Origin of the sequence: Micromonospora sp. NPDC049203, from assembly GCF_043197215.1 — a bacterium.
Classification (GTDB): domain Bacteria; phylum Actinomycetota; class Actinomycetes; order Mycobacteriales; family Micromonosporaceae; genus Micromonospora.
Genome location: NZ_JBICSV010000006.1, coordinates 224560 through 281621, shown reverse-complemented (window position 1 = coordinate 281621; position 57062 = coordinate 224560). Strand labels below are relative to the sequence as shown.

The window sequence follows — 57062 nt, the reverse complement described above, 5'->3', positions numbered from 1 at the left end:
CATGCCACCGCCGGACGTGGTGAGTATCTTGTTGCCGTTGAACGAGAAGGCGGCGGCCACGCCGAACGACCCGGCGGGCTGCCCCGCGTGGGCGGCGCCCAGCGCCTCCGCGGCATCCGCGACGACCGGCACTCCCGCCTCGGCGCAGACCGGCAGCATGGACGTGTAGTCGGCGCAGGCGCCGAACAGGTCGACAGGCACCACGGCGGCCACGTCGGCGCCCTCGGCGCGCAGCCGGCTCAGCGTCTCGGCCAGCAGCGCGACGTCGATGTTGCCCGTGTTCGGGTCGCAGTCCACGAAGACCGGTTCCGCCCCGGTGTACGTCACCGCGTTGGCGGTGGCGGCGAAGGTGAGGGTCGGTACCACGACCACCCTGCCCGCCCGGGCTCCGGTGCAGAGCAGCGCGAGGTGCAGCGCCGCCGTGCCGGAGCTGACCGCGACCGCGTGGCGTCTCCCGCTCCGCTGCGCGATCTCCTGTTCGAACGCGTCGAGCTCCGGTCCCGTCGGCGCCACCCAGCCGGACCGCAGTGCCGACAGGAGGTACGACTCCTCCAGAGGGCCGACGTCCGGGGGAGAAAGGAAGATCCGATAGCCCATGACGCTCCAATGCATTTGTGCGGCGTCACCGATGATTCCCCATGGACACCTCCGTCGGATGATTCTTGCGCCAATTCATATAATTGCTTGCGAGGGCGTAACCGATTCCGTCGGAAATCGTTTATCGGGCAGTCCGCCGCCTTATCCGATAGCATCCGCCGGTGCTGCACTTGCGACTGATCGCGCCGTCCGATCGATCGGCGGCCGTGGCCGACCTCCTCGCTGCCGATCCCGGTGTCACTCACCTCGCGGTCCTCCCGGGCGCGGCCCGGCAGCCACCCGGCGACCTGATCCTCTGTGACGTGGTGCGGGAGAGCGCGGACGGGGTGCTGCGGGGCCTTCAGGAACTGGGTGTCGAGCAGAACGGTGGCGTCTCCGCCACCGACGTGGAGCTGACCCTGTCCGCAGCGGCCGAGAAGGCCGCCGAAACAGTGCCGGGCAGCGGAACCGATGCGGTGGTCTGGGACGAGATCGCCGCGCAGACCGGCGAGCAGACCCAGCTCTCCGGCACCTACCTGGCACTGATCATCGTCGCCACCGTCATCGCCGGCATCGGCGTCCTCCTGGACCAGCCCATCCTGGTGGTCGGCGCGATGGTGGTCGGCCCGGAGTTCGGGCCGTTGGCCGCTCTGTGCGTGGCCCTGCTGCGGCGTGACGGCCGGACGGTCCGTTCCGCCCTCCGTGCGCTGGTGGTCGGCTTCGTCGTGGCGATGGTGGTCACTGTGCTCAGCACCTGGGCACTGACGGCCGCGGGCCTGGTCGGCCGGGAGATGCTCGTCGCCGAGCGGCCCCTGACCGACTTCATCTGGCGCCCGGATGCGCTCTCCTGGGTGGTCGGGATGCTCGCCGGGATCGCCGGAATGCTCTCACTGACGTCGAAGAAATCCGGCTCCCTGGTCGGTGTCCTGATCTCCGTCACCACGGTGCCGGCGGCGGCGAACGTCGCGGTCGCGCTCGCCTACGGTGTGTGGCACGAGGCGGCCGGCTCCGCTCTCCAACTCGTGATCAACCTGGGTGCCATAGTGCTCGCCGGTCTGCTCACCCTGGGCGTCCAGCGGTTCTGGTGGGGACGGTACATCCGCCCGGCCGGAACGTCCCGGGTGCCCGGCCGCCGTCGTCCGCCGGCTGGTGAGGCGGTGCCTCCGGCACCGCAGCCGGGTCCACCGTCCGGGCAGCGGGACGCCTCGCGCTGACGGTCAGCGGCTGCCGGGCAGCGCACACCGGTACTCGGGGAAGAAGTCCGGAGACGCCGACCAGGCCGCGTCCCGCCGCGTCCCCTCCTGCCGGTGCGCCGCGCACAACCGCCGGTACACCGGTTCGTCGAGCACGCGGGTACCGAGGTGGAACGGCACCAGCCCGTGCGGGGCGAAGGCCCGCTTGTAGCGGAAGATCCCGTCGTCGGGGGCATACCCGCCGCCGAGGACGAACCGGATCCGGCCCTGGGCGCGTCCCCACCGGCAGATCTCGAACTTGAGCAGGTCGTTCGGGCGCAGGTCGAACGCGGCCTGCTCGGTGCCGCCGAGGTAGGAGTAGAGACTCAGCGCACTCGACAGCACCAGCTCGGTGGAGACGACCCGCCCGTCGTGCAGTGCGTGGAAGAACGCGAACTGCCCGGGCAGTTCGTCGATGATCGTCTGGAAGAAGTCACGCGGGAAGTAGTAGCCGCTCGTCGCCGCCCGCCGGTCCATGGTGCCCTGGTAGATCCGCAGGAAGTCGTCGAGCCGTGCGCCGTCGAGGTCGACCTCGACAGTCACCCCGTTCCGACGGGCCTTGTTGACGTTCTTGCGCACCTTGTGGTCGAACTCGCGCCACATGTCCTCGTCGCTGGTGCGCAGGTCGCGGACGACGTTGACGAGCCTCTCCCGGACCGGGCCGGGCGAGGGCAGCCGCTCGTCGTCGAAGAGCGTGAGCCGGGTGACCTCGGACACCACGTTGCGGCGGGCGCAGAACACGTCGAAGGACTCCCAGAACCTCTTCGCGTCGAGTTCGTCGGCACCCTCCTGGAAGGCGCCGCCGTAGCCGTACGGGCTGGTGACGTCGTGATACCGGCCCGGCGGCACGTCCAGGTGCGGCGCGTCGACCGGGCGGAGCAGGAACGGGTAGAGGATGAAACCGCGCCCGGTGCGGGCGTACGCGGCCAACGGCTGGTCCTCCGGGCCCGCGAAGAGCCTGAGGTAGGCCGGATGGGCGAAGACCTCCCGGCGGCTCCAGGTCTGGTGGAGGGCGGTCCAGCGTTCGCTGTCCGACGTGCTGCGGGCGTCCAGGATCTCAATTCGCATCGTCGTCACTGCTGGTCAAACGACAGCGGGCCGGTGAGGTGTCGACGGCGGCGGCGTCCGCCGCCGACTACCCCCAGGAGTCCCCGGCGGCGAGCCGTCGCCGCAGCGCGTCACGCAGCGGAACGGACTCGCCGTCGCGGCCGCCCCTGCCCAGCACCAGGGGCGGCGGGTCCGGTTGTGGATCCACTCCGAACAGCCGGGCGCGCAGGCTCGCGGGCACGGTGAGCAGATGGAAACGACCGTCCCGATCCACCGCCCGGGTGTGGGCCCGGTCGATGTACCAGCCGCTGATCCGGGTGCGGTAACGCGTTCGCCCGTCGTAGGAGCGGGCGGAGAGCCGGGTGGTGCGGAGCCCGAGGCGGATCGCCTCGGCGGCGAACGACGCCACCAGTGCCGCCGCCTCGGCCTGGTCCGCGGCGCGCTGCCGGGCCTCGGCCTCGGCGTGTGCCCGCACCGCGCGGCGCTGCCGCTCGCGCCACTGGAGGTCGTCGTCCGCCACGTCGCTTCCCCTGCCTCTCAGGCCAGGCCGGCGCGTCGCAGGGCCTCCGCCATGGCGTCGTTCACCGGCGCCGCCGATCCGCCACCTCGTCCCTGCCGCGGCGACTGACCGCCGCGCGGGCCGCCCCGCTCGCCCTGGCCGCCGCGCTGCCCGCCGCCGTCGCCGCGCTGCCCGCTGCCGCGCCGGCCGCCGCGCTGCTCGCCGCCCGGACCGCCGGTCGCGGGACGGCCACCGGCCGGCGCCTCGTCGTCGAGCCGCAGCGTCAGCGAGATCCGCTTGCGCGGCACGTCCACGTCGAGCACCCGGACCTTGACCACGTCACCGGACTTCACCACGTCGCGCGGGTCCTTGACGAACGTGTGCGACATGGCCGAGACGTGCACCAGGCCGTCCTGGTGCACGCCCACGTCGACGAACGCGCCGAACGCGGCCACGTTCGTCACCACGCCCTCCAGCACCATGCCCGGCGTCAGGTCGCTGATCTTCTCGACGCCCTCGACGAAGGTAGCGGTGCGGAACTCCGGGCGCGGGTCGCGGCCGGGCTTCTCCAGCTCGGCCAGGATGTCGGTGACGGTGGGCAGGCCGAACGTCTCGTCGACGAAGTCGGTCGCGCGCAGGCCGCGCAGGATGGCCGACTTCCCGATCAGGCCGCGCAGGTCCTGCCCTGTGGAGGAGAGGATGCGGCGCACCACCGGATACGCCTCGGGGTGCACGCTGGAGGAGTCCAGCGGGTCGTCCCCGCCGGGGATGCGCAGGAAGCCGGCGCACTGCTCGAACGCCTTCGGCCCGAGCCTCGGCACCTTCTTCAGCTCGGCCCGGGTGCGGAACGGCCCGTTCGCGTCGCGGTGCAGCACGATGTTCTCGGCCAGCCCCGCACCGATGCCGGAGACGCGGGTGAGCAGCGGCGCGGAGGCGGTGTTGACGTCCACGCCGACGGCGTTGACGCAGTCCTCGACCACCGCGTCGAGCGAGCGGGACAGCTTCACCTCGGACAGGTCGTGCTGGTACTGGCCGACACCGATCGACCGAGGGTCGATCTTCACCAGCTCGGCCAGCGGGTCCTGGAGGCGGCGGGCGATCGACACCGCGCCGCGCAGCGAGACGTCCAGACCGGGCAGCTCCTGCGAGGCGTACGCGGAGGCGGAGTAGACCGACGCGCCGGCCTCGGAGACGACCACCTTCGTCAGCTTCAGCTCCGGGTGCTGCTTGATCAGGTCACCGGCGAGCTTGTCGGTCTCCCGGCTGGCGGTGCCGTTGCCGATGGCGATCAGCTCGACGCCGTGCGCGGCGGCGAGCGTGGCGAGCGTGTGCAGCGAGGCGTCCCACTGCCGGCGCGGCTCGTGCGGATAGATCGTGTCGGTGGCGACCACCTTGCCGGTCGCGTCGACCACCGCCACCTTCACGCCGGTACGCAGGCCCGGGTCGAGGCCCATCGTCGCCCGCGTGCCGGCCGGTGCGGCCAGCAGCAGGTCACGCAGGTTGGTGGCGAAGACCCGCACGGCCTCCTCCTCGGCCGCCTGCCACAGCCGCATCCGCAGGTCCGCGCCGAGGTGGATCAGGATCCGGGTACGCCAGGCCCAGCGCACCGTGTCGGCCAGCCACTTGTCGGCGGGCCGTCCCTGGTCGCTGACGCCGAACCGGCCGGCGACGGCCGCCTCGTAGCGGCTGGGACCCGGGGTCGCGTCGGTGTCCCCCTCGGCCTCCGGGTCCATGGTCAGCTCCAGCACGCCCTCCTTCTCGCCGCGGAACATGGCGAGGATGCGGTGCGAGGGCAGCTTCGGGTACGGCTCGGCGAAGTCGAAGTAGTCGGCGAACTTCGCCCCGGTGGTCTCCTGGCCGTCGCGTACCCGGGAGACCAGCCGGCCCCGCGACCACATCTGCTCGCGCAGCGTGCCGATCAGGTCGGCGTCCTCGGCGAAGCGCTCGATCAGGATGGCCCGTGCCCCGTCCAGGGCGGCCGCCGCGTCCGCGACGCCCTTGTCCGGGTCGGTGAACCCGGCGGCGACCGTCTTCGGGTCCTGCGCCGGGTCGGCCAGCAACGTGTCCGCGAGCGGCTCCAGCCCGGCCTCGCGGGCGATCTGCGCCCTCGTGCGCCGCTTCGGCTTGTACGGCAGGTAGATGTCCTCCAGGCGGGACTTCGAGTCGGCGGCGAGGATCTGCGCCTCCAGCGCCTCGTCGAGCTTGCCCTGGCCCCGGATCGACTCCAGCACCGCCGCGCGCCGCTCGTCCAGCTCACGCAGGTAGCGCAGCCGCTCCTCCAGCGTGCGCAGCTGCGCGTCGTCGAGCAGGCCGGTGGCCTCCTTGCGGTAGCGGGCGATGAACGGCACTGTGGCGCCGCCGTCGAGCAGCTCGACTGCCGCCCGCACCTGACGTTCGGCGACGCCGAGTTCCTCGGCGATCCGCTGGTGCACTGACTGGGTCACGATTGTCATCCGCCTTCTCGGGTGGTTTCCGCCCTGCATTGTGCCGTTCGCCTCCGACCGGCTGTGCCCGGCCCGCCGCCGGCTGCGCTAGCGTGGCGATCATGGAGGCACCTGCGGATCCGCGGGCCCGGCGGCTGTTCGGCGGCAGCGCCCGGGCGCTCGGCGACCTGGCCGCCGGCCCGTTCCGGGCCGACCGGGACCGGATCGTCGGGTCGCCGTTCTTCGCCCGGCTGAACGGCGTCACCCAGGTGATCAGCCCTGGTGGTTCCGGGCTGCTGGTGCACAACCGGCTCACCCACAGCCTGAAGGTGGCCCAGGTGGCCCGGGCGATCGCGGAGCGGCTGACGGCCGACCCGGCGCACCGGGACCTGCTGGACAGGCTCGGCGGCTGCGACCCGGAGGTGGTGGAGGCCGCCGCGCTCGCGCACGACCTCGGGCACCCGCCGTTCGGGCATCTGGGGGAGCGGGTGCTCGACCGGCTGGCCCGGCAGCGCCTCGGGCTGGCCGACGGTTTCGAGGGCAACGCCCAGTCGTACCGGATCGTCACCAGCACCGAGATCCGCGGCGCGGCGACCACCGGGCTGGACCTGACCGCGGCGGTCCGGGCGGCCATGCTGAAGTACCCGTGGACCCGGCTGGACCATCCCGACCCGCACCCGCGTCACCTGGACCCGGCGCCCCGGGGCGCGGCGGCACCGCCGGAGGATCCGGAGAGCGGGTCGGTGAAGTTCGGCGCGTACCGCACCGAGCTGGACGACCTGCGGCAGGCGCGGGAGCCGTTCGCCGGGCGGATCCCGGACTGGCAGCAGACCCCCGAGGCGTCGGTGATGGACACCGCCGACGACATCGCGTACGCGATCCACGACGTGGAGGACTTCTACCGCGTCGGGGTGCTCCAGCAGGGCGCGGTGGCGGCCGAGCTGATGGCGTGGCAGCGCGAGTGCGGGCACCTGCGGTCGATCACCGCGTCGGCGCTGGAGGGGGCGGGCCGGCGGCCGGGCGCGGCGATCGAGCGGCTGCGCCGGCAGCTGCACCGCAAGGACGACTGGATCGCCGACGACGAGGCGTTCGCCGCCGCCGTCGAGCACGTCCGCGAGGAACTGGTGGAGGGGCTGCTGGCGCTGCCGTTCGACGGCTCGATCGAGGCGGAGCAGTACGTGGCCCGGTTCTCCGCCCGCTGGTCCACCCGTTTCGTGGAGGCCATCACGGTGACGCCGGACCCGGGGGTCCGCTCCGGGTACGTGCTGCTGGACAAGGCGCAGTGGCACGAGGTGCAGGTGCTCAAGTTCGTGCACCACCGGTTCGTGCTGGCCCGCCCGGACCTGGCCCTGCACCAGCGTGGCCAGGCCCGGCTGCTGGGCACGCTGGTGGAGGCGCTCTGGGAGTGGCTGCTGGACCCGGAGGAGGAGTCCCGGCTGCCGCGCCGGCTGCACGACCTGGTGGAGCTGGCCGAGGCGGAGCTGCACCCGCGTACCCCGGACCGGATCGGCCGGGCCCGGGGGCGGGCGATCATCGACTTCGTCGCGCAGCTCACCGACGGTCAGGCGGTGGCGATGCTCGACGCGCTGTCCGGCCGCTCCGGCGCGCTCTGGACGGACGCCTTCGTGCTCTGAGACGGCTCGGAGCACGAGGGCGACCGCGCCACCCGGGGACCGTGCCGGGTCAGGCGACCGCCTGCCACCAGCCGTCCACCGCGGGCGGCTCGTCCACCACGACCCGCTCGCCGGGGCGCGGCACTGCGAGCCGGACGTCGCGCGCCTTCGCCTCGGCCCAGAGCCGGTCCACCGGCTCGGACCAGTCGTGCAGGGCCAGGTTGAACGTGCCCCAGTGCACCGGCACCAGCAGCCCGCCGCGTACGTCGAGGTGGGCGGCGACCGCCTCCTCCGGGAACATGTGGATGTGCGGCCACGCCCTGTCGTACGCGCCGATCTGCATGAGCGTCAGGTCGAACGGGCCGTGCTCGGCGCCGATCGCGGCGTACCCGTCGAAGTAGCCGGAGTCGCCGGTGTAGAAGACCTTCCGGTGTGTGCCGGTGATCGTCCAGGAACTCCAGAGCGTGCCGTCGCGGCGCAGCCCGCGCCCGGAGAAGTGCTGCGCGGCGGTGGCGGTGAGCGTCAGCCCGCCGGCCCGGTGGCTGTCGGACCAGTCCAGCTCGACGATGCGGTGCTCGGGTACGCCCCAGCGGGCCAGGTGCGCGCCGACGCCGAGCGGCACCACGAACGGCGCGGACTGGAGGTCGGCGAGCGTGCGGACGGTCTCCATGTCCAGGTGGTCGTAGTGGTCGTGCGAGATCAGCACCGCGTCCAGCGGGGGCAGCTCGGTCAGGCGGACCGGCGGCTCGTGGATGCGGCGCGGGCCGACCAGCCCGGACGGGGAGCACCTGTCGCTCCACACCGGGTCGAGCAGCACCCGGTGCCCCTCGATCTCGACGAGCGTGGAGGCGTGGCCGTACCAGACGACGTTCAGTTCGCGGGCCGGGTCACCGGCCGGCGCGGAGGCCGGGCGCAGCAGCGGCACCGGGCTGCCCGGCCGCCGCTTCTGCTTGCCGAAGACCAGCTCACGGAGCAGGTTGCGGCCGGGGTCGGCGACCATCGTGGCGCTGGCGCCGGCCGGGTTGTGGAACGTGCCGTCGCGGAAGCGCGGTGACCGGGCCGCCCGTTCCGCCCGGGCGCCGGTGAGCCGCCCGCCGAGCTGGGCCGGTACGTCCCGCGCCGCCCAGGCCAGCCCGGCGACGGCGGCCAGCCCGGCGAGCTTCCACACCCGCCCGCCGCGCGTCCGGTCCGGTTCCCGCCCCGTTGCTTCCCGCATGCTCGTCCCTCCGACGTGTCCCGTCGTACACGGTAGCCACCAGCGCGCCGGTCCGCCCGCGCGACTATCCGCGACGGCTGTCAGTGCGGCCGGCGGCGTACCGCGGACGCCACGGTGGCCGCCCGTCCGCCGACCGCGCGGACCATCTGCGACACGTCGGGCAGCCATCCGCCCCGGACCGTCTCTCCGGCCGGGCTCGGCGTGAACACGATGCCCTGGTGCGCGGCGACCGGCTGCCGGGTCAGCCCGGCCAGGCGCATCAGCGGCCCGACCAGCACGTCGTACACGCCGGGCAGGGCGGTGAAGCCGAACCGCATGATCACGTTGAGCCGTCCCACCGAGACCTCCCGGCGCGGCCGGTCGAGGCATCCGGCGATGGCCCGGGCCACCCGTTCGGGCGAGGCGATCGGGGGCGGCGGCCGGCCGATCCGGCCCAGGTAGTTGGCCGCCTGCCGGTAGACGGGCGTGTCGACGCTGCCCGGGTTGACCAGGCAGATCGCGATGCCGGGCGTCTCCCGCGCCTCCTGCTGGAGCGTGCGGGCCAGCCCTTGCAGACCCCACTTGGCCGCCACGTAGCCGCTCATGTAGGGCGCGGTGATGTGCCCGAGCACCGAGCCGGTGAGCACGAGCGTGCCGCCGCCGGAGTCCCGGAAGCGGCGCAGCGCCTCCCGGGCCACCGCGGCGGCGGCCAGCAGGTCGGTGCGGACGACCTGCTCGAACACCTCGGCCGGGGTCTCGTCGAAGCGGCCGTAGGCCATCACCGCGGCGGTGTGCACCCAGGCGTCGACGCGGCCGTACTCGGCCCGCGCCGCGTCCGCGAGCGCGGCCACCGCGCCGGGCTCGGTCACGTCCATCGGTACGGCGATCGCCCGCGCGCCCGCCGCCCGGCACTCGTCGCGTACCTCGTCGAGCGTGGCGGGGGAGCGGGCCGCGAGGACCAGCCGGTCCCCGCGGCCCGCCAGCTCCCGGGCGGTCGCCCGGCCGATCCCGCTGGTCGCGCCGGTGACGACCACCGTCCGGGTCACGGCGCGAGCACGACCTTGACGCAGCCGTCCTCCTTCTTCTGGAACATCTCGTACGCCCGCGGCGCGTCGGCCAGCGGCAGCCGGTGGGTCCGCAGGTCCTCCACGCCCAGCGGGTCGTCGTCGCGCTCCAGCAGCGGGATGATCTCGTCGACCCAGCGCCGCACGTGGCACTGGCCCATGCGCAACTGGATGCCCCGGTCGAACATCTCCATCAGCGGCATCGGGTCCTGCTCGCCGCCGTACACGCCGGAGATCGACACGGTGCCGCCGCGCCGCACGGCCTTGAGCGCGGCGTGCAGCACGACGAGCCGGTCCACGCCGGCCTTGTCGGTCATCGCCTGGGCCAGCTTGTCCGGCAGCAGCCCGGCTGCGGTCTGGGCCATCTTGCCCAGCGGCGCGCCGTGCGCCTCCATGCCGACGGCGTCGATCACCGCGTCCGGGCCGCGCCCGTCGGCCAGGTCGATGAGCGCGCCGGGCACGTCGTCGAGCTGGCTGACGTCGAGCACCTCGATGCCGTGGCGGCGGGCCATCTCCAGCCGCTCGGGGACCAGGTCGAGGCCGATCACCCGGCCGGCGCCCAGGTGGCGGCCGATCCGGGCGCTGAACTGGCCGACCGGGCCGAGCCCGAACACGGCCAGGGTGCCGCCGGGCGGGACGTCGGCGTACTTCACCGCCTGCCAGGCGGTGGGCAGGATGTCGGACAGGTAGAGCCAGCGCTCGTCCGGGCCGCTGTCCGGGATCGTGATCGGGCCGAACTGGGCCTGCGGGACGCGCAGGTACTCGGCCTGGCCGCCGGGGATCGAGCCGTACAGCGAGGTGTAGCCGAACAGCGACGCGCCCTTGCCCTGGCTGGTCACCTGGGTGGTCTCGCACTGCGCGTAGAGCTGCCGCTCGCACATCCAGCACGAGCCGCAGGAGATGTTGAACGGGACGACCACCCGGTCGCCCTTCTTGAGCCGGGTCACGCCGGGCCCGACCTCCTCGACGATGCCCATCGGCTCGTGCCCGAGGATGTCGCCGGGCTTGAGGTACGGCCCGAGCACCTCGTACAGGTGCAGGTCGGAACCGCAGATGGCGGTCGAGGTGATCCGGACGATCGCGTCGGTCGGCTCCTCGATCCGGGGGTCCGGGACGTCCTCGACGCGAACGTCCCGCTTGCCGTGCCAGGTCAGTGCCTTCATGCCTGTATGTCCCCTCTCCGGTGCCGTCCATCGGACTGCTACCCGGCAGAGGGCCGTTGAATCGGCGGCGCCGGTCACCGTGGCGTGAGGCCGACCGGCACGGCGATCGTGCTGGTGCTGGCGGCGATGCCGGCCAGTGCGCCGATGTCGAGGCGGCGGCCCGCGCGGTCGGTGACGGCGCCGGCCGCGAGCCGCAGGCAGCCCACGGGCGTGCCGAGCGTCGCCGACGCGGCCTCCAGCAGTCGCCGCCGGGCCACCGCCACGGCGACCCGGACGGGGGTACGGGCGGGGACCGCCGGATGCGGTGTGCCACGCGTCCGGCCCCCTGCCGGCCGGGCCGGTGGCACCCGCACCCGCCGACGCGGCACGGCCAGCCCGTCGGCGATCAGCTCGGCCGCCGGGACGTCGCCGCGGTAACCGGCCCGATCCGGCGGCAGCGTGAACGTCACGGTCCCGTCCGGGCCGACCTCGACGGCGACAAGTGCCGCCCCGGGCAGGGCCGCCGCCGTCATGATCTCGCCGAGGCCGAGCAGCCCGGCCATGCCCGGCGACGGCGTCCGGGCGGCGGCCGGATACCCCGTGCTGAGTTCGGCCGCTGCCACCAGCACCGGTGCGGCCAGCACGTACCCCAGGAACGGGCGGAGGGGCGCGGTCATGGTGCGCACCGCGACCCGGCGGTCAGAACTCGCGGTTGCCGAGCGGGATCTCGATGTTTATCGACTGCCCCTCGGACAGGAACAGCAGCGCGAGCTTGCGCAGGAACTCGTCGAACAGCCAGTAGCACTCCGGCGCGAGCGGGAACGGCAGCAGCGCCTCCCGGACCGCGATGAACGGGCCCCAACTCGTCCGCAGCAGCGTGTCCCAGAGCAGGTCGCGGGGGATCTCCAGCCAGTTGGCGATCTGGTTGCCGAGCAGGAACCGGGTGAACGAGCCGAGGATGGGCTTGCTGAGCAGCCCGGCGTCGATCTCCCTGCCGAGGCCGAGCAGGATGTCGGCGAGCGCGTTGCCCTCGCGGGTGGGCGCGAGGATCGGGTCGAGGACCTCGCTGGCCTGGGAGTTCGCCTCGCTCCAGGTGGCCGGGATGTACTCGTCCCGGATGCCGAGCATGTGCGCGGCCACCTGCCACAGGTGCAGGAAGGCCGCCGACTCGGCGGCCGGGATCGGCACCCGCCAGTCGGTCAGTTTCCGCATGACTGTGGTCGGCAGGCTGTGCCAGGTGACCATCATGTCCCGCTGACTGATCGGGATGTCCTCGGGCGCGACGTCGGCCCAGTCGGGTGACTGCGGCAGGAGGTGCCGTACGCCCGCGTGCGCCAGCCGGGTCTTGACCGCGGTCACGATCATCGAGCCGTCGGGCTGGTACGCGTTGGCGGTGCCGATGTCGTACCCGAGCTTGGCGGTCTTGGAGATGCGGTCCTTCATGTCCGCGCCGCCCTTGGAGTAGTAGACGGCGCGCGCCTCCTTCGGGATGACGGTGCTCATCATGCCGCTGGCCAGGCCGTAGAGCACGCCGAGGTAGAGACCGCGCTTCTCGTTGAAGCGCACCGCGGTGGCCAGCTTGCCCTGGTCCACCCAGGACGGCAGCACGCGTGCGCGTTCGATGAACGCGCGGACGTCCGCCGGGAGGCCGACCGGCAGCGGCTGGCCGTTCCTCGTCCACGTCCGCAGCAGTTGGTTGACAAGTGGCGCCTCGCCCCGGTCCAGGAGGGAGGCGACGAGCGGGTCGGCCTCCTCGTCCCACACCCAGCGCGGGTCCACGCCCGCCCCGGCGCCGGCCACTGATCCCGTCGGGGACCAGGTCCACGCCGACCGGGCCTGTGCCGGCGCGGCGACGCTCAGCGCGCCGAGCGCGCCCAGTGCCCCACCGGCCTTCAACATCTTGCGCCTGCTTACCGGTTCCACGTCCACTCCTCGGGGTCGAGGCCGCTGATACGGTGAAACAATTGTTGCGCCCGTGTATCACATGAGAGCACGTGGTAACGGTGTCCACAAGGCTCGCGACGACAACTGTCGATGGTTTGCGATGAGGGGAGTCCACTGTGGCGCTGGTCGAGGGGATGCTGTCGGGCAAGGTGGCGTGGGTGACCGGCGCCAGTCAGGGCGTCGGCGCGGCGATCGCCGAAGGGCTGGCCCGGGCCGGCGCGTCGGTGATCCTCCAGTCCCGGCGGCCGGATGCGCTGGACGAGGTGCGGGACCGGATCGCGGCCGGTGGCGGCACGGCGGAGGTGGTCGCCGGTGACGTCGCCGACGAGTCGGCCGCGAACGCCGTGGTGGCCCTGGCCCGGCGGCGCTGGGGGCGGCTCGACGTCCTGGTCAACAACGCCGGCATCAGCCCGGCGCTGCATCGCAGCGAGCGGCTCGGCCTCGGTGACTGGCAGCAGGTGATCGACACCAACCTGTCCGGGGTGTTCGTCTGCGCCCGCGCGGCCGGCGCGGTCATGGTCGGGCAGGGCGCGGGCAGCATCGTCAACATGTCCTCCGTGCACGGTCAGGTCGGCTTCCCGCGCCTGGCCGCGTACAGCGCCAGCAAGGGCGGCGTCGAGCAGCTCACCCGCACGCTGGCGCTGGAGTGGGCAGCGGCGGGCGTACGCGTCAACGCGGTGGCGCCCGGCTACCTGGAGACCCCGATGACCGAAGGGCTGCGCGGCCACGAGCAGTGGTCGAAGCGGCTGCGCGACCGCATCCCGATGGGCCGGTTCGGCCGCCCCGAGGAGGTCGTCGGCGCGGTGCTGTTCCTCGCCTCGGATGCGGCGAGCTACGTCACCGGCAGCGTGTTGCACGTGGACGGTGGCTTTACCGCGCAGTGAGCGTGGGCCGTCTGGTTAGTCCGCGTTCGGCACCGGCGTCTCGCCGCAATGCGATATCACGCCGGATCACGGCCACTCCTTCCCAGGAAGTTAACCCTCGTTTACAGTGCTGCCATCGGCTGCGGAACCCGCGCGGGCACCACGGCGAGGGGTGCGGCCAGCCCTGCCACCACCAGGCCCGGTTGCGTGTGAAGGAGTAGCCCATGGACCCCTCCGACGTCCTCGCCGAGAACTGCGCCAAGAAAGCCGCCGACCTGACCGTCCCGGCACTGCTGCACCGCAACGCCACCGAGTACGCCGACCGGCCCGCGCTCACCACGCTCGGCCGCGACGACACCCGCACCTGGGCGCAGCTGCGCGACGAGGTCGCCGAGATGTCCGCCGGCCTGGCCGAGACCGGCCTGGAGGCCGGGCGGCACATGCTGATCATGATGTCCAGCCGTACCGAGCACTGGCTGGTCGACCTCGCCGCGGTCCACGTGGGCGCGGTGCCGTCCACGATCTACCCGACGCTCAGCGCCGAGCAGATGCGCTACCTGGCCCGGCACAGCGCCGCCCAGGTGCTCGTCCTGGAGGGCCCGGCCGAGCTGGAGCGCTGGCGGCCGATCCTGCCCGACCTGCCGGACCTGCTGCGGGTGGTGCTGGTGGACGAGCCGGGCGAACCGGCCGCCGACGTGGTGCCGCTGTCGCGCGTGCGTACCCTCGGGCGGGCCGCCCGCGAGGCGGACCCGGACGCCTTCGAGCGGCGCTGGCGCACGATCCGGCCCGAGCAGCCGGTGACGCTGCTCTACACCTCCGGCACGACTGGTAACCCGAAGGGCGTCGTGCTCAGCCACCACAACGTGATCTACCAGGCGGTGGCGCTGGACGCGATGGTGTCCGTCCCCGACCACGCGCCGACGGTGGCCTACCTGCCGCTCGCGCACATCGCCGAACGGTTCCTCGGCATCTACAACGCGATCTACCGCGCCGGGCACGTCACCATCTGCCCCGACGCCACGCAACTCGTCGCGGCGCTGCGCACCGTCGGCCCCGCCTCGTTCTTCGGGGTGCCGCGGGTCTGGGAGAAGATGGCCGCCGGGGTCCAGGCGCACCTGGCCGGCGCCGAGCCCGCGGTCCGCGCCGCGGTCGCCGCCGCGAGTGCGGTGACGCTGGAGGCGTACGAACTGCGCGCGGCCGGAGAGGCGGTGCCGGACGAGCTGGCCGCCCGGGTGGCGCAGGCCCGCGACACCGTGCTGCGGCCGTTGCAGGCCACCCTCGGCCTGCACAACATGGTCTGGCCCGGCAGCGGCGCCGCCCCGATCCCGGTGGACGTGCTGCGGTTCCTCGCCGGGCTCGGCGTCGACGTGCTTGAGGTGTGGGGGCTGACCGAGACGACCGGCACCGCCACCCTCAACACCCCGGACCGCTTCCGCACCGGGAGCGTCGGCCGCCCCAACGTGGGCATGGAGGTGCGCCTCGCCGACGACGGCGAGGTCCTCGTCCGGGGTCCGCTGGTCTGCTCCGGCTACCTGCGCGAGGACGGCGGCGTCGAGCCGGTCGTGGACGCGGACGGCTGGCTGGCCACCGGCGACGTCGGGACGCTCGACGCCGACGGCTTCCTCACCATCACCGACCGCAAGAAGGAACTCATCATCACCTCCAGCGGGAAGAACATCTCGCCGGCGCAGATCGAGAACCTGCTGCGGGCGCACCCGCTCATCGGTCAGGCGGTGGCGATCGGCGACCGGCGGCCGTACGTCACGGCGCTGATCGTGCTGGACGAGGAGGTCGCGCCGCAGTGGGCGCGCGCGCACGGCATCGCCGACCCGCAGCTGCCGGCGTTGGCGTCGGACCCGGTGCTGCTGGCCGAGATCCAGGCCGCCGTGGACGCGGCGAACGCGCGGCTCGCCCGGCCCGAGCAGGTCAAGACGTTCCGGGTGCTGCCGTCGGCGTGGACGCCGGAGTCGGGCGAGCTGACCCCGACGCTGAAGCTACGGCGCCGGGTCATCGTCGACAGGTACGGCGACCGGATCGACGACCTCTACCGGCCGGGCGACGCGGCGGCCGAGCCCGTCACGCAGTAGCGCCGGGTCCATGCCGGGCGGGGGTGGCGGCGCGCCGAGGTCGGCGGGCCGGTACCCCCGCGGGTAGCCGGGATAGGTGCGGTTGCGCGGCGCGCGGGTCAGCCGGCTCACGGTCCGCGCGGGCAGCCGCCGCACCACGGCGGCCCGGGCGCGCAGCACGCCGTCGACCAGCGCGGGCAGCGGTCGCGGGGCGGCCGGGAGCCCGAAGGCGGACCGCATCTCGGCCGGCAGCAGCGCGCGCACCCCGAGCCGCGCGGCCGGGCGCAGCGGCGCCGGGTACCAGGACGCGAACAGATCCAGCGTGTACGCCGCGACCCGCTCGTTGCTCGGCGTACAGCGGAACGTCTCCCGCTCGTACGCGTCCTTGAACGCGCGGAACGCGGCGAAGTCCGCCGGGACGTCGCGGATGCCCATGCGCGTGCCGACCGCGCGGTAGTAGTGGAACGCGGCCAGCCGCTCGTGCTCGTGCAGCGGGCGCCAGCCGTAGCGGTCCAGCCAGTCGATCGGCTCGTAGACGAACGTGGACAGCACGTAGCGCATGTCGTCGTCGGAGATCGCGTACCGGCCGTGCGCCCGGTTGACCACCCGCAGCGCCTCCCGGCCGCGCGGCGAGTCGTAGCCGTGCTCCAGCAGCTCGGCCATCAGCAGCGCGGTGTCGTCGTAGCGCTGCTGCGCGCGCAGCCGGAACTCGCCTGTCGCGTCCAGCAGCGCGGAGATGCTCGGCACGCAGAACGTGCGCAGCAGCGCCAGTTCCAGCGCGCGCTGGTAGTCGAAGGGGAACTCGTACCCGGCGGAGAGCCGGTAGATCTCGTGATGGTCGCGGACCGGATCGAGCGTCTCGATCCGCCGCAACCAGCGGTACCGCCCGTCACGAGCCATCGCCACCACCCCCACCGTCCACCCTTGCCGATGCAGTCAAGCTCCTCTATGTTAATAGAAAATCACATCCCCGGATAACTCGAAACCTGCTTGTGCGCACCTCGCGGGCCGGTGTTCAGGGCGATGTCCGGTCGAAACCGGGAAGTGGTGCTAATGGAGAATCTCAGTAGACGAAGCGTCCTGACGCTCGGCGCCGCACTGGGACTGGTAGCGGTGGCGGACGCCCCGAAGGCGTGGGCGTGGTCGTCGTCCGGCTCGATCGCCGGGACCGACACGGTCACCGATCCGTGGGACGTCTGGGACGACGACACCGACCCGCTCGTCGCCTCGATGCTGGACGCCGGTCAGATCCCGGCGGTGAACACCGCGTTCGCGTCCTGGATCCGCAACGGCGACGCGCTGCCCGCCGGCCTGCCCCCGGCGCTCACCACCTACCTGCGGCGGGTCAACACGCTGCCCTCCTGGGCCGACCAGGCCAAGCTGGACCGCGCCGCCCAGTTCAACAAGCGCATGAGCATGTACCTGTTCCTGCTCTACGGCCTGGGCAGCGGGATCATGAGCACGGTGATCCCGCGCGAGGCCCGCAACGTCTACTGGTCCGAGGGCGGCGCGGACATGAAGTCGCGCGCCGCGAAGACCTTCACCTACGGCTACGACCTGAGCGCCCCCGACGCGTTCAAGGCCACCGGCAGCTTCGTGGTGACCTCGCACAAGACGCGGCTCACCCACGCGGCGGTGCGGCACCTGCTGCCGCAGTCCGCGCCGTGGCGCGGCGTCACCGACCACCCGATCCCGATCAGCAACGGCGACATCCTCATCACCTTCCACAGCCTCGGCACGTACGTGCACCGCAAGCTGCTCGACTGGCGTCGCTGGGGCCTGCGGATGTCGGCCGCGGAGGAGGAGGCCTACCTGCACATGTGGCAGGTCGCGCTGCACCTGCTCGGCGTCCGCGACGAGTTCATCCCGAACAGCTGGGCCGCCGCCGAGGAGCAGTCCCGGTACGCGCTGTCCCCGCTCCTCGCGCCGACGCCCGAGGGCATCGACCTGGCCGACATCCTGCTGAACCTGACGTCCTCGGTGGACCTCGGCGTCACCCGGGGATTCCAGCGGGAGTTCGCGCGCTACGTGCTCACCGACCGGATCGGCGACTGGTTGCGGCTGCCGCGCGACTACATCTCCCGGGGCGTGATCGAGGCCGGCTGGCCCACGTACGTGATGTTCCGCGAAGGGCTCTCGCCGCTCATGCCGGAGACGTTCGGCCTGTTCGACAGGTTCATCCGCGGGCTGGCGATGCTGTTCCTCAACAACGGCTCGTCCGCGTCGCACACCCCGATCACGATCCCGGTGATGAACCGGCCGGGCACCTGAGCGGATGCGGCCTCACAGCGTCAGGGCGCCGGTGACCAGCGCGGTGACCGCGTCCCGGTGACCGGGCGAGTCCTGCCAGCGCAGGGCCCGCCCGGCCTCCACCGCCACGCCGAACCCGGCGTGCACGAGCAGCCGGGCATGCCGCCGGTCCAGGTCCGGCCGGACCGCCCGCAACTGCTGCTCCCAGACCGCGATGTGCTCGCGCTGGGCGAGGATCAGCGGACGCCGTACGTCGGCGGGCAGGCCGGCCACCTCGGCCTCGGCCACGCTGTTGAGGGTGTTGTGCTCGAAGCAGTAGGCCACGTACGCCGCCGCCAGCGCGACCACGGCCTGCCGCGGGTCGGCCGCCCGCTGGAGACTGCGGTCGACCGCCTGGGCGAGCAGTTCCGCCGCCTGGAGGCAGGCGGCCACCAGGATGTCCACCTTGCCGGGGTAGTGGCGGTAGATCGCGGACGGGGCGAGCCCCACCGCCTGGGCGATCTGCGCGTTCGTGACGGTGGCGAAGCCGTCCCGGGCGAACAGCGGCACGGCCGCGGCCAGGATCTGCGCGCGCCGGGTGCGGGGCACCGGCTGGGCGGGCAGCTCCACCAGCCGCGCGGTCCCGGCGGCTGTCGTCGGATCGGTGGCGACCACCCGCATCGCTGACCGCAGCACCAGGTCCTCGATCCGGCGCTGGGCGATCGAGGTGTGGTGCATGGTCACCGAGCCGATCACACCGAGCGCCGCCACCGCCCGCAGGCGCTCGTCGGGCAGCGGGTACTCCCGCCGTACCGTCTCGGTCACCCGGCCCACGACGTGGCCGAACTTCGCGCGGAGCAGGTGGCGGTCCGCGCGGCCGAGGTAGCGGGCCTCCCACCGGTAGAGGCCGCCGGAGGAGCGGTGCGCGACGGTGACCCGGGTGAGGGCCAGCAGCACGTCGGCCAGCGCCGCGTCCGGCGGCCACTCGTCGACGGCCCCGACCAGGTTGTCCACCATGACGTTCGCGCACTCGGCGAACAACGCGTACTTGTTCGGGAAGTGCCGGTACAGCGCGGGCGCGCTGATCCCGACCGCCGCGGCGATCTCCTCCATGGACGCGCCGTGGTAGCCGCGCTCGCTGAACACCTGCCCGGCCGACTCCACGATGACCTGCCTGCGGTTGCGTGGCCGGGTGGCCGCGGCCGGCCCGGTGGTCACCGGACCGTCCGGGCGGACGCGGACGGGCACAGGACCATAGGTGTCAGTCAACCACAGGGCCTCACGCCGCCCGGGCGGTCGCTGGACGCCGGTCAGGCGTGCAGGACGGCGAGCGCGAGCCGGGCGGTCTGGTCGTCGTAGCCCGCCGTGCGGTCGAAGCGGCCGAGCCGCCCGACGTCGGTGACCACGTTCAGCGCGGCGTGCACGAGCACCCGGGCGTCGCCGGCCGGCAGCTCCGGTCGTACCGCCCGGACCAGGCCCACCCACTCCTCGACGTGCAGCCGCTGCGCGCCGCGCAACTGGTGACGGTCCCGCTCCGGCAGGTTGTTGTTCTCCGCCAGGTACACCGCGACCAGGTCGCTCTGGCCGAACGCGAAGTCGACGTACGCGCGCACCACCCGGTGCAGCGCGTCGGCCGGGTCGCTCGCCTCGGCGATGGCCGCCGTGGTGGCACCGGTCAGCCGGTCGGTGGCCCGGTAGTAGGCGGCCGCGAGCAGGTCGGCCTTGCCGGGGAAGTAGCGGTACACGCTGGATGCCTGCATGCCCGCGGCGCGGCCGATGTCCTCCACCGCGACGGCGTGGTAGCCGTGCCTGTGGAACAGCCGCATCGCCTCGATCAGCAGCAGCTCGCGGCGCGACGCCGGGCGGACCGGCCCGGTGGCGGGGGAGTCCTCCACCCCGGTGCGCCGCCGGGGCGGCACCGTGGGCGCGTCGGTCCGCAGCAGCGTCCGGGCGACGCGGGTGAGCAGGTGCTCGGTGTCGGCACCGGCCGTCCGGTACGTGGTCACGCTGCCGAACGCGCTCAGCGCCGCGTTCACCAGCAGATCGGCCTGCGCGGCGGTCAGCTCGGGGCGCAGCTCGCGCAACGGCGCGGCGACGCGGCCGATGAGCGTGGCCATCGACGCGGCGAACTCCTGCCGGTGCTCGGGCGTCAGGTAGCGGCCCTCCCACTGGTACAGCCCGGCCACCCGCCGCCTGCTCACCGTGACCTCGGCGAGCGCGCGCAGCAGTTCGTCGAGCAGCCCGTCCGCGTCGTTCGCCGCCGGCTCCTCGGTCGCGGCGAGCAGGGCGCCGACGACCTCCCGGGTGGCGTGCACGAGGATCGCGTACTTGTTAGGGAAGTGCCGGTAGACGGCCGGCCCGCTGATGCCGACGGCGGCGGCGATCTCGTCGACCGAGACCCCGTGGTAGCCCCGCTCGCAGAACAGCTCGGCCCCGGCGAGCGCGATGCGGGCCTTGCGGTCCTTGGGCCGCCGGACCGGTGCCGGGACGGTGTCGCCTGCTGCTCGTCGCACCGCTACAGGTTAGCGCCCCCTCGCGTCCGTCAGGTGGTGCCCCACGCGCTTCCCGTCGCGGAGGCCGGAGCCGGACAGCGCGGAACGCTTCTTGACAAGGAGCCGCAGCCTCAAGAAAAGTTAGGCGAAATTCGCATGCGGGTGAGCGATGAGGAGCTTGGCATGACGACCGATGCGTTCATCTACGACGCGTTGCGCACGCCGCGCGGGCGGGGCAAGCCGACCGGATCGCTGCACGGGGTGAAGCCGGTTTCGCTCGTCACCGGCCTGATCGGGGAGATCCTGCGGCGGATGCCCGGCCTCGATCCGGCGCTGATCGACGACCTCGTGCTCGGGGTGGTGTCGCCGCTCGGCGACCAGGGCGCCGACATCGCCCGGACCGCCGCCGTCGCCGCCGGCCTGCCCGACACGGTGGCCGGCGTGCAGCTCAACCGCTTCTGCGCCTCCGGCCTGGAGGCGGTGAACATCGCCGCGCAGAAGGTGCGCTCCGGCTGGGAGGATCTCGTCCTCGCCGGTGGTGTCGAGTCGATGTCCCGGGTGCCGATGGGCTCCGACGGCGGGGCGTGGGCGCTCGACCCGGAGGTCAACTTCACCACCGGTTTCGTGCCGCAGGGCATCAGCGCCGACCTCATCGCCACCATCGCCGGCTTCGACCGGGAGACGGTGGACGCGTACGCGCTCCAGTCGCAGGCGCGGGCCGCCAAGGCGTGGGCCAACGGCTACTTCGCCCGGTCCGTGGTGCCGGTCCGCGACCGCAACGGGCTGACCGTGCTGGACCGGGACGAGCACATCCGGGCCGACTCGACGGCGGAGAGCCTCGGCGCGCTGCGCCCCTCGTTCGCCGAGATCGGCGAGAAGGCCGGCTTCGACGCTGTCGCGTTGCAGAAGTACCACTGGGTCGAGCGCATCGAGCACGTCCACACGGCGGGCAACTCCTCCGGCATCGTGGACGGCGCGGCGCTCGTCGCGATCGGCAGCGAGGCGGCCGGTGCCGCCGCCGGTCTCACCCCGCGCGCCCGCGTGGTGGCCACCGCGCTCAGCGGCGCCGACCCCACCATCATGCTCACCGGCCCGGCCCCGGCCGCCCGCAAGGCGCTGGCGAAGGCCGGTCTCGGCGTGGACGACCTGGACCTGGTCGAGATCAACGAGGCGTTCGCCGCCGTGGTCCTGCGGTTCGTCGCCGACCTGGGCCTGAACCCGGACATCGTCAACGCCAACGGCGGGGCGATCGCGATGGGCCACCCGCTGGGCGCGACCGGCGCCATGATCCTCGGCACGCTCGTCGACGAACTGGAGCGACGCGGCGGCCGCTACGGGCTGGCCACGCTCTGCGCGGGCGGCGGCATGGGCATCGCGACCGTGATCGAACGAATCTGAGGAGCACGAATGGCAAACACCATCCGGTGGGAGCACGGCGACGACGGCATCGTGCTGCTCACCCTCGACCATCCCGGCCGCTCGGCGAACGTGATGAACGCGGAGTTCGGCGCGAGCCTCACCGCCACTGTGGACCGGCTCGAAGCCGAGCGCGACCGGATCACCGGCGTGATCCTCACCTCGGCCAAGAAGACCTTCTTCGCCGGTGGCGACCTGGAGACCCTGGTGCGGCTGACCCCGGCCGACGCCGAGGCGTCAGCCGCCGACGCGGCCGCGCTCAAGCACGCCGTACGCCGGCTGGAGACACTCGGCCGGCCGGTCGTCGCCGCGATCAACGGCTCGGCCCTCGGCGGCGGACTGGAACTGGCGCTGGGCTGCCACCACCGCATCGTGCTCGACGACCCGGCCGTCGAGATCGGCTTCCCGGAGGTCACGCTCGGCCTGCTGCCCGGCTGCGGCGGCGTGGTGCGCACCGTCCGGCTGCTCGGCGTCACCGCCGCGCTTACCGACTGGCTGCTGCGCGGCCAGCGCCGCCGCCCGCAGGACGCGCTCGCGCACGGGCTGGTCGACGAACTCGCCGCCGACCGGGACGCCCTGATGGCCGCCGCCCGCGAGTGGATCGCCGCGAACCCGGACGCGACCCAGCCGTACGACCGCAAGGGCTACCGGATGCCCGGCGGCACCCCGTCCAGCCCGGGACTCGCGATGCAGTTGCCGGCCATGCCCGCGCTGCTGCGCAAGCAGCTCAAGGGCGCGCCCTACCCGGCGCCCCGCAACATCCTCGCCGCCGCCGTCGAGGGCGCCCAGGTCGACCTGGACACCGCGTTCACGATCGAGGGGCGGTACTTCACCGAGCTGGCCACCGGCCAGATCGCCAAGAACATGATCAAGGCGCTCTTCTTCGACCTCCAGACCGCCCGGTCCCGCACCGCCGGAGGCGACCACCAGCCGGTACGCAGCGTCGCCGTCGTCGGCGCGGGCATGATGGGCGCCGCCATCGCGTACGTCTGCGCCCGCGCCGGGATGCGGGTGGTGCTCAAGGACGTCACCGCCGAGGGGGCAGCGCGGGGCAAGGCGTACTCGGCGAGCCTGCTCGACAAGGCGGTCGCCGGGGGCCGCTCCACGCCGGAGAAGCGGGACGAGATCCTGGGCCGCATCCACGCCACCGCCGACCTCGCCGACCTGGCGGGTGTCGACCTCGCCATCGAGGCGGTCTTCGAGGACCCGGCGCTCAAGCACAAGGTGTACGCCGAGATCGAACAGGTCGCGCCGGACGCGCTCATCGCCTCCAACACCTCCACGCTGCCCATCACGCTGCTCGCCGAGGGCGTCAGCCGGCCGGAGGAGTTCGTCGGGCTGCACTTCTTCTCCCCGGTGGACAAGATGCCGCTGGTCGAGGTGATCCGCGGGGAGCGGACGAGCGAGGCCACGCTGGGCCGCGCGCTGGGTGTCGTCCGCCAGTTGCGCAAGACGCCGATCGTGGTCAACGACAGCCGGGGCTTCTTCACCAGCCGGGTCATCGGGACGTTCACCAACGAGGGCGTGGCGATGCTCGCCGAGGGCATCCCGGCGGCGACCATCGAGCAGGCAAGCAGCCAGGCCGGCTATCCCGCGCCGGTGCTCGCGCTGATGGACGAGTTGACCCTCACCCTGCCCCGGAAGATCCGCCTGGAGACGGCCGCCGCGACAGTGGCGGCCGGGGGCACGTGGCAGCCGCACGCCGCCGACGCGGTGATCGACGCGATGATCGACGGGTGCGGCCGGACCGGACGCTCCGGCGGCGCCGGCTTCTACGACTACCGCGACGGCAGGCGGGCCGGGCTCTGGCCGGGGCTGCGGGAACTGTTCGGCGGCACGAACCTGGACACGCCGTTCGAGGACCTCAAGGAGCGAATGCTCTTCATCGAGGCGATCGAGTCGGTGCGGTGCCTGGACTCCGGCGTGCTGACCTCGGTGGCCGACGCCAACGTCGGCTCGATCCTGGGCATCGGCTATCCGAGCTGGACCGGCGGCGTCCTGCAGTACGTCAACCAGTACGACGGCGGGCTGCCGGGCTTCGTGGCCCGCGCCCGGGTGCTCGCCGAGCGTTACGGCGAGCGGTTCGACCCGCCGCCACTGCTGGTCGCCATGGCCGAGCGGGGCGAGCGGTTCGAGTAGACGACGACGCGGCCCGGCCGGTGTGGGGCGAACCCACCGGCCGGGCCGGGTCGCGTCAGAGCATCCGGTCGGACAGTCCGTACGTCTTGGCGATGATCTCGCGCTGGATCTCGCTCGCGCCGCCGTAGACTGTGGACACGATCGCCGAGCGGACCAGGCGCTCCATGTCGAACTCGGTGGTGTAGCCGTAGCCGCCCATCATCTGCATCGCGTCCAGCGCGACGCGCCGGGCCGTCTCGGTGGCCTTGAGCTTCGCCATCGAGGTCTCCCGGGGCAGCACCGTGTCCGGCGCCTTGTCGACCTTGGCGGCGGTGTCGTAGACCAGCAGCCGGGCGCACTCGATCTCGGTGGCCAGGTCGGCCAGGCGGTGCCGGATCACCTGGAACGATCCGATCGGCCGGCGGAACTGGCGGCGGTCCTTCACGTACGCCACCACGTCGTCGAACGCCCGCCGGGCGATGCCGAGCACCACGCTGGCGAGGATCAGCCGTTCCATGTTGAGCCCGGCCATCAGCTGCCGCCAGCCGTGGTCGACCCGGCCGACCACCGCGTCGGCGGGCAGCACGCAGTCGGTGAAGTAGAGGTCGTTCACCTCCCGGCCGCCCATGGTGTCGATGCCGGAGACGGTCAGGCCGGGCGCGCGGGCCGGGACCAGGAACATGGTCAGGCCGTGGTGGTCGCCGGCCCGGCCCGAGGTGCGCGCGACGAGCAGGATGTGCTCGGCCAGGTGGGCGTTGGAGCACCACGTCTTCTGACCGTTCACCACCCACCCGTCCCCGCGCCGTTCGGCACGGCAGCTCAGGTTCGCAACGTCCGAGCCGGCCTCGGGCTCGGACATCGCCACCGCCTCGACCACGCCGCGCGCCACCCCGCTGAGGATCAGCTTCTTCTGCTCCGGTGTGCCGAACCGCTGGTAGGTGGCGGCGACGATGATCGAGGTGGTGAAGCCGCCGATCGGCGCCATCGCCCGGCTGGTCTCCTCCAGGAACAGGCACAGCTCGGTCGTGCCGGCGCCGCCGCCGTCGAACTCCTCCGGCAGCGACAGGCCCAGCCAGCCGAGGTCGGCCATCTTCCGGTACAGCTCCGGGCTGTGCGGTTCCCGCCCGCCGTTCGTGAGGTTCTGCCGCTGCTCGCGGGTGCCCACCTCGCGGCGGCAGAAGTCGCGCACCGCCTCGACAAGTGACAGTTGCTCGTCGGTCCACTCCACAGCGGTACCTCCAGCGCATCGTGAGGGATTGACAGCAAGGCTAGACTATCGAATATCAAATGTCAGGAGGCTGCCGATGACGTCCCTCGTTGAGCACCCTCGCCGGCTGCGCGTCGTCGACCCGGTGACAGGTGAGCACCGCGCCGACTACGACATCGCCGACGACGCCGCAGTACGCGCCGCCGTGGCGCGGGCCCGCGAGGCGGCCGGCTGGTGGTCCGGCCTGGACGCCAAGCAGCGCCGCCGGCACCTGCTTGCGTACAAGGCGGCGGTCGCGGGCGGCATCGAGGAACTGGCCTGCCTCGTCCGGAGCGAGACCGGCAAGAGCCTCGCCGGGGCCCAGCTCGAGGTGATGCTCGCCGTCGAGCACCTGGACTGGGCGGCCCGGCACGCCGGGCGGGTGCTCAAGCGACGGTCCGTCTCCTCCGGCCTGCTCGCGTTCAACCAGGCCGCCTCCGTGGAGTACGTGCCGTACGGCGTGGTCGGCGTGATCGGGCCGTGGAACTACCCCGTCTACACGCCGATGGGCGCGGTGTCGCACGCGCTCGCGGCCGGCAACGCGGTGGTGTTCAAGCCCAGCGAGTTCACCCCGGGCGTCGGGGTGTGGCTGGCCGAGCGCTGGCACGAGCTGCTTCCCGACCACCCGGTCCTCCAGGTCGTCACCGGCGACGGCACGACCGGCGCCGCGCTGTGCCGCGCGTCGGTCGACAAGATCGCGTTCACCGGGTCGGCGGCGACCGGCCGGTCGGTCATGGCCGCCTGCGCCGAGAGCCTGACACCCGTGGTGATCGAGGGCGGCGGCAAGGACGCGCTGATCGTCACCGCCGACGCCGACCTCGACGCGGCCGCGCGGGCGGCGGTCTTCGGCGGCCTGGGCAACGCCGGGCAGACGTGTGCCGGCGTCGAGCGCGTCTACGTCGAACGGTCCGTCTGCGAGCCGTTCCTGGCCACGCTCACCGAGCTGGCGCGGCAGGTCCGGCCGGGCCCCGAGCCGGACGCGCCGTACGGGCCGATGACCACGCCCACCCAGCCCGAGGTCGTGCGGCGTCACGTCACCGACGCCCTCGACCGGGGTGGCCGGGCGGTGGTCGGTGACGCGGACTCGGTCCGGCCGCCGTTCGTGGAGCCGGTCGTGCTGACCGACGTGCCGGAGGACAGCGCCGCCGTCACCGAGGAGACGTTCGGCCCGGTGCTGGTGGTCAACCCGGTCGCCGACGCCGACGAGGCGGTCCGCCGCACGAACGCGACCAGCTACGGGCTCTCCGGCTCGATCTTCACCCGCGACCGCCGCCGTGGCCTGGCGCTCGCCGGGCGGCTGCGGGCCGGCGCGGTGTCGGTCAATTCGGTCCTGGGGTACGCGGGCGTGCCCTCACTGCCGTTCGGCGGCGTGGGCGACTCGGGGTTCGGCCGGGTCCACGGCGTGGACGGCCTGCGCGAGTTCGCCCGGGCGCGGTCGGTGACGTGGCAGCGGTTCCGGCCGCCGATCGAGGTGATGACGCTCCAGCCGTCCGCGTCGGCCATGAAGCGCTCGCTGGCGATGTTCGCGTGGCGTCATGGCCGCCGGTGACGGCTCACCCGTTCCACACGCCCAGCCCGTCCAGGTGCTTGACCAGCCGTTCCGCGCCGTCGGTGAAGTGCCGGGCCATGACCGGCCGGACGGCCTCCGGGTCGCCCGCGGCGAGCGCGTCGAGCAGCGCCTCGTGATCGGCGACCATGCCGGCCCGCCACTGGGCGTCGGCGGCGTAGAACCGCGACGGCGTGTAGCGGGTCACGGTGCGCAGCAGCCACGACAGCTTGCGCGCGTCGGCGAGCCGGTTGATCCGGCGGTGGAACTCGTATTCGAGCTGCTCGACCCGGCTGACCTGCCGGGCCTGGGCGGCGCGGCGCAGCCGCTCGTGCTGCTGCCGCAGGTCGTCGAGCTGCTCGGGGGTGATGCTGACGGCGACCCGGGCGGCCAGCTCACCGGCGATGTGGCCCTGGAGGCTGAACACGTCGATGATGTCCTGCCTCGACAGCGGCGCCACCACGTGCCCGCGGCGCGGTTGCAGCTCGACCATGTCCTCCGCGCGCAGCATCAGCAGCGCCTCGCGTACCGGAGTGATGCTCAGCCCGGTCTCCTGGGCGACCTCTTCGAGCCGGATGCGTTCGCCCGGGCGCAGCTGGCCCGACATGATCCGGTCGCGCAGCAGGCTCGCCACGGTCTCGGAGAGCTGGGGTTGGGAGACGTTCTGGATCCTGCCGCGGTCCGCCACCAGTTGAGGGTATCAAATGTCAAATGTCACAACCGGGACGCCGGCCGGCGCCGGACTGCGGGCCGCCACCAGGGGTGGTGTGCGCACCATCTGGTTCGACCGGCCCGACCGGCGCAACGCGATGACGCTGGAGATGTTCCGCGACTACTACGCGGCCCTGGTGACTGCGGACGCCGACCCGGAGGTGCGGGCGGTGGTGGTGACCGGCTCCGGCGACTGGTTCTGTGCCGGCGCCGACCCGGAGGCGCTCGCCGCGCTGCTGGACGAGCGCAACCGTGACCTGCTCGCCGGTGAGTTCGGGTTCCCGCCGCACCTGCCGTTGACGCTCGGCACGCCGATCGTCGCCGCGATGAACGGCGGCGCGGCGGGCCTGGGCCTGGTCCACGCTCTCTACGCCGACGTGCGGTTCCTGGCGGCGCGGGCGCGCCTGTCCACCTCGTTCAGCCGGCTCGGTCTCGTCGCCGAGTACGGCAGCGCCTGGCTGCTGCCCCGGCTGGTCGGCGTCGGCGCCGCGCTGGACCTGCTGGTGTCCGGCCGCAAGGTCGACGCGGTGGAGGCGCTGCGGATCGGACTTGTGCAACGCGTGCTCCCGCGCGACGAGGTGCTGGCCGAGGCCCAAGCCTATGCCGCCGAACTGGCCGAGCACTGCTCACCGGCGTCCATGGCGGTGATCCGGCGGCAGGTGTTCGGCGGCCTGGAGACCGGCGTGGGCGAGGCCGCCGCCGACGCGATCCGGCTCATGGTCGAGTCCCTGGCCGGCCCCGACTTCGGCGAGGCCCTGCTCAGCCGGGCCCAGGGGCGCCCGCCCCGCTTCGCCCCACGGGCCGGCGCGTGAGCGGCCCGCTCGCCGGCGTCCGGGTCGTGGAACTGGCCGGCATCGGGCCCGGCCCGTTCGCCGCCATGCTGCTCGCCGACCTCGGCGCCGACGTGGTGCGCGTCGACCGGCCGGAACCCGGCGCGTTCGCGGCCGGTGACCCCGGACAGAACCTGCTCAACCGGGGCAAGCGCTCGATAGTGGTGGACCTGAAGCACCCCGCCGGCGCCGAGGTGGTCCTCGCGCTGGCCGGCCGGGCCGCGATCCTGATCGAGGGCTGGCGTCCCGGTGTGGCCGAGCGGCTCGGCGTCGGACCGCAGGACGCGCTCGCCCGCAACCCGACCCTGGTCTACGGGCGGATGACCGGCTGGGGCCAGGACGGGCCGCTGGCCCGCGCCGCCGGCCACGACATCGGCTACATCGCCGTCGCCGGGGCGCTGCACCCGATCGGCCGGGCCGGCGGGCCGCCGCAGATCCCGCTCAATCTGGTCGGCGACTTCGGCGGCGGCTCGCTCTACCTGGTCGTCGGCCTCCTGGCGGCGCTGCACGTGGCCGGTGCCACCGGCCGGGGCCAGGTCGTCGACGCCGCCATCGTGGACGGCGCGGCCCACCTCACCACCCCGTTCGCCGGGCTGCTCGCGCAGGGCGCCTGGCGAGCCGAGCGGGGCCGCAACCTGCTCGACGGCGGCGCCCCGTTCTACGACGTGTACGCCACCGCCGACGGCGGGCACATGGCGGTGGGCGCGCTGGAGCCCCAGTTCTACGCCGAACTGCTGCGGCTGCTCGGGCTCGCAGGCGCGGACCTGCCGGCACAGCACGACGTGGCGGGCTGGCCGGTGCTGCGCGCCCGCTTCGCCGAGGTGTTCGCCGGCCGTACCCGCGACGAGTGGACCGCCGTGTTCGACGGCACCGACGCCTGCGTCGCACCGGTGCTGTCGCTGGCCGAGGCGCCGGGCCACTCGCACCTGCTCGCGCGCGGCACGTACGAGGAGCACTTCGGCGTCCGGCAGCCGGCCGTGGCGCCCCGCCTGTCCGGCACACCGGGCCGGGTCGGCGGCCCGCCGCCCGCGCCGGGCGCGGACACCGGGCCCGTGCTCACCGACTGGGGGCTGGGCGCACACCTACCGCGGTGGCGGGACGACGGCGTCGTCCGCCAGGGACAGGGAGTTCACTGATGCGTATCGGGACGACACTGGCGTACGCCGCCGATCCCCGCAGCGGCGCGGACGACGTGGCCGCCTGGGAACAGGACGGCCTGGACGTGGCCTGGGTGTCCGAGGCGTACGGCTTCGACGCGCCCACGGTGATGGGTTACCTGGCCGCCCGGACGAGCCGGATGCGCATCGGCTCGGCGATCCTGCCGATCTTCTCGCGTACCCCGGCTCTGCTGGCACAGACCGCGGCGGGCCTGGACGCCATGTCCGGTGGCCGGGCCATCCTCGGCCTCGGCGCGTCCGGACCGCAGGTGATCGAGGGCTGGCACGGCGTCGCCTACGACAGGCCGCTGGCCCGCACCCGCGAGGTGATCGAGATCTGCCGGCGGGTGTGGCGGCGGGAGACGCTGACGAACGACGGTCTCTACCCGCTGCCGTTGCCGCCCGGCGAGGGCACCGGGCTGGGCAAGCCGCTGAAGATGCTCACCCACCCGGTACGCGACCGCATCCCGATCCACGTGGCGAGTCTCGGCGACCGGAACGTCCGGATGACCGCCGAGATCGCCGACGGGTGGCTGCCGTTCCTCTACGACCCGCGGCGCGCGGGCGACGTCTGGGGCGCCGCGCTGGCGGCCGGCCGGGCGAAACGCTCCGCCGACCTCGGGCCGCTGGAGGTGGTGGCCGGCGGGCCGCTGGCCATCGGCCCGGACGTGACCGGGCTGCGCGACCTCGCCCGGCCGCTGATCGCCCTGTACGTGGGCGGGATGGGCGCCAGGGGCCGCAACTTCTACCACGACCTGCTGTGCCGCTATGGCTACGAAGCCGAGGCGGACCGCGTCCAGGACCTCTACCTGGCGGGCCGCAAGGCCGAGGCCGCCGCCGCGGTGCCGGCGGAACTGCTGGAACGCACCAGCCTGATCGGGCCGGAGAGCTACGTGCGCGACCGGGTCCAGGAGTACCGCGACGCGGGCGTGACCATCCTCAACGTGGCACCGCTGGGCGAGGACCCCCGGCGTCTCGTCGCCGCCGTCGCGGACATGGCCCGGTAGCGCGGGGAGGAGCTGACACATGGACCGCGCGATCTTCACCGCCGACCACCTCGCGTTCGCCGAACTGGTGCGCGCGTTCATCGACAAGGAGATCACCCCGTACCACGAGCGCTGGGAGGCAGACGGCATCGTCGACCGCGCCGTGTGGCGGGCCGCCGGGGCAGCCGGGCTGCTCGGGTTCTTCGTCGACGAGCGGTACGGCGGCGCCGGGGTCACCGACCGGCGGTTCCACGCCGTCCTGACCGAGGAACTCGCCCGGGCGGGCGCTAGCGGTCCGGCGTTCGGCCTGCACAACGACATCATCGGCCCGTACCTGACCGACCTGACCACCGAGGAGCAGAAACAGCGCTGGCTGCCGGGCTTCTGCTCCGGCGAGATCGTCACCGCCGTCGCCATGTCCGAGCCGGGCGCCGGCAGCGACCTTCAGGGCATCACCACCACGGCGGTACGCGACGGCGACGACTACGTCCTCAACGGGCAGAAGACGTTCATCAGCAACGGCATCCTGGCCGACCTGGTGATCGTGGTGGCCCGTACCGACCCCGGCGCCGGGCGGCGGGGGATCAGCCTGCTCGTGGTCGAGCGCGGCATGCCCGGCTTCGAGCGTGGGCGCAACCTCGACAAGCTCGGGCAGAAGGCGCAGGACACCGCCGAGCTGTTCTTCGCCGACGTCCGCGTACCGGTGGCCAACCTGCTCGGCGTCGAGGGCGAGGGCTTCGCCTACCTGATGCGCAACCTGCCCCTGGAACGGTTGTCGATAGCCGTCGCGGCGCTCGCCGGCGCCGAGACGGTGTTCGCGCAGACGCTGGACTACTGCAGGCAGCGCCGGGCGTTCGGCCGTCCCATCGGCAGTTTCCAGCACAACCGGTTCGTGCTCGCCGAACTCGCCACCGAGCTGCGCCTGGGCCGGGTCTTCGTCGACAACTGCCTGGTCGCGCCGGACCTGAGCGCGGAGACGGCGGCGATGGCGAAGTGGTGGTGCACCGAGTTGCAGCAGCGCGTCGTGGACCGGTGCCTCCAGCTGCACGGCGGGTACGGCTACATGCGCGAGTACCCGGTGGCCCGCGCCTACCTGGACGCCCGCGTGCAGACCATCTACGGCGGCACCACCGAGATCATGAAGGAGGTGATCGGCCGGTCACTCGGCCTCTGAGCCGGGCTCCAGCATGGGTACGAGGAACCGGCGGGCCATCTCCCGCAGCGCGTCGGCGTCGTCCAGGTCGATGACGTGGCTCGGGGTCAGCAGGAAGGAGCAGGACAACCGGGTCATCAGCTCGGCCACCACCTCCACGTCGACTGTGGCGGCGATGGTGCCGGCGCGCTGCTCGCGGCGCAGTTGCCCGGCGACGAACCGCTGCACGGTGGCCAGCGTCCGCCCGCCGTCGCTGATCATCGAGGGGATGAGCACGTCGGGTTCGACGCTCATCAGCCCGCCGATCAGCGGGTTGCGACGGATCGCGTCCAGCGCGCTGACGAAGCCCAGCACCACCCGGTCGCCGACGGTGGCCGCCTGCTGGATGTCGACCAGGAAGCGGTCGAAGTAGCGCCGGAACTCGCGGCGGACGACCTGCTCGACCAGCCGGTCCTTGGTGGCGAACCGGCGGTACGCGGTGATCCGGGAGACACCCGCCCGGCGGGCCACGTCCTCCATCGTGGAGCGGCGGATGCCCATCCGGCAGAACTGCTCGTAGGCCGCGTCGAGGATCCGGGTCGCCACCTCGTCGGTGTCGTCGGCGCTCTGCAACGCCTCGGTGAAGGCGCGTTCCAGCAGCGACTCCGGCGGGCCGGCCGGTCCGCCGTGACCCGCCTCGGGGGAGGACGCCTGCGCCGCAGCGGTCCGGGCCATGGGTGCCCTCCCGGGAGAGACGGTGACGCGGTTGGCGCTTCACCGTACCAATCGCCGGGGCGTACCCCCGCGCGAGCGCGACCGCCGCGCCCGGCGGATGCGGGGCGCGGCGGTCGCGTCTGTCGTGCGGTGTCCGGTCAGGAGCCGGAGCGCTTGGCGGTCGCCTTCAGGTAGTCCCGGTTGAGGCGGCCGATGGTGTTCAGCGGGATGCCCTTCGGGCAGGCTGCCGCGCACTCGCCGATGTTGGTGCAGCCGCCGAAGCCGGCCTCGTCGTGCGCGTCCACCATGCCGATCACCCGGGTGTAGCGCTCCGGCTGGCCCTGCGGCAGCAGCGAGAGCTGGGTGATCTTCGCGGCGGTGAACAGCATGCCGGAGCCGTTCGGGCAGGCCGCCACGCAGGCGCCGCAGCCGATGCAGGCCGCCGACTCGAACGCCGCGTCCGCGTCGGCCTTCGGCACCGGCACCGAGTGCGCCTCCGGGGCGCTGCCGGTCGGCGCGGTGACGTAACCGCCGGCCGCGATGATCTGGTCGAACGCGTTGCGGTTGACCACCAGGTCCTTGACGACCGGGAAGGCCCGGGCCCGCCACGGCTCGATGTCGATCGTGTCGCCGTCGGAGAACTGCCGCATGTGCAGCTGGCAGGCGGTGGTGCCGCGCTGCGGGCCGTGCGCCTCACCGTTGATCATGAGGCTGCACATGCCGCAGATGCCCTCGCGGCAGTCGTGGTCGAACGCGACCGGCTCCTCGCCGTCGAGGATCAGCCGCTCGTTCAGCACGTCGAGCATCTCCAGGAAGGACATGTCCGGCGACACGTCCCGCACCGGGTAGGTGACCATCCGACCCTTGTCCTCGGGGCCGGTCTGGCGCCAGATGCGCAGGGTCAGGTTCACTTGTAGCTCCGCTGCGTGGGGTGGACGTATTCGAAGGTCAGGTCTTCCTTGTGCAGCACGGGCTCACCGGTGCCGGTGTACTCCCAGGCCGCCACGTAGGCGAACCGCTCGTCGTCGCGCTGCGCCTCGCCGTCCGGGGTCTGGTGCTCGGCCCGGAAGTGGCCGCCGCAGGACTCCTCGCGGTGCAGCGCGTCGATGCACATCAGCTCGGCCAGCTCGAAGAAGTCGGCCACCCGGCCGGCCTTCTCCAGCGACTGGTTCAGGCCCTCGCCGTCACCAGGCACGCGCACCCGCTGCCAGAACTGCTCGCGCAGCGCGCGGATCTCGTCGATCGCCTTGCGCAGCCCGGCCTCGGAGCGCTCCATGCCGCAGTGCTCCCACATGATCTGGCCCAGCTCGCGGTGGAACGAGTCGACGGTGCGGTCGCCGTTGATCGCCAGCAGCCGCTTGATCCGGTCCTCGACGTCGGTACGCGCCGCGACCGCCTCGGGGTGGCTCGCGTCGACCTTCTCCAGCGGGCCGGAGGAGGCCAGGTAGTTGGCGAGCGTGTTCGGCAGCACGAAGTAGCCGTCCGCCAGGCCCTGCATCAGCGCCGAGGCGCCGAGCCGGTTCGCGCCGTGGTCGGAGAAGTTGGCCTCACCGATCACGAACAGCCCGGGGATCGACGACTGGAGGTCGTAGTCGACCCAGAGGCCGCCCATCGTGTAGTGCACGGCGGGGTAGATCCGCATCGGGACCTCGTACGGGTCCTCGCCGGTGATCCGCTCGTACATCTCGAAGAGGTTGCCGTACTTGGCCTCGATGGCCTGGCGGCCCAGCCGGTTGATCGCGTCGGCGAAGTCGAGGTAGACGCCGAGGCCGGTCGGGCCCACGCCACGTCCCTCGTCGCAGACGTTCTTCGCGGCGCGGGAGGCGATGTCGCGGGGGACCAGGTTGCCGAAGGACGGGTAGATCCGCTCCAGGTAGTAGTCCCGCTCGTCCTCGGGGATCTCCCGAGGGCTGCGCTGGTCGCCCTTGGCCTTGGGCACCCACACCCGGCCGTCGTTACGAAGCGACTCGCTCATCAGGGTCAGCTTCGACTGGTGGTCGCCGGAGACCGGGATGCAGGTCGGGTGGATCTGCGTGTAGCAGGGGTTGGCGAAGTACGCGCCCTTGCGGTGTGCCCGCCAGGAGGCGGTGACGTTGCAGCCCTTGGCGTTCGTGGAGAGGTAGAAGACGTTGCCGTAGCCGCCGGTGGCGAGCACGACCGCGTCGGCCATCTCGGTGCTGATCTCACCGGTGACCATGTCGCGGACCACGATGCCGCGTGCCCGGCCGTCCACGATCACCAGTTCGAGCATCTCGTGGCGGGCGTTCATCTCCACGTTGCCCAGGCCGATCTGCCGTTCGAGGGCCTGGTACGCGCCGAGCAGCAGCTGCTGGCCCGTCTGGCCCCGGGCGTAGAAGGTGCGCTGCACCTGGGCGCCGCCGAAGGAACGGGTGTCCAGCAGGCCGCCGTATTCGCGGGCGAACGGCACGCCCTGGGCCACGCACTGGTCGATGATGTTCACCGACACCTCGGCCAGCCGGTGCACGTTCGACTCACGGGAGCGGAAGTCGCCGCCCTTGACCGTGTCGTAGAAGAGGCGGTGCACCGAGTCGCCGTCGTTGCGGTAGTTCTTGGCGGCGTTGATGCCGCCCTGCGCGGCGATCGAGTGGGCCCGGCGCGGGCTGTCCTGGTAGCAGTAGGACCGCACCTGGTAGCCCTGCTCGGCCAGCGTGGCGGCGGCGGAGCCGCCGGCCAGGCCGGTGCCGACCACGATCACCGTCATCTTCCGGCGGTTGGCCGGGTTGACCAGCTTCATCTCGAAGCGGTGGCGCTCCCACCGCGTCTCGATCGGGCCGTCCGGGGCCCGGGTGTCGGCGATCGGGTCGCCTTCGGTGTAGAGATCCATGTCAGGACACCAATCCGGTGATCACGGCGAACGGGACCAGCAGGTAGCCGCCGACCAGCGCGACGGCGAAGACGAGCGCGGCGATCCGAGCCCGGCGCTCGCCCTTCGGCGTCTGCTGGCCGAGGCTGCGGAACGCGCTGAAGGCGCCGTGGCGCAGGTGGAAGCCGAGGGTCACCAGCGCGAGGGTGTAGAAGAGCGTGACGTACCAGCGCTCCGGCGCGAAGCCCGCGACCACGTTGCCGTACGGGTTGGACGGGTCGCCCTGCGGGTTCAGGTGACCCGTGGTCAGGTCGAGGATGTGGTAGATCACGAAGAGCAGGATGATCACACCACCCCAGCGCATCGTGCGGGCCGCGTAGTTCACGTGGATCTTGCGGCGGTGCGCGTACCGGACCGGGCGGGCGGCCCGGGACCGCATCGCGAGCACGGTGGCCGCGCCGATGTGCCCGACGACCGCGGCGGTGAGCACCGTGCGCTGGATCCACAGGAACCAGGTCGTCGGCAGCAGCGGCGTGCCGATGTCCCGCAGCCAGTGCGCGTAGTGGTCGAACGACGTCTCGCCCGTGAAGATCTTCAGGTTGCCGACCATGTGGGCGATCAGGAACAGCACAAGAATGATGCCCGTCACCGCCATGACGGCCTTGAGGCCGACGTTCGAGCGGATGGGCGACCGAGTTTTCGTGATTACCACGCGGTCGACGCTAGGAGCACTTCGATCAGGCGTCCAATGCATCGAAATCGCAGCATCGATAGCCGTAAGCTATGGTGATGCAGCTCCATCAGCTCCGGTACTTCGTAGCGGTCGCCGAAGTACGACATTTCACCCAGGCGGCCGATCTTGTCGGCATAACCCAGCCCTCGTTGAGTAAGCAAATTCACGCGCTGGAGACCGACCTGGGAGCCCCGCTGTTCGAGCGGGTAAGGGGCAACATCCGGCTCACCGCGGCCGGCGAGGTGTTGCTGCCGCTGGCCAAACGGATCCTGGCCGACGTGGAGACCGCCACCCGCGAGGTCCAGGAGCTGGTGGGGCTGCGGCGCGGCCGGGTCCGCCTCGGCGCCACGCCCAGCCTCGCCACCTCGCTCGCCCCACCGGTGCTGCGCCGGTTCCGCGACGCGCACCCCACCGTCGACCTGCGCGTGGAGGAGGGTGGCTCGCAGGACCTCGTCCGGGACCTGCTCCGCGGCGGCCTCGACCTCGCGCTGATCATCATGCCGTCGGCCGGCACCGACCCGGGGCTGCGCGCCGACCCGATCCTGCGGGAGAGCCTGGTGGTCGCCTCGGTCGACCCGCTGCCGGGCGCCTCGGCCACCGGCGAGCTGCGCATCACCGACCTGCGCGACCAGCCGCTCGTCATGTTCCGCGAGGGCTACGACCTGCGCGACGCCACGCTCCAGGCCTGCCGCGCGGCCGGCTTCGAGCCGACCCTGTCCGTCGACGGCGGGGAGATGGACGCGGTGCTCAGCTTCGTCGAGGCCGGGCTCGGCGTCGCGCTGGTGCCCGGCATCGTGGTGGCCCGCCGCGCCGGCATCCGGGTCACCCGGCTCGTGCCGCCCGGCGTCCGCCGGACCATAGCGGTCGCCCGCCGCCGCGACGTGGTGCCCACCCACGCCGGGCGCGAACTACGCCGCATCCTCCTGGAGTACGTCCACGACGCCACCGCCACCGCCGAACTCCCCCCAGGCGTAGAACCCCTCTAGGGCCCCCTCTCCCGCGCGATCTTGCACTTTCGGCCCCGGCGAAAGGTGTGAATGCCCCAGCGCGGGGGCACCAAGTGCAAGATCGACGAGCGCGGCGGCGCGCGGCGGGTGGCGTCAGCGGGACTCGGCGTCGTCCATGGCTCGGTAGATGCGTTGCTCGGAGACCGGGTAGGGGGTGCCCAGGGCCTGGGCGAAGACGTTCACCCGCAGCTCCTCGATCATCCAGCGGATCTGGCGGACCGCCGCCTCCTGGCGCCGGGCCGGAGACAGCGCGGCCAGCATGTCCTGGTACTCCTTCTGCACCACGGCGACCCGGTCCTGCTGCTGCTTGTCGCGCTGCGGGTTGCCGGGAAGCCGGTCCAGCCGGCGCTCGATCGCGGTCAGGTAGCGCAGCAGGTCGGGCAGGCGCGCGTACCCCGTCTCGGTGATGAAACCCTTGTGCACCAGGCCGGTGAGCTGGTTGCGGATGTCCGCCAGCGCGGCCACCACCGTGAGGTTGCGGGTGGCGCCGAGCCGCTGCTCCACCGCGTACGCGGAAGCGAGCACCCGGCGTACCCGATCCATCACCTCGACCACGGTGTCCACCAGGTCCGCGCGCACCCTGTCGCGCAGCGCGGCGAAACCCTCGGCGTCCCAGGCCGGGCCGCCCGCGTCGCCGATCAGCTTGTCGATCGCCGCCCCGGCCGCGTCCTCGATCAGCTCCGGCACGCTGCCGTGCGGGTTGCGGGACAGCGCCAGCTTCGCCTCGTTGCTCAGCCGCCCCTGGAGGAACTTCGCCGGTGACGGCGTCGTCAGCCGCAGCAGCCGCCGGGTGCCCGCCCAGTGCGCCGCCTCCTGCTCGGCGGCCGAGTCGAACACCTTCACCCCGACCGTCGCGCCCTCGTCCACCAGCGCCGGGTACGCGGTCACCGCGAAGCCGGCGCGTACCTGCTCGATGGTGCGCGGCAGGGTGCCGATCGACCACCCGGTCAGCCCGGTACGGGCCACGTCCGGCGCGGCGGCGGCCACCACCTGGCGTACCTCCTGGCGCAGCTCGCGTTGCAGCGCCGGCAGGTCCTTGCCCTCGGCGACCGGCTTGTCGTCGTCGCCGAGCACCCGGAACGTGACCCGCAGGTGCGGCGGCAGCCGGCCCAGGTCCCACGCGTCCGCCGGTACGGTCACGCCGGTCATCCGGCGCAACTGCCGGGTCAGCGCGGCGAGCAGCGGCTCCTCGCCCGGGGTGATCGCGGCGAGCGCGGCGCGGGCGTAGTCGGGCACCGGCACGAAGTTGCGCCGCACCGGCTTGGGCAGCGACCGGATCAGCGCGATCACCAGCTCCTCGCGCAGCCCCGGCACCTGCCAGTCGAAGCTCTCCGCCGGCACCTGGTTGAGCAGCGGCAGCGGGATGTCCACTGTGACGCCGTCGGTGGGCACTGTCGGGTCGAACGTGTACGTCAGCGGCAGCGTCACGCCGTCGGCCCGCCACTCGTCGGGGAAGTCCTCCTCGTCCACCCCGCCCCGGCCGTCGTTGACGAGCAGTTCACGGGTGAACGTGAGCAGGTCGGGCCGCTCCCGGCGGGTCTTCTTCCACCACGAGTCGAAGTGCCGGCCGGAGACCACGTCGGCGGGGATGCGCTGGTCGTAGAAGGCGAAGATGGTCTCGTCGTCGACCAGGATGTCGCGGCGCCGGGCCCGGTTCTCCAGCTCCTCGATCTCGGTCAGCAGCTTCTGGTTGTCCCGCCAGAACTGGTGGTGGGTCTGCCAGTCGCCCTCGACCAGGGCGTGCCTGATGAACAGCTCCCGGCTCAGACCTGCGTCGATCCGCCCGAAGTTCACCTTGCGGGAGGTGACGAGCGGGATGCCGTACAGCGTGACCTTCTCGTAGGCCATCACCGCGGCCTGCCTCTTCTCCCAGTGCGGCTCGCTGTAGCTGCGCTTGACCAGGTGCTGCGCGAGCGGCTCGACCCATTCCGGCTCGACCCGGCCGGCCACCCGGCCCCACAGCCGGGACGTCTCCACCAGCTCGGCGGCCATCACCCAGCGCGGCGGCTTCTTGAACAGCGCGGACCCGGGGAAGATCGCGAACTTCGCGCCCCGCGCGCCCAGGTATTCGTGCTTCTGCGCGTCCTTGAGACCGAGGTGCGACAGCAGGCCGGGCAGCAGCGACTGATGCACCTTCGGGGTGTCGATCTCCTCCGGCAGGTCGGCGCCGGCGCCGCGCCGGCCCTCACCCTTGTCGGCGGTACGCAACACCTGGCGCAACTGGCTGACGATGTCCTGCCACTCGCGTACCCGAAGGTAGTTGAGGTATTCGGCCTTGCACATCCGGCGGAACGCGCCCGACGACAGCTCCCGCTGCTTCTCCCGCAGGTAGCGCCACAGGTTCAGGTACGCGACGAAGTCGGACTCCTTGTCGGCGAACCGGGCGTGCGCCTGGTCGGCCTGGGCCTGCTTGTCGACCGGGCGTTCGCGCGGATCCTGGATGGACAGCGCGGCGGCGATCACCACCACCTCGGTGGCGCAGCCGTTGCGCTCGCCTTCGAGGACCATCCGGGCCAGCCGGGGGTCGACCGGGAGCTGCGCCAGCCGCCGCCCCAGCGCGGTGAGCCGCTTCGCCGGGTCGGACTCGGCCGGGTCGAGCGCGCCCAGCTCGTGCAGCAGGTTGACGCCGTCGGTGACGTTGCGCCGGTCCGGCGGGTCGATGAACGGGAACGCCGCCACGTCGCCGAGCCCGATCGACGTCATCTGGAGGATGACCGAGGCCAGGTTGGTGCGCAGGATCTCCGGGTCGGTGAACTCGGGGCGGGAGGTGAAGTCCTGCTCGTCGTAGAGGCGGATGCAGATGCCGTCCGAGGTACGCCCGCAGCGGCCCTTGCGCTGGTTGGCGCTGGCCTGCGAGACCGGCTCGATCGGCAGCCGCTGCACCTTGAGCCGGCTGGAGTAGCGGGAGATCCGCGCGGTGCCCGGATCCACCACGTACTTGATGCCGGGCACCGTCAGCGAGGTCTCCGCGACGTTCGTGGCCAGCACCACCCGGCGGTTGGAGTGCGCGGCGAAGACCCGGTGCTGCTCGGCGGTGGAGAGCCGGGCGTACAGCGGCAGGATCTCGGTGCCGAGCAGCGACCGCTTGGACTGCACCAGCTTGCCGAGCGCGTCGGCGGTGTCCCGGATCTCCCGCTCGCCGCTGAGGAACACCAGGATGTCGCCCGGCCCCTCGGCGGCCAGCTCCTCGACCGCGTCGCCGATGGCCTGGATCTGGTCCCGGACGTTCTCCTCGTCGGCCTCGTCCTCCTCCTCGGCCTCGGTGACCTCGACCAGCGGCCGGTAGCGGACCTCCACCGGGTACGTACGCCCGGACACCTCGACCACCGGCGCCGGCTCGCCCGCGGCGTCGGCGAAGTGCTTCGCGAACCGGTCCGTCTCGATGGTCGCCGAGGTGATGACGACCTTGAGGTCGGGCCGGCGGGGCAGGAGCTGCCTGAGGTAGCCGAGGATGAAGTCGATGTTGAGGCTGCGTTCGTGCGCCTCGTCGATGATCAGCGTGTCGTACTGCCGCAGCATCCGGTCGGTCTGCAACTCGGCCAGCAGGATGCCGTCGGTCATCAGCTTGACCAGGCTGTTGTCGCCCACCTGGTCGGTGAAGCGCACCTTGTAGCCGACCACGTCGCCCAGCTCGGTGCCGAGCTCGTCGGCGATCCGGTCGGCGACGGTGCGGGCCGCCAGCCGGCGGGGCTGGGTGTGCCCGATCAGGCCGGTGATCCCGCGCCCCAGCTCCAGGCAGATCTTGGGCAGCTGGGTGGTCTTCCCGGAACCGGTCTCACCGGCCACGATCACCACCTGGTGGTCGCGGATCGCGGCGGCGATGTCGTCCTTGCGCTCGCTGACCGGCAACTGCGGCGGATAGGTGATCGCCGGCACTGCCGCGCGGCGGGCCTGGAGCCGCGCCTCGGCCCGGGCCACGTCGGCCGCGATCTCGGCCAGCGCCGCCTCCCGCCGCTGCGGGTCGCGCAGCTTGCGCACGCCGTCGAGCCGCCGCTGGAGCCGCCGCTGGTCGCGGAACATCAGGGGGGCGAGGCGGCGGTGCAGGTCGCGGGCGGTCTCAGGGGCGGCGGGTACGGCTGGATTCTGCATGTCGTCGCCAAGGATAGGCAGCCGCGCGGCGGACCGCTCCCGGGTTACCGGCGCTGGGCGTGCCCTCCCCGGCCGGGCCGTCCCCGCCGGATAAGGTTGCCGCCGACGAGGCCGACGGACGAGGCCGACGAGGGGCGGGGATGATCATGCGGGACACCGACCGGGCGCTCGTGCAGGCCGCCACCGCCGTCGCGAAGCTGCGCTGCCGCAGCGACAACCACACAGTCGCCGCCGCCGTACGCAGCACCGACGGCCGGGTGTTCAGCGGCGTGAACGTCTACCACTTCACCGGCGGCCCGTGCGCCGAGGTGGTGGCCCTCGGCGCCGCCGCGACCCAGGGCGCGGGCGAGCTGGAGGCGATCGTCGCGGTGGGGGACCGGGGGCGGGGCGTCATTCCGCCGTGCGGGCGCTGCCGTCAGGTGCTGCTCGACTACTTCCCGTCGATAAAGGTGATCCTCGGCCCGCCCGACGGGCTGCGCGCCATCCCGATCGCCGACCTGCTGCCCGAGACGTACGTCTGGTCCGACCACCAGGTCGAGGTGCCGGTGGCCGCCCGCGCCGGGGTCTGGCCGACGCCCGTGGTGCCGGGCAGCCGGCAGGCAACGGAGGACTGACCCGCCTCAGTCGCCGGCCGCGGCCTCCAGCATCGAGCGGGGGACCGGCACCAGCTCGAAGCGGACCTGACCCTCCGGCACCATCCAGCTGCTCACCCGCGCGACCAGCCGTCCCGCCCGGACGGCCGGGTCGTTCGCGTACAGCTCACGGGCCATCTGCGGGTCGACGGACAGCACCGCGAAGCCGCGGATCCGCTCGTCGTCGCCGTCCAGGAACGGTCCGGCCGCGAGTACCGCGCCCTGCTCCACCAGCCCGGCCTGGTGCGCCAGGTGGGCGTCCTGAATCCGGTCGAGGGCGTCCTGTGGCAGCTCGGGCGCGTCGTCCGGGCGGACCAGGAGCACCACTGTGTGCCTGTCGAATCGCATGCCCTCAGGCTAGGGGCTGCCGGGCGCACAGTGCCCGGATCGACCAGTCCAGCACCGGTGCCAGGCTCTCGGCCGGTGGCCAGCCGTTGACCACGCAGAGCAGTTCCAGGTACCGCTCCCGGCGGGGATCGCGCGCGGTCCGCAACCGGTCCAGCATCCGGAGGCGCAGGTCGGCGTCGTCCGGCACGTCGCAGAGCCGTGCGTACCGGCTCGCCGCCCGGGCCAGGACCGGGTCGGCCCCGGGCGAGGCCGGTTCGACGCCGTCGGCGAGCGCCGGGGCCACCTCCTCCCGGATCACTGTGACCACGTCCCGGCGTACGCCCTCGACGCCGGCCCGATCGGCCGCGTGCTGCTCGGCCAGCCGGCACAGCCCGGCCCGGAAGGACGGGTCCAGGGCCAGCTCGGCCAGCTCCGCCCACGCCTCGATCTGGCCGTCGTCCGGATCGTCCGGCAGCTCCGGCGTGAGCGACCGGCGGATGCCCGCGAACGCCGGCTCGCTCAAGCCCCCGAACGCCGCGTCGAGGAACTCGTCGACCAGCCGCCGTCGCTCCCGTGCGGCCAGGCCGGCCAGCCGGTGCAGCAGGTCCGCCTCGGACGGCGTGGCCCCGCGCCGGGCGATCACGGTCAGCACCGCGCGGCGCGTCCGCAGCAGGCGGATCTGCGCGGTCAGCGCGTCCGCGTGCGCCGAGGCGACCTCGGGCAGGGTGACCTCGCGCGTCACCACCCGGCGCACGGTGGGCAGGTCCACACCCAGTTCGCGCAACGTCCGCACCAGGTCGAGCCGGGCCACCGCCGCCGCGTCGTAGCGCCGGTGGCCGGCCGGTCCCCGGTCGGTGGGCGGCACGATGCCGCTGTCGGACCAGAACCGGATGGTCTTCACCGGCAGCCCGGTCCGCCGGGCCAGGTCACCGATCGAGTAGCGCTCCGCACCGTCCATGCCGACCACCATCGCGCCTCCCCCCGGTGGAGGCGCAACCCCATCGACAGCGCCCGCTTAGGTTCGCCTTACCTGGTCAGCTAAGGTAAGGCGCACCTAATCGGAAGGCGAATCTCTCTCGTGACCACCGTCGCCGTCCGGCCCGCGCGGGCCGGGACTCCCGTCCGCCGCGGCACCGTCCGCCGCGTCGCGGTCACCGTGGCGGCGGCGCTCCTGCTCCTGCTGGCGCTGCTCGCCAGCCTGGCGCTCGGCAGCCGGCACCTTCCCGTCGACCAGGTGTGGCACGCGCTGGTGGCCCCGGACGGCGGCGACGCCAGCGTCGTGGTCCGGGAACTGCGGCTGCCGCGTACCGCCCTCGGGCTCGTCGTCGGCCTGGCGCTGGCGCTGGCCGGCGTGCTGTTCCAGGCGGTCACCCGCAACCCGCTGGCCGAGCCGCGCATCCTCGGTATCAGCGCCGGGGCGTCGTTCGGGGTGGTGCTGGCCATCGCCGTGTTCGGTGTGGGCACGCTCGCCGGGTACGTCTGGTTCGGCATCGCCGGCGCGCTGCTCGCCGGGCTGCTCGTGTTCGCCATCGCCAACCGCACCCGCGAGGGCGCCAGCCCGGTCACCCTCGCGCTGGTCGGCGCCGCGCTCGACGCCGGTCTCGGCGCCATGGTGTACGCGCTGCTCACCATCGACGCCCGCACGTTCGAGGAGTACCGCTTCTGGGTGGTCGGCGGGCTGACCGGCCGGGGCGTCGCCGTCGCCGGGCAGGTGCTGCCGTTCGTGGTGGCCGGGGTGCTGCTGGCCGCGCTCGCCGCCCGCGGCCTGGACGCGCTCGCGCTCGGCGACGACGTGGCCCGGGGGCTCGGGCACCGGGTCGCCCTGGTCCGGCTCGCCGCCGGGGCCGGTGGCGTGCTGCTCACCGGCGCGGCGGTGGCCGCCGCCGGGCCGATCGCGTTCGTCGGGCTGGCGGTGCCGCACCTGGCCCGGGCACTGGTCGGCGCGGACCAGCGGTGGACGCTCCTGGTCGCCGCGCTGCTCGGTCCCGCGCTGCTGCTCGCTGCCGATGTGGCCGGCCGTCTCGTCTCCCCGCCCGGCGAGATCCCCGCCGGCATCATCACTGCCCTGCTCGGCGCCCCGCTCCTGGCCTTCCTGGTCCACCGAGCCAAGACGGTGACCACATGACCACCCACCACCCCGCCCCCTCCCCCGCTCCGGGCTCCGGCGATCTTGCACTTGCTGCCCCGGCGAAAAGGGTGATCCCGGCATCTCGGGGGCCCAAAGTGCAAGATCAGCGGAGTGGGCGTGGCGGCCCCGGGCGTGGGGTGTTGCGGGTCGGGGCGGTGGTGGTGCCGTTCCGGTGGCGGCCCCTTGTCGTGGCGCTTGTTCTGTTCGTGCTGCTCTGCGTCGCGGTGGTGGTCAGCCTGTCCCTGGGTACGCCGTACGTCGCCCCGGTCGACGTGGTGCGGTCGCTCTCCGGCGCCGGCACCCCGTACGACCTCGTGGTGCGCGACCTGCGACTGCCTCGCGCGGTCCTCGCGGCGGTGGCCGGGGCGGCCTTCGGCGTGGCCGGCACGCTCATCCAGAGCGTGGCCCGCAACCCGCTTGCGAGCCCCGACGTCATCGGTGTCACCCAGGGTGCCGGGCTGGCCGCGACGATCGCGCTGACCAGCGGCGCGGCGGCGGTGCTGGTGGCGCCGGCGGCGCTGCTCGGCGGCCTGGCCGCCGCGGTGGCCGTGTTCGCGCTCGGCGCCCGGCACGGCCTCGCGGCTCAGCGGTTCGTGCTGGCGGGTGTGGCTGTGGCGTTCGCGTTCCGGGCGCTGATCGAGGTGGTCATGCTCACCGCCGACCCGATCGACGGGCTGCGCGCGCAGATCTGGCTGATCGGCACGCTCGCCGGCAAGGGGTGGAGCGAGGCGGCCTGGATCGCCGGCACGCTCGCCGTGCTGCTGCCGGTGCTGCTCTGGGCCGGGTGGGCGCTGCGCAGCAGCGCGCTCGACGACGACACCGCGCGGGGGATCGGCCTGCGGCCGGTGGCCCGGCGCATGGGGCTGGCCGGCACCGGCGTACTGGCTGCCGCCATGGTGACCGCCCAGGTCGGCGCCGTCGACTTCGTCGCGCTGGTGGCCCCGCAGGTGGCCCGCCGGCTGGTCCGCGCCGAGCGCCCGCCGTTGCTCTGCGCCGCGCTGCTGGGCGCGTTGCTGCTGGTCCTCGCCGACCTGGGCGCCCGCCGGCTGCTGGCACCCACCCAACTGCCGGCCGGTGTGCTGACCGCCGCGATCGGCGGGCCGTACCTGATCTTCGTGCTGCTGCGCACCCGAGGGAGGCGGTCGTGACCGCGCTGCTGTCCACCCGCGACCTGGTCGTCGGCTACGAGGGCCGCACCGTGCTGGACGGACTTGACCTCGACCTGCCGGCCGACACGTTCACCGTGATCGTCGGCCCGAACGCCTGCGGCAAGTCGACGCTGCTGCGCACGATGGCCCGGCTGCTCACTCCCCGGCGCGGCGCGGTGCTGCTCGACGGCGCGGCGATCCGGGACCTGCCCACCCGCGACGTGGCCCGGCGGCTCGGTGTCCTGCCGCAGAGCCCGCTGGTCCCGGAGGGGATCACCGTGGCCGACCTGGTCGGCCGGGGCCGTCAGCCCTACCAGCGCTGGTGGCGTCAGTGGTCGGCCGAGGACGGGCTGGCGGTCGAGGAGGCCATGCGGCTGGCCGACGTCAGCGCGCTGGCCGACCGCGCGGTGGACACGCTCTCCGGCGGGCAGCGCCAGCGGGTGTGGATCGCCATGACGCTCGCCCAGGACACCGACGCGCTGCTGCTGGACGAGCCGACCACGTTCCTCGACCTGGCTCACCAGGTCGAGGTGCTGGACCTGCTGCACCGGCTGCGCGCCGAGCGGGGCCGGACCGTGGTGGCCGTGCTGCACGACCTCAACCAGGCGGCCCGCTACGCGGACCACCTGATCGCCATGCGTGACGGCGCGGTGGTGGCCGCCGGCGAGCCGCGCGAGATCCTCACCGCGGACCTGGTCCGCGACGTGTTCGGCCTGGACTGCGTGGTCGTGCCCTGCCCGGTCAGCGGCGCCCCGCTCGTGGTGCCGGCCCTCACCCAGACCGGGTCCACCCACGCCGCTCCGGCCCAGACCGCGCCCACCCAGACCTCGGCCGCTCCGGCCGGCACGCCGGCCACGGCCGGCGCCCCCGTCGGCGACGCCTGAGCGCGCCGACCCGCACCACCGAAAGGAACCTCATGCGTCGTCTCGCCGTCGCACTCACCGCCGCCCTCGCTCTCGGGGTCGGCCTCACCGCATGCGGGGAGAGCGACCCCGTCGCCGGCACCGGCACCGGGGAGACCCGGGAGATCACCCACGCCATGGGCACCACGAAGGTCCCCGCCGAGCCGAAGCGTGTGGTCGTGCTCGACACCGACAAGATCGATACCGCGCTGTCGCTGGGCGTGACCCCGGTCGGCGCGGCGACCGCCGGTGAGGCGAAGAGCTGGCCCACCTACTTCGGCGCGGACAAGCTCGCCGGCATCACCGAGGTCGGCGTGCTCACCGAGCCGGACCTGGAGGCGATCAACGCGCTCAACCCGGACCTGATCCTGGGCAGCAAGTTCCGCCAGGAGAAGTTCTACGACGAACTGGCCAAGATCGCCCCGACCGTGTTCACCGAGAAGGTCGGCGTCACCTGGAAGGAGAACTTCCTCCTCGACGGCGCGGCGCTGGGCAAGGAGCAGCAGGCCAAGGACCTGCTGGCCGAGTACGAGAAGCGGGCGAAGGACTTCGGCGCGAAGCTCGGCGACGCCTCCTCCCGCAAGGTCTCCATCGTGCGCTTCATGCCGACCGAGATCCGCCTGTACGGGCCGGACTCGTTCTCCGGCATCGTCGTCGGCGACACCGGCCTGGGCCGCCCCGAGCGGCAGATGCTCGCCGACAAGGAGGACAAGCGGATGGACCGGGTCAGCCCGGAGCGCATCGCCGAGGCCGACGGTGACGTGGTGTTCGTGACCGCGTACGGCGAGAAGGCCGCCGCCGAGCAGGCCAAGGTCACCGGCGGAACGCTGTGGAAGGGCCTGTCCGCGGTCAAGGCCGGCAAGGCGCACGTGGTCTCCGACGAGATCTGGATGACCGGCATCGGCGTGGGCGCCGCCAACAAGATCCTGGACGACCTGGAGAAGCACCTGGCCGCCTGAGCCCCGATACACCAGCGCCCGTCCCGCCGTCGCCGGCCGGACGGGCGCGGTGTGTTCAGGCCACCAGTTGCCAGAGCAGGAACCCGTTGAGCGCCACCACGAAAGCGGTGATCGCCACCGCGGTGGCGGTGGTGGCCCGCCGGTTGACCAGGGCGCCCATCATGTCCCGGCGGCGGGTGAACAGCACGACCGGGATCAGCGCGAACGGGATGCCGAAGCTCAGCACCACCTGGGACAGCACCAGCGCGCGGGTCGGGTCGACGCCGATCGCGAGCACCGCCAGCGCGGGCAGCAGTGTGATCATCCGGCGGACCAGCAGCGGGATCCGGCGGCGCAGGAAGCCCTGCATGATGATCTCACCGGCGTACGTGCCGACGCTCGTGGAGGCCAGGCCGGACAGGAGCAGGGCGACCGCGAAGCCGACCGCCGCCGCCGTGCCGAGCGCGGTGGCGAGCCCGGCGTGCACGCCTTCGAGGGTGTCGGTGCCGGGGATCGAGGTGCCGTGGAAGCTGCTCGCGGCCACCAGCAGCATGGCCAGGTTGACCGCGCCGGCGATGCCCAGCGCGATGAGCACGTCGATTCGCAGGCCCTTGGCGATCACCCGCCGCTGCGCCTCGCCCTCGGCCGGCAGGCGGTTCGGGGTCAGCGCCGAGTGCACGTAGATGACGTGCGGCATCACCGTCGCGCCCAGGATGCCGGCGGCGAGCAGCATGCTGTCGGTGCCCTGCATCCGGGGCAGCAGCCCGGCCGCGGCGGCGGAGGCGTCCGGCTGCGCGCTGACCAGGTTGACCGCGAACGCCAGCACGATCACGCCGAGCAGCACCGCGATGGCGATCTCGAACGTGCGGAAGCCCCTGGCGCGCAGCGCCAGGATCGCGAACGAGGCGGTGCCGATGATCAGGCCGCCGGGCAGCAGCGGTACGCCGAACAGCAGGTAGAGCGCGACCGCCCCGCCGATCACCTCGGCCAGGTCGGTGGCCATGGCGACCAGTTCGGCCTGCGCCCACATGACCCGGTTGAGCGGCCGGGGCAGGTGTTCCCGGCACAGTTCGGGCAGGCTGCGCCCGGTGGCCAGACCGAGCTTGGCGGTGAGCGTCTGCACCAGCATGGCGGCCAGGTTCGCCGCGACCACCACCCAGACCAGCAGGTATCCGTACCGGGCCCCGGCCGTGGAGTTGGTGGCGAAGTTGCCGGGATCGACGTACGCGACCGCCGCCACGAAGGCGGGCCCGAGCAGGATGAGCCGGCCACGTACCGGGCGCGGGGCGCGGGCGGTCCGTAGCGGAGACGCGACAGGTGAGTCGTTCGTGACCACTGCTGCTCCTTGACGAGCGACGGAACGAGACGGATCAGGCGGGTTCGTGCCGCGCGGCCGCCGCGCGGGGCGGCGCGGCGAGGTCAGGCGAGCTTGCTCTGGACCGTGTCGGCGACCTTGCCGGCCGTTTCCGGGTCGGTGCCGTAGGGACGCGGGGCGGCCGGCGCCGCGCCGACCGACTCGGCCAGGCGGCGGCGACGCGGTGGGGCGAGCGTCAGCATCGGCGCGCGCCCCGATCGGTCCGGTCGCGGTGGCGACGGACGTTCGTGGAGTCGACAGCCATGCCGGGCTGTTCCCAATGATTGCCCACATATGCCACCTGTTCCGGCCAGGTGGAGGAAAAGCGTCCTCACCGGACTCCGGCCACGACGAACGGCCGCCCTCGGGCGAGGGCGGCCGTTCGCTGCGCCAGGTCAGGCGGCGGTGGACCAGATGGCGCGGAAGGCGGCGGCCTCACCGGCCAGCCACTGCTCGATCGGCTCCGGCTTGACGTCGGCGGGCATCCGGTGCGCCTCGCCGCGCCGCACGTCGACGAGGACCGGCTCGGCGTGCGGCAGCACCGCGTCCATGTGCCGGGCCATCAGGTGCAGCGTGGCCAGGGTCGCCTCCTCGCTCGGCGGCGCCTCGTCGAAGTGCAGCCGGATCGCCTCGGCCCGGCCGTCGGCGAAGCGCACACCGAACTGCGGGTTGATCTTCACGGGCAGGTCGCCCAGCATGGCCAGCGCGTCACGGGTCTGCGCCAGGTCGACGCCGGCCGGCTCGCCGAGCGAGTGCAACCAGCGGGTCGCGCCCGGCACCAGCGCCTCGTAGAGCGGGCGCCAGCGCGGCTTGACCAGGTCGGCGACCTGCGCGAGATGCGTGCCGCCGGTGTGGAACGCGACGTCGGCCTTGAGTGCCTTGACGAACTGGCCGTGCGGGTTGAAGCCGTGCCGGCTGGCCCGCTGGCGGCGCAGCCCGCCGACGAAGGTGGCCTTCGTGGGGCCGGTGCGGTCGACGTACCGGGTGAAGCCGAGGAGGGTGGCATAGGGGGTGACAGGGGCGGCGGAGGTGGGCGCGGTCACGGGCGTCCTCCCAGGTCAACGACTGGATTAGTACATACATTCTAATCGACGGGTCTGACATCGCCCAGGGAACGAAAAGGGCCGCCCGGACATCCCGGGCGGCCCTTTTTCGCGTAGTCCTAGAGCTGGCCGACGTCTGTCACCCGGACCACCGCCGCGCCGGTCTCGTCCGAGGCGGCGAGGTCGATCTCGGCGCTGATGCCCCAGTCGTGGTCGCCGTCCGGGTCGTCCAGGATCTGCCGTACGGTCCACCTCTCGCGGCCCTGCTCGATCATCAGCAGCGCCGGCCCTCGCGCGTCCGGCCCCACCCCGATCGAGTCGTACGTCTCGAAGTACGGCTCCAGCGCGTCGGCCCAGGCGTCGGCGTTCCAGCCGTCCCCGGCGTCCAGCTCGCCGAGCAGGTCCCAGCGGCGCAGCGCGGCCAGCTCGACGCGGCGGAACATCGCGTTGCGCACCAGCACCCGGAACGCCCGCGCGTTGCGCGTCACCGCCGGCGGCCGGTCGTCCAGCGAGGCGGCCACCTCGGCCACGTCCGACGGGTTGCGCAGCCGCTCCCACTCGTCGATCAGGCTGGAGTCGACCTGGCGGACCAGCTCGCCCAGCCACTCGATGAGGTCGACCAGCTCCTCGGTCTTGGCGTCCTCGGGGACGGTCTGCCGCAGCGTCTTGTACGCGTCGGCGAGGTAGCGCAGCACCAGCCCCTCGGAGCGGGACAGGCCGTAGAACTGGACGTACTCGGGGAACGTCATGGCCCGCTCGTACATGTCCCGGACCACGGACTTGGGGGAGAGCTGGTGGTCTGCGACCCACGGGTGGCCCTGCCGGTACATCTCGTACGCGGACTCCAGCAGCTCGGCGAGCGGCTTGGGCCAGGTCACCTCGTCGAGCAGTTCCAGGCGGGCCTCGTACTCGATGCCCTCGGCCTTCATCGCGGCGACCGCCTCGCCGCGGGCCTTGAACTGCTGCGCGGAGAGCACCTGGCGGGGGTTGTCCAGGATCGACTCGATCACGCTGAGCACGTCGAGCGCGTACGACGGGGACTCGCGGTCGAGCAGCTCGATGGTGGCCAGCGCCAGCGGTGACAGCGGCTGGTTGAGCGCGAAGTCGAGCTGGAGGTCGACGGTGAGCCGCACCCGGCGGCCTGTCTCGTCCGGCTCGGGCAGCTCCTCGACCACGCCGCCGGCCCGCAGCGCCCGGTAGATGGCGATGGCCCGGCGGATGTGCCGGCGCTGGGCGGCCGGGTCCTCGTGGTTGTCGGTGAGCAGGTGCCGCATCGAGGCGAAGGCGTCGCCGGGGCGGCCGATCACGTTCAGCAGCATCGAGTGGCTGACCTGGAAGCTGGAGGTGAGCGGTTCCGGCTCGGCCTCGACGAGGCGCTGGAACGTCGGCTCGCCCCAGCCGATCGAACCCTCCGGCGGCTTCTTCTTCACCACCTTGCGGCGCTTCTTCGGGTCGTCGCCGGCCTTCGCGAGGGCCTTCTCGTTCTCGATCACGTGCTCGGGGGCCTGCACCACGACCCGGCCCAGCGTGTCGAATCCGGCCCGACCGGCCCGGCCGGCGATCTGGTGGAACTCGCGCGCCTTGAGCAGCCGGGTGCGCACCCCGTCGTACTTTGAGAGGCCGGTGAACAGCACGGTACGGATCGGCACGTTGATGCCGACGCCGAGCGTGTCGGTACCGCAGATGACCTTGAGCAGGCCGGCCTGGGCGAGCGTCTCCACCAGGCGGCGGTACTTCGGGAGCATGCCGGCGTGGTGCACGCCGATGCCGTGCCGGACCAGCCGGGACAGCGTCTTGCCGAAGCCGGAGGTGAACCGGAAGTTGCCGATCGCACTCGCGATCATGTCCTTCTCGGCGCGGGTGCAGACGTTCACGCTCATCAGCGCCTGGGCGCGTTCCAGCGCGGCGGCCTGGGTGAAGTGCACGACGTACACCGGGGCCTGCCTGGTTTCCAGCAGCTCCTCCAGCGTCTCGTGCAGCGGCGTGGTCGCGTACGAGAAGAGGAGCGGGACCGGCCGCTCGGCCGAGCGGACGACGGCGGTCGGCCGCCCGGTGCGCCGGGTCAGGTCGTCGACGAAGCGGGTGGTGTCGCCGAGCGTGGCCGACATCAGCACGAACTGGGCCTGCGGCAGCTCGATCAGCGGCACCTGCCACGCCCAGCCCCGGTCCGGTTCGGCGTAGAAGTGGAACTCGTCCATGATCACCTGGCCGACGTCGGCGCGGCGGCCCTCGCGCAGCGCCAGGTTGGCCAGGATCTCCGCGGTGCAGCAGATGATCGGCGCGTCCGCGTTGACGCTGGCGTCGCCGGTGAGCATGCCGACGTTCTCCGCGCCGAAGACCTCGCAGAGCGCGAAGAACTTCTCCGAGACCAGCGCCTTGATCGGCGCGGTGTAGAAGGTCGTCCGGTCGTCGGCCAGCGCCGCGAAGTGCGCCGCGATCGCCACCAGGCTCTTGCCCGAGCCGGTCGGCGTATTCATGATCACGTTCGCGCCGGAGACGATCTCGATGACCGCCTCCTCCTGATGGGGATAGAGGTCCAGGCCGCGCTCGGACGCCCAGGAGGCGAACGCGTCGTAGAGGGTGTCGGGGTCGGCGGTCTTCGGCAGCGCGGCGGTGAGAGTCATGGCGGCTCCCATCGTGCCTGGATCCCACCGCGCCGCGCCAACCGGGTTCAGCGCCGCCGGTGGATCAGGTCGAAGACCTCCCGGCCGGCGGTCAGCGCGCGCCGTTCGAACTTCGTCACCGGCCGGTGCGCCGGGCGCGGCGCGTAGCCGCCGTACACGTCGACCAGCTCCGGGTCGGCGGTGAGCGTCTCGCGCATCGACTCGGCGTACTCGGCCCAGTCCGTCGCGCAGTGCAGCGTGCCGCCCGGCGCCAGCCGGGACCGCAGCAGCGCCACGTGCGCGGGCGCGATGATCCGCCGCTTGTGGTGGCGGGTCTTCGGCCACGGGTCCGGGAAGAAGACGTGCACCGCGTCCAGGCAGCCCTCCGGCATGGCCCGGACCAGGTCCAGCGCATCCCCCTCGGCCACCCGCACGTTGTCCAGACCGTGGCGTTCGACCAGGTCGAGCAGGTTGGCGATTCCCGGCGTGTGGACCTCGACCGCCAGATAGTGTCGGTCCCGGTCGGCCGCCGCCATGGCGGCGGTGGCGTCGCCCATGCCGGAGCCGATCTCCAGCACCAGTGGCGCCCGTCGTCCGAACAGCGCCGTCGGATCGCACGGCCCGTCGAGGGCGGCGATCTCGAGGCCGTACGCGGGCCAGAGCCGGGTGAGCGCGTCGCGCTGCCGCTCGCTCATCCGTCCGCGACGCGGATGGAAGGTACGGATGCGGCCGGCGGCGATGTCGGTGAGGGTCACAGCGATCCGAGCCTACGCGACCCGGATCGGATGTGATGTGCGGCCGGGGGTGAGAGGATTCATCCCGTACGCCGGGAGGGGTCATGGGGTCGTTCAGGGTACGTGAGGCGCTGCTGGTCGCCCTCGCCGCGTGCGCCGCCCCGCTGGCCGGCGCCGGGCCCGCCCAGGCCGCGCCGCGCGCCGCCGAGCCGGTGCCGGAACAGCCCCCGGCCGATGTGATCTTCGTGGAGGTCACCCCGGGCACCGTCTCGCCCGGCTACCTGGTCGGCATCCGGGCGAGCTGCCGGGACAACTCCGTACCGGCGATCGTCACCTCGGACGCGTTCGGCAAGATCCAGGTGCAGCCGCAGCGCGGCCTGCTCACCGCCACGCCGATGGTGCACGAGCGCACCCGGCCCGGCAACTACCGGGTCAAGCTGGAATGCCCGGGCGGGGAGACCGCCTCCACCATGCTCCAGGTGGTGAAGCAGGGGCAGCCCACCCGGCAGCCGCCCCAGCCGAGTCACCTGCCCAGCCGTGGTCCGGCGACCGGTTTCGGCGGCACCGCCGGCCCCGGACTCGGCGGCCTGCTGGTGCCCGTCGGGCTGGCGGTGACTGTGGTCGGCGCCGGGCTCGGCGTGGCCGCGTCCCGCCGGCAGGCCCGCGGCGCCGCCGGACGCTGAGGCCGGTCATGGCCGAGCACTTCGTCCCGCCGCCGCCCGCCGGATCCCGGCGCTCCGGCTGGCCGTTCCTCGCCCTGCCCCCGCCCGCCGCGCCACCCACGGACGCGGCCCGCCCGTCCCGGAATGGCCCGCCCGCCGCACCGCCCACCGAGGCGGCCCGGTTCTCCAGGGCCGACCCGGCCGTCGCGCCCCCGGCCGTCGCGCCCCCGGCTGCCGCGCGCCGGGCCGGCTCGCCGCACGGAGACGGAGCGGACACCTTCACGGGCTCGTCTCGCCCGGCCGGCCGGAGCGGACCGACCGCCGGCACCGGATCGCCGGCCGTGCCGGTCTCCGGGGCGCGGGCGTGGATGCCGCCGCCCGCCGCGTCGCGACCGTGGAGCCCGCCACCGGCTGGGCCGCCGGCCCTGCGCCCACGCCCCGCCGGGCCGCCGCCTGTCGAACCGCCACCGGCGTCGCCAGGCGGACGAGACCGAGGCCGGGGCTCCTGGTCGAAGCCCCTCGCGGTGGTGCTGGTGCTGGTCGGCGTGTTCGCCACCGGGGCCGGCCTGGGCCGCACGGCCGGGCCGTTCGACTTCGCCGACGCGTCCGCCGAGTCAGGAGAATCGAGCGTCGCCGCGCCCGCGGTGAGTGCCGCCGCCCCGGTCCGCAAGCCGGCGAGCCGGCCGGTACGCCTGGCGGTGCCGGCCATCAAGGTCAACGCGCCGGTCACCCCGGTCGGGCAGGCGAAGGACGGCTCGGTGGCGGTGCCGCCGCTGACCGAGCACGACCAGACCGGCTGGTACGACAGGGGAGCGGTGCCCGGCGACCCGGGCCGGGCGATCATCGTGGGCCACGTCGACACCAAGAGCGGCCCGGCCGTCTTCTACCGGCTGCGCTCGCTCAAGCCGGGCGCCCGGATCCAGGTGACCCGCGCGGACCGCAGCGTGGTGACCTTCACGGTGGACAGCGTCGAGTACTTCGACAAGGCCAACCTGCCCGCCGCCCGGGTCTACGGCGACTCGGGCCCGGCCGAGCTGCGCCTGATCACGTGCGGCGGCGAGTGGGTCGGCGGCCGGACCGGCTACCAGGACAACGTGATCGTCTTCGCGTCCCTCACCCGCTGACCGCTCCCGCCCGGCACGTCCCGGCCGTGTCGATCATGAGGTTGGCGGCGCAGGTTGCCCGTTTCGTCACCGCCAACCTCATGATCGCCGAGCGGAGACCCGGAGCGCCAGGGCCGTGGGAGATCTTGGAAGGAAACGGCCCCTGTGAGGGCCCAAATCTTCCAAGATCTCCAACGGGGCGGGGAAGGTGGGAGGGGGTGGGTCAGGGTTTGGCGGGGACCTGCTGAACCACCTCGAACTCCAGCAGGGTGGCGCCGGTGGCGACAGGCTTGCGGGGTTCGCCGCCTTCGGCGTGCGCGGCCCGGGACGGGCCCTGCGCCCACGCCTGGTACGCCTCCTCGCTCTCCCAGCGGGTGTAGACGAAGTAGCGGGTGTCACCGGCGACCGGGCGCAGCAGCTCGAAGCCGAGGAAGCCGGGGGAGTTCTCCACCGCGCCGGCCCGGGCCGCGAACCGCTTCTCCAGCTCCTCGCCGGCACCGGGCGGGACGTCGATCGCGTTGATCTTCACGACAGCCATGTGTCCACCCTAACCAGCGTCGGGCTCAGAACGTCTCGACGGCCGGTGCCAGGTCGGCGTCGACCACGACCGGGGCGTGGTCGGAGGGGCTCTTGCCCTTGCGGGCCTCCCGGTCCACGTACGCGGAGCGGACCGCGCGGGCGAACGGCGCGCTGGCGTACACCAGGTCGATCCGCATGCCCTTGTTCTGGTGGAACATCCCGGCCCGGTAGTCCCAGTAGGTGAACGGGTGCGGCCCCTTCATCGGTGTCGGCACCACGTCCTGAAGCCCCAGGTCGCGCAGCGCGGCCAGGGCGGCCCGCTCGGCCGGGGTGACGTGGGTGGAGGTGACGAACAGCGCCGGGTCCCAGACGTCGGCGTCGGTGGGCGCGACGTTGAAGTCACCGCAGACGGCCACCGGCAGTGGTCCGGCCACCTCCGGTTCGAGCGCGTCGCGCAGCGCCGCGAACCAGGCCAGCTTGTACGCGTAGTGCGGGTCGTCCGGCGCGCGGCCGTTCGGCACGTACACCGACCAGACCCGCAGCCCGTCGCAGGTGGCCGAGATGGCGCGGGCCTCGGGCTCGGGGAACCCGGGTTCGCCCGGGAAGCCGACTGTCACGTCGGCCAGCCCGACCCGGGACAGCACGGCGACGCCGTTCCACCGCCCGTCGCTGTGGCTGGCCACCTCGTAGCCCAGCTCGCCCACCTCGGCGACCGGAAACGCCCCGTCGGGGCACTTGGTCTCCTGCAGGCACACGACGTCGGGTTTCGTGGTGGCCAGCCAGTCGAGCAGCCGGGGCAGGCGGGCCTTCACCGAGTTGACGTTCCAGGTCGCCAGGCGCATGTCTCCACCCTGCCGCATCCCCGGGGACGCCGCCGCCCGGCCCGCCGAGCGGCCCGCCCCGGGACGGGCGGCGGTCCGCTAGCGCTCCGGGGTGTCGCCCGGGCGGGTCTGCTCGGCCAGGAACCGTTCCAGCTCGGCACCGAGCTCGTCGGCGGTGGGCAGCGGCCCGGTCTCGCCGGCCAGCAGGTTCTTCTCGCCCCGGCCGCGCGCGAACGCGTCGTACTGCTCCTCCAGCGCCTGGACCAGCGTCGCCGCCTCCTCGGTCTGGGTGACCTGACGGTCGATCTCGACCCGGACCGCCTCGGCGGCGGTCCGCAGATCCTCGACGGGCAGGAGCAGTCCGGTGCTGCGGGACACGGCGGACAGCAGCGCCTCGGCGGCGGCCGGATACTCGGCCTGGGCCACGTAGTGCGGCACGTGGGCGGCGAAGCCGAGGGCGTCGCGACCCCGCTCGCCGAGGCGGTACTCCAGCAGGTGACCGACGCTGGCCGGTACCTGCACCTTCTGCAGCCACGGCTCGTGCCCGGCGATCAGCTCCTTGCGGGTGGCGTGCGCGGTGACGCCGCTGGGCCGGGTGTGCGGCACCGCCATCGGGATCGAGTTGAGCCCGACGGTGAGCCGGACGTCGAGGCGGGCGCTGAGCCCGGCGACGGAGGCGACGAAACGCTCCCACTGCAGATCCGGCTCGGGGCCGGTGAGCAGCAGGAACGGGGTCTCGTCGTCGTCGTGCAGCAGGTGCAGCTCCAGCGCCGGGGCGTCGTAGGACTCCCAGTGGTCCTCGACGAACGTCATCACCGGGCGGCGGGAGCGGTAGTCGAAGACCTGGTCGACGTCGAAACGGGCGATCACCCGGGCGTCGAGCGAGGTGAGCAGCTGTTCCCGGGCAAGCCGGGTGGCGTTGCCGGCGTCGACGAAGCCGGTGAGCGCCTGGATCAGCACCGGCTGGCCGAGCTCGGGCAGCTCGTCGGTGAGTTCGTAGAGCTCGTGTGGATCGAGCACCGGTGGGTCCTCCCTGTCGACGCGTACGGGGGAGTGCCGACCGTGCGGCCTCCCCGGTTCGGCCAACGTACCGGGGTGCGTGGTCCATTCCGTTACGGCCACGTCCGATGCCCGGATGATGATCACGATTCGGCTACGCCCCGGTCCGGCGACCGATATCCGGATCGTCCGAACGGACGAGTTAGTCGATCATCGGCCGGGACCGGGAGGTCTGCGACGTTAGTGCCCGGCCCG

The 57062-nt window shown here is 72.9% G+C and carries 49 protein-coding genes (1 of these 49 running past the window's edge); 20 read left to right on the top strand and 29 right to left on the bottom strand.

Annotation, left to right across the window (positions count from 1 at the left end; genetic code table 11):
• Nucleotides 1–597, bottom strand: partial view of an aminotransferase class I/II-fold pyridoxal phosphate-dependent enzyme gene (locus ACGFIA_RS18970; RefSeq protein WP_357477464.1) — the 5' portion only. It extends 534 nt beyond the left edge of the window; only the first 597 of its 1131 coding nucleotides appear in the window; the start codon lies at nucleotides 595–597; its stop codon lies beyond the left edge, outside the window.
• A gap of 161 nt (nucleotides 598–758) precedes the next feature.
• Here ACGFIA_RS18970 and ACGFIA_RS18965 point away from each other — a divergent pair, with 161 nt between their 5' ends.
• Complete coding sequence (locus tag ACGFIA_RS18965; RefSeq protein ID WP_357477467.1) at nucleotides 759–1790, top strand: DUF389 domain-containing protein; 1032 nt, start codon at nucleotides 759–761, stop codon at nucleotides 1788–1790.
• Nucleotides 1791–1793: 3 nt separating this feature from the next.
• Here the strand turns inward: ACGFIA_RS18965 and ACGFIA_RS18960 are convergent, their stop codons facing one another.
• The 3 genes from ACGFIA_RS18960 to ACGFIA_RS18950 form a co-directional block, all read right to left on the bottom strand.
• The gene (locus ACGFIA_RS18960) at nucleotides 1794–2876 is read right to left on the bottom strand and encodes a GNAT family N-acetyltransferase (protein WP_357477469.1); all 1083 of its coding nucleotides are present in this window, start codon (nucleotides 2874–2876) and stop codon (nucleotides 1794–1796) included.
• A gap of 67 nt (nucleotides 2877–2943) precedes the next feature.
• A complete protein-coding gene (locus ACGFIA_RS18955) occupies nucleotides 2944–3375 on the bottom strand; it encodes a hypothetical protein (RefSeq protein ID WP_357477472.1) in 432 nt (143 codons plus the stop codon).
• Between the two features lie 17 nt (nucleotides 3376–3392).
• Nucleotides 3393–5837, bottom strand: a complete 2445-nt coding sequence (locus ACGFIA_RS18950; RefSeq protein WP_393261129.1) for a Tex family protein — start codon at nucleotides 5835–5837, stop codon at nucleotides 3393–3395.
• A 62-nt stretch (nucleotides 5838–5899) separates the two neighbouring features.
• Here ACGFIA_RS18950 and ACGFIA_RS18945 point away from each other — a divergent pair, with 62 nt between their 5' ends.
• Complete coding sequence (locus tag ACGFIA_RS18945; RefSeq protein ID WP_393261127.1) at nucleotides 5900–7411, top strand: deoxyguanosinetriphosphate triphosphohydrolase family protein; 1512 nt, start codon at nucleotides 5900–5902, stop codon at nucleotides 7409–7411.
• A 49-nt stretch (nucleotides 7412–7460) separates the two neighbouring features.
• Here ACGFIA_RS18945 and ACGFIA_RS18940 read toward each other — a convergent pair whose 3' ends face one another.
• The 5 genes from ACGFIA_RS18940 to ACGFIA_RS18920 form a co-directional block, all read right to left on the bottom strand.
• Nucleotides 7461–8606, bottom strand: coding sequence for an MBL fold metallo-hydrolase (locus tag ACGFIA_RS18940; protein ID WP_393261124.1), 1146 nt, complete (start codon nucleotides 8604–8606; stop codon nucleotides 7461–7463).
• Nucleotides 8607–8686: 80 nt separating this feature from the next.
• Nucleotides 8687–9631, bottom strand: coding sequence for an SDR family NAD(P)-dependent oxidoreductase (locus ACGFIA_RS18935; protein WP_393261121.1), 945 nt, complete (start codon nucleotides 9629–9631; stop codon nucleotides 8687–8689).
• Entirely contained in the window at nucleotides 9628–10812 is a 1185-nt protein-coding gene (locus ACGFIA_RS18930; RefSeq protein WP_393261119.1) for a zinc-dependent alcohol dehydrogenase, read from the bottom strand. The genes ACGFIA_RS18935 and ACGFIA_RS18930 overlap by 4 nt, the downstream gene beginning before the upstream one ends.
• Nucleotides 10813–10886: 74 nt before the next feature.
• On the bottom strand, nucleotides 10887–11468 hold the full coding sequence (locus ACGFIA_RS18925) for an isoquinoline 1-oxidoreductase (RefSeq protein WP_393261116.1): 582 nt from the start codon (nucleotides 11466–11468) through the stop codon (nucleotides 10887–10889).
• A 22-nt stretch (nucleotides 11469–11490) separates the two neighbouring features.
• Complete coding sequence (locus ACGFIA_RS18920; protein ID WP_393261113.1) at nucleotides 11491–12714, bottom strand: oxygenase MpaB family protein; 1224 nt, start codon at nucleotides 12712–12714, stop codon at nucleotides 11491–11493.
• Between the two features lie 137 nt (nucleotides 12715–12851).
• Between ACGFIA_RS18920 and ACGFIA_RS18915 the strand changes: the two genes are divergently transcribed.
• Together ACGFIA_RS18915 and ACGFIA_RS18910 are read left to right on the top strand one after the other, a co-directional pair.
• The gene (locus tag ACGFIA_RS18915) at nucleotides 12852–13619 is read left to right on the top strand and encodes a 3-oxoacyl-ACP reductase family protein (RefSeq protein ID WP_357390190.1); all 768 of its coding nucleotides are present in this window, start codon (nucleotides 12852–12854) and stop codon (nucleotides 13617–13619) included.
• 203 nt (nucleotides 13620–13822) lie between these two features.
• The gene (locus ACGFIA_RS18910; protein ID WP_393261110.1) at nucleotides 13823–15685 is read left to right on the top strand and encodes an AMP-dependent synthetase/ligase; all 1863 of its coding nucleotides are present in this window, start codon (nucleotides 13823–13825) and stop codon (nucleotides 15683–15685) included.
• Here the strand turns inward: ACGFIA_RS18910 and ACGFIA_RS18905 are convergent.
• Entirely contained in the window at nucleotides 15593–16564 is a 972-nt protein-coding gene (locus ACGFIA_RS18905) for an oxygenase MpaB family protein (protein ID WP_393261108.1), read from the bottom strand. The genes ACGFIA_RS18910 and ACGFIA_RS18905 overlap by 93 nt on opposite strands.
• 153 nt (nucleotides 16565–16717) lie before the next feature.
• Between ACGFIA_RS18905 and ACGFIA_RS18900 the strand changes: the two genes are divergently transcribed.
• A complete protein-coding gene (locus ACGFIA_RS18900) occupies nucleotides 16718–17935 on the top strand; it encodes an oxygenase MpaB family protein (protein WP_013285315.1) in 1218 nt (405 codons plus the stop codon).
• 12 nt (nucleotides 17936–17947) lie between these two features.
• On the opposite strand, the gene ACGFIA_RS18895 is transcribed toward ACGFIA_RS18900, so the two are convergent.
• Entirely contained in the window at nucleotides 17948–19111 is a 1164-nt protein-coding gene (locus ACGFIA_RS18895) for a TetR/AcrR family transcriptional regulator (RefSeq protein ID WP_357469380.1), read from the bottom strand.
• A 92-nt stretch (nucleotides 19112–19203) separates the two neighbouring features.
• The gene (locus ACGFIA_RS18890) at nucleotides 19204–20406 is read right to left on the bottom strand and encodes a TetR family transcriptional regulator (protein WP_357469377.1); all 1203 of its coding nucleotides are present in this window, start codon (nucleotides 20404–20406) and stop codon (nucleotides 19204–19206) included.
• A gap of 162 nt (nucleotides 20407–20568) precedes the next feature.
• Here ACGFIA_RS18890 and ACGFIA_RS18885 point away from each other — a divergent pair, with 162 nt between their 5' ends.
• Both ACGFIA_RS18885 and ACGFIA_RS18880 read left to right on the top strand, forming a co-directional pair.
• Nucleotides 20569–21783, top strand: coding sequence for an acetyl-CoA C-acetyltransferase (locus tag ACGFIA_RS18885; protein WP_357390202.1), 1215 nt, complete (start codon nucleotides 20569–20571; stop codon nucleotides 21781–21783).
• A gap of 9 nt (nucleotides 21784–21792) precedes the next feature.
• Nucleotides 21793–23940: a 3-hydroxyacyl-CoA dehydrogenase NAD-binding domain-containing protein gene (locus tag ACGFIA_RS18880; RefSeq protein WP_393261103.1), complete on the top strand. Its 2148-nt coding sequence runs from the start codon at nucleotides 21793–21795 to the stop codon at nucleotides 23938–23940.
• A 55-nt stretch (nucleotides 23941–23995) separates the two neighbouring features.
• On the opposite strand, the gene ACGFIA_RS18875 is transcribed toward ACGFIA_RS18880, so the two are convergent.
• The gene (locus ACGFIA_RS18875) at nucleotides 23996–25147 is read right to left on the bottom strand and encodes an acyl-CoA dehydrogenase family protein (protein ID WP_357469372.1); all 1152 of its coding nucleotides are present in this window, start codon (nucleotides 25145–25147) and stop codon (nucleotides 23996–23998) included.
• A gap of 76 nt (nucleotides 25148–25223) precedes the next feature.
• On the opposite strand from ACGFIA_RS18875, the gene ACGFIA_RS18870 reads away from it, so the two are divergent.
• A complete protein-coding gene (locus tag ACGFIA_RS18870) occupies nucleotides 25224–26714 on the top strand; it encodes an aldehyde dehydrogenase family protein (RefSeq protein ID WP_357469368.1) in 1491 nt (496 codons plus the stop codon).
• Nucleotides 26715–26718: 4 nt separating this feature from the next.
• Here the strand turns inward: ACGFIA_RS18870 and ACGFIA_RS18865 are convergent, their stop codons facing one another.
• On the bottom strand, nucleotides 26719–27399 hold the full coding sequence (locus tag ACGFIA_RS18865) for a GntR family transcriptional regulator (protein WP_357390210.1): 681 nt from the start codon (nucleotides 27397–27399) through the stop codon (nucleotides 26719–26721).
• Nucleotides 27400–27415: 16 nt separating this feature from the next.
• Here ACGFIA_RS18865 and ACGFIA_RS18860 point away from each other — a divergent pair, with 16 nt between their 5' ends.
• From ACGFIA_RS18860 to ACGFIA_RS18845, 4 genes are read left to right on the top strand one after another with little or no spacing between them, the layout of a single operon-like run.
• Nucleotides 27416–28234, top strand: coding sequence for an enoyl-CoA hydratase-related protein (locus tag ACGFIA_RS18860; protein ID WP_357469364.1), 819 nt, complete (start codon nucleotides 27416–27418; stop codon nucleotides 28232–28234).
• A complete protein-coding gene (locus tag ACGFIA_RS18855; protein ID WP_357469361.1) occupies nucleotides 28231–29388 on the top strand; it encodes a CaiB/BaiF CoA-transferase family protein in 1158 nt (385 codons plus the stop codon). The genes ACGFIA_RS18860 and ACGFIA_RS18855 overlap by 4 nt, the downstream gene beginning before the upstream one ends.
• Nucleotides 29388–30416 carry an LLM class F420-dependent oxidoreductase gene (locus ACGFIA_RS18850; RefSeq protein ID WP_357469359.1) on the top strand — a complete coding sequence of 343 codons (1029 nt, stop codon included), beginning with the start codon at nucleotides 29388–29390 and terminating at the stop codon, nucleotides 30414–30416. The genes ACGFIA_RS18855 and ACGFIA_RS18850 overlap by 1 nt, the downstream gene beginning before the upstream one ends.
• Before the next feature lie 19 nt (nucleotides 30417–30435).
• Nucleotides 30436–31569: an acyl-CoA dehydrogenase family protein gene (locus tag ACGFIA_RS18845; RefSeq protein WP_357390218.1), complete on the top strand. Its 1134-nt coding sequence runs from the start codon at nucleotides 30436–30438 to the stop codon at nucleotides 31567–31569.
• Here ACGFIA_RS18845 and ACGFIA_RS18840 read toward each other — a convergent pair.
• The 4 genes from ACGFIA_RS18840 to ACGFIA_RS18825 form a co-directional block, all read right to left on the bottom strand.
• Nucleotides 31555–32262 carry a helix-turn-helix domain-containing protein gene (locus ACGFIA_RS18840; protein ID WP_357469355.1) on the bottom strand — a complete coding sequence of 236 codons (708 nt, stop codon included), beginning with the start codon at nucleotides 32260–32262 and terminating at the stop codon, nucleotides 31555–31557. The genes ACGFIA_RS18845 and ACGFIA_RS18840 overlap by 15 nt on opposite strands.
• A 137-nt stretch (nucleotides 32263–32399) precedes the next feature.
• Complete coding sequence (locus ACGFIA_RS18835; protein ID WP_357390223.1) at nucleotides 32400–33152, bottom strand: succinate dehydrogenase/fumarate reductase iron-sulfur subunit; 753 nt, start codon at nucleotides 33150–33152, stop codon at nucleotides 32400–32402.
• Nucleotides 33149–35086 carry a fumarate reductase/succinate dehydrogenase flavoprotein subunit gene (locus ACGFIA_RS18830; RefSeq protein ID WP_357390225.1) on the bottom strand — a complete coding sequence of 646 codons (1938 nt, stop codon included), beginning with the start codon at nucleotides 35084–35086 and terminating at the stop codon, nucleotides 33149–33151. The genes ACGFIA_RS18835 and ACGFIA_RS18830 overlap by 4 nt, the downstream gene beginning before the upstream one ends.
• 1 nt (nucleotide 35087) lies before the next feature.
• Complete coding sequence (locus ACGFIA_RS18825; RefSeq protein WP_357469352.1) at nucleotides 35088–35819, bottom strand: succinate dehydrogenase cytochrome b subunit; 732 nt, start codon at nucleotides 35817–35819, stop codon at nucleotides 35088–35090.
• 29 nt (nucleotides 35820–35848) lie between these two features.
• On the opposite strand from ACGFIA_RS18825, the gene ACGFIA_RS18820 reads away from it, so the two are divergent.
• Nucleotides 35849–36784 carry a LysR family transcriptional regulator gene (locus tag ACGFIA_RS18820; RefSeq protein ID WP_357390227.1) on the top strand — a complete coding sequence of 312 codons (936 nt, stop codon included), beginning with the start codon at nucleotides 35849–35851 and terminating at the stop codon, nucleotides 36782–36784.
• Between the two features lie 114 nt (nucleotides 36785–36898).
• Here the strand turns inward: ACGFIA_RS18820 and hrpA are convergent, their stop codons facing one another.
• Nucleotides 36899–40894: an ATP-dependent RNA helicase HrpA gene (gene hrpA, locus ACGFIA_RS18815; RefSeq protein WP_357477520.1), complete on the bottom strand. Its 3996-nt coding sequence runs from the start codon at nucleotides 40892–40894 to the stop codon at nucleotides 36899–36901.
• Between the two features lie 146 nt (nucleotides 40895–41040).
• On the opposite strand from hrpA, the gene ACGFIA_RS18810 reads away from it, so the two are divergent.
• Complete coding sequence (locus tag ACGFIA_RS18810) at nucleotides 41041–41508, top strand: cytidine deaminase (protein ID WP_357386956.1); 468 nt, start codon at nucleotides 41041–41043, stop codon at nucleotides 41506–41508.
• A 6-nt stretch (nucleotides 41509–41514) separates the two neighbouring features.
• Here ACGFIA_RS18810 and ACGFIA_RS18805 read toward each other — a convergent pair whose 3' ends face one another.
• Nucleotides 41515–41874 (bottom strand): YciI family protein, encoded by a 360-nt coding sequence (locus tag ACGFIA_RS18805; protein ID WP_357469343.1) that lies wholly within the window; start codon nucleotides 41872–41874, stop codon nucleotides 41515–41517.
• A gap of 4 nt (nucleotides 41875–41878) precedes the next feature.
• A complete protein-coding gene (locus ACGFIA_RS18800; protein ID WP_357469340.1) occupies nucleotides 41879–42823 on the bottom strand; it encodes a MerR family transcriptional regulator in 945 nt (314 codons plus the stop codon).
• 108 nt (nucleotides 42824–42931) lie between these two features.
• Between ACGFIA_RS18800 and ACGFIA_RS18795 the strand changes: the two genes are divergently transcribed.
• The 4 genes from ACGFIA_RS18795 to ACGFIA_RS18780 all read left to right on the top strand — a co-directional run bounded on the left by ACGFIA_RS18795 (nucleotide 42932) and on the right by ACGFIA_RS18780 (nucleotide 46990).
• Nucleotides 42932–43978 carry an iron ABC transporter permease gene (locus ACGFIA_RS18795; protein WP_357386962.1) on the top strand — a complete coding sequence of 349 codons (1047 nt, stop codon included), beginning with the start codon at nucleotides 42932–42934 and terminating at the stop codon, nucleotides 43976–43978.
• 191 nt (nucleotides 43979–44169) lie between these two features.
• Nucleotides 44170–45129 carry a FecCD family ABC transporter permease gene (locus tag ACGFIA_RS18790; RefSeq protein ID WP_393261092.1) on the top strand — a complete coding sequence of 320 codons (960 nt, stop codon included), beginning with the start codon at nucleotides 44170–44172 and terminating at the stop codon, nucleotides 45127–45129.
• A complete protein-coding gene (locus tag ACGFIA_RS18785) occupies nucleotides 45126–46013 on the top strand; it encodes an ABC transporter ATP-binding protein (protein WP_357386966.1) in 888 nt (295 codons plus the stop codon). Before ACGFIA_RS18790 ends, ACGFIA_RS18785 begins: the two co-directional genes overlap by 4 nt.
• 32 nt (nucleotides 46014–46045) lie before the next feature.
• Nucleotides 46046–46990 (top strand): iron-siderophore ABC transporter substrate-binding protein, encoded by a 945-nt coding sequence (locus tag ACGFIA_RS18780; protein WP_357386968.1) that lies wholly within the window; start codon nucleotides 46046–46048, stop codon nucleotides 46988–46990.
• A gap of 55 nt (nucleotides 46991–47045) precedes the next feature.
• On the opposite strand, the gene ACGFIA_RS18775 is transcribed toward ACGFIA_RS18780, so the two are convergent.
• The 5 genes from ACGFIA_RS18775 to trmB form a co-directional block, all read right to left on the bottom strand.
• Nucleotides 47046–48305, bottom strand: coding sequence for an Nramp family divalent metal transporter (locus ACGFIA_RS18775; RefSeq protein WP_357469323.1), 1260 nt, complete (start codon nucleotides 48303–48305; stop codon nucleotides 47046–47048).
• A gap of 83 nt (nucleotides 48306–48388) precedes the next feature.
• Nucleotides 48389–48526, bottom strand: a complete 138-nt coding sequence (locus ACGFIA_RS18770) for a hypothetical protein (RefSeq protein WP_357469320.1) — start codon at nucleotides 48524–48526, stop codon at nucleotides 48389–48391.
• Nucleotides 48527–48718: 192 nt separating this feature from the next.
• Complete coding sequence (locus ACGFIA_RS18765; RefSeq protein WP_357386973.1) at nucleotides 48719–49366, bottom strand: hypothetical protein; 648 nt, start codon at nucleotides 49364–49366, stop codon at nucleotides 48719–48721.
• A gap of 119 nt (nucleotides 49367–49485) precedes the next feature.
• Entirely contained in the window at nucleotides 49486–51990 is a 2505-nt protein-coding gene (locus tag ACGFIA_RS18760) for a DUF3516 domain-containing protein (RefSeq protein ID WP_357386975.1), read from the bottom strand.
• Nucleotides 51991–52037: 47 nt separating this feature from the next.
• Nucleotides 52038–52724, bottom strand: coding sequence for a tRNA (guanosine(46)-N7)-methyltransferase TrmB (trmB, locus tag ACGFIA_RS18755; protein ID WP_393261087.1), 687 nt, complete (start codon nucleotides 52722–52724; stop codon nucleotides 52038–52040).
• Between the two features lie 83 nt (nucleotides 52725–52807).
• On the opposite strand from trmB, the gene ACGFIA_RS18750 reads away from it, so the two are divergent.
• Nucleotides 52808–53386, top strand: coding sequence for a hypothetical protein (locus ACGFIA_RS18750; RefSeq protein ID WP_357386977.1), 579 nt, complete (start codon nucleotides 52808–52810; stop codon nucleotides 53384–53386).
• Nucleotides 53387–53790: 404 nt separating this feature from the next.
• Nucleotides 53791–54489, top strand: coding sequence for a class F sortase (locus tag ACGFIA_RS18745; protein WP_357469420.1), 699 nt, complete (start codon nucleotides 53791–53793; stop codon nucleotides 54487–54489).
• A 202-nt stretch (nucleotides 54490–54691) separates the two neighbouring features.
• Here the strand turns inward: ACGFIA_RS18745 and ACGFIA_RS18740 are convergent, their stop codons facing one another.
• The 3 genes from ACGFIA_RS18740 to ACGFIA_RS18730 form a co-directional block, all read right to left on the bottom strand.
• Nucleotides 54692–55006 (bottom strand): antibiotic biosynthesis monooxygenase, encoded by a 315-nt coding sequence (locus ACGFIA_RS18740; protein WP_302906002.1) that lies wholly within the window; start codon nucleotides 55004–55006, stop codon nucleotides 54692–54694.
• A 25-nt stretch (nucleotides 55007–55031) separates the two neighbouring features.
• Nucleotides 55032–55829 (bottom strand): exodeoxyribonuclease III, encoded by a 798-nt coding sequence (locus ACGFIA_RS18735; protein WP_357469308.1) that lies wholly within the window; start codon nucleotides 55827–55829, stop codon nucleotides 55032–55034.
• A gap of 78 nt (nucleotides 55830–55907) precedes the next feature.
• A complete protein-coding gene (locus ACGFIA_RS18730) occupies nucleotides 55908–56828 on the bottom strand; it encodes a PAC2 family protein (protein WP_357386981.1) in 921 nt (306 codons plus the stop codon).
• Nucleotides 56829–57062: the final 234 nt, after the last annotated feature.

Coding starts and splice junctions, on each gene's coding strand:
- ACGFIA_RS18960 (WP_357477469.1), bottom strand. CDS start 2,876: ATGCGAATTGAGATCCTGGACGCCCGCAGCACGTCGGACAGCGAACGC.
- ACGFIA_RS18870 (WP_357469368.1), top strand. CDS start 25,224: ATGACGTCCCTCGTTGAGCACCCTCGCCGGCTGCGCGTCGTCGACCCG.
- ACGFIA_RS18810 (WP_357386956.1), top strand. CDS start 41,041: ATGCGGGACACCGACCGGGCGCTCGTGCAGGCCGCCACCGCCGTCGCG.
- ACGFIA_RS18950 (WP_393261129.1), bottom strand. CDS start 5,837: ATGCAGGGCGGAAACCACCCGAGAAGGCGGATGACAATCGTGACCCAG.
- ACGFIA_RS18805 (WP_357469343.1), bottom strand. CDS start 41,874: ATGCGATTCGACAGGCACACAGTGGTGCTCCTGGTCCGCCCGGACGAC.
- ACGFIA_RS18880 (WP_393261103.1), top strand. CDS start 21,793: ATGGCAAACACCATCCGGTGGGAGCACGGCGACGACGGCATCGTGCTG.
- ACGFIA_RS18885 (WP_357390202.1), top strand. CDS start 20,569: ATGACGACCGATGCGTTCATCTACGACGCGTTGCGCACGCCGCGCGGG.
- ACGFIA_RS18930 (WP_393261119.1), bottom strand. CDS start 10,812: ATGAAGGCACTGACCTGGCACGGCAAGCGGGACGTTCGCGTCGAGGAC.
- ACGFIA_RS18840 (WP_357469355.1), bottom strand. CDS start 32,262: ATGGCCCGGACCGCTGCGGCGCAGGCGTCCTCCCCCGAGGCGGGTCAC.
- ACGFIA_RS18845 (WP_357390218.1), top strand. CDS start 30,436: ATGGACCGCGCGATCTTCACCGCCGACCACCTCGCGTTCGCCGAACTG.
- ACGFIA_RS18780 (WP_357386968.1), top strand. CDS start 46,046: ATGCGTCGTCTCGCCGTCGCACTCACCGCCGCCCTCGCTCTCGGGGTC.
- ACGFIA_RS18820 (WP_357390227.1), top strand. CDS start 35,849: ATGGTGATGCAGCTCCATCAGCTCCGGTACTTCGTAGCGGTCGCCGAA.
- ACGFIA_RS18860 (WP_357469364.1), top strand. CDS start 27,416: ATGTCAAATGTCACAACCGGGACGCCGGCCGGCGCCGGACTGCGGGCC.
- ACGFIA_RS18940 (WP_393261124.1), bottom strand. CDS start 8,606: ATGCGGGAAGCAACGGGGCGGGAACCGGACCGGACGCGCGGCGGGCGG.
- ACGFIA_RS18925 (WP_393261116.1), bottom strand. CDS start 11,468: ATGACCGCGCCCCTCCGCCCGTTCCTGGGGTACGTGCTGGCCGCACCG.
- ACGFIA_RS18770 (WP_357469320.1), bottom strand. CDS start 48,526: ATGCTGACGCTCGCCCCACCGCGTCGCCGCCGCCTGGCCGAGTCGGTC.
- ACGFIA_RS18905 (WP_393261108.1), bottom strand. CDS start 16,564: ATGGCTCGTGACGGGCGGTACCGCTGGTTGCGGCGGATCGAGACGCTC.
- ACGFIA_RS18750 (WP_357386977.1), top strand. CDS start 52,808: ATGGGGTCGTTCAGGGTACGTGAGGCGCTGCTGGTCGCCCTCGCCGCG.
- ACGFIA_RS18910 (WP_393261110.1), top strand. CDS start 13,823: ATGGACCCCTCCGACGTCCTCGCCGAGAACTGCGCCAAGAAAGCCGCC.
- hrpA (WP_357477520.1), bottom strand. CDS start 40,894: ATGCAGAATCCAGCCGTACCCGCCGCCCCTGAGACCGCCCGCGACCTG.
- ACGFIA_RS18830 (WP_357390225.1), bottom strand. CDS start 35,086: ATGGATCTCTACACCGAAGGCGACCCGATCGCCGACACCCGGGCCCCG.
- ACGFIA_RS18850 (WP_357469359.1), top strand. CDS start 29,388: ATGCGTATCGGGACGACACTGGCGTACGCCGCCGATCCCCGCAGCGGC.
- ACGFIA_RS18945 (WP_393261127.1), top strand. CDS start 5,900: ATGGAGGCACCTGCGGATCCGCGGGCCCGGCGGCTGTTCGGCGGCAGC.
- ACGFIA_RS18825 (WP_357469352.1), bottom strand. CDS start 35,819: ATGCATTGGACGCCTGATCGAAGTGCTCCTAGCGTCGACCGCGTGGTA.
- ACGFIA_RS18900 (WP_013285315.1), top strand. CDS start 16,718: ATGGAGAATCTCAGTAGACGAAGCGTCCTGACGCTCGGCGCCGCACTG.
- ACGFIA_RS18740 (WP_302906002.1), bottom strand. CDS start 55,006: ATGGCTGTCGTGAAGATCAACGCGATCGACGTCCCGCCCGGTGCCGGC.
- ACGFIA_RS18735 (WP_357469308.1), bottom strand. CDS start 55,829: ATGCGCCTGGCGACCTGGAACGTCAACTCGGTGAAGGCCCGCCTGCCC.
- ACGFIA_RS18760 (WP_357386975.1), bottom strand. CDS start 51,990: ATGACTCTCACCGCCGCGCTGCCGAAGACCGCCGACCCCGACACCCTC.
- ACGFIA_RS18800 (WP_357469340.1), bottom strand. CDS start 42,823: ATGGTGGTCGGCATGGACGGTGCGGAGCGCTACTCGATCGGTGACCTG.